The organism is Gluconobacter sp. Dm-62 (genome assembly GCF_018256155.1).
Taxonomy (GTDB): domain Bacteria; phylum Pseudomonadota; class Alphaproteobacteria; order Acetobacterales; family Acetobacteraceae; genus Gluconobacter.
On sequence record NZ_JAERLY010000010.1, the window covers coordinates 1 to 55,985 of the forward strand.

Sequence of the window (55,985 nt, forward strand, 5' to 3'; positions counted from 1 at the left end):
AGTGTTTCTTTTTTCAGCCTTTCCAATGGTTTGCCGCTCAATCCAGGTCAGAATCGTGCCCAGTTTTTCACGCAGCAAATAATTAGATATATGAGCGCAAAACTTCACTCTTCTATTTTCCAGAAGGGTTAAGGACGAGGGATGTGGGTTCGGCGTACTGCCAGCCTCCTCCTAAGGCACGGTAAAGAGAAACAAGAGTTTTTTCCGTCCGGATCTGACTGATGGACAGTGCGGATTGGCTGGACAGTAAGGAAGCCTGTGTTGCCACAACGTTCAGATAATCCGTCGCGCCCTGCTTATAGCGCTCCCGGGCAGCATTGAAGGCGGCCTGGTTCTGGAGAAAGGCCTGTTCTGTCAGGGCATGTGTTGATTGGCTTTTGGCATAGGCCGTCATGGCATCATCCACTTCGCGCCAAGCATTGAGCACAGTGCTTCGCCAGTTCAAAATGGCTTCACGTTGTGCGGCTTTGCGGAACTGAAGGGTAGAAATCAGCCTTCCCCCTTCGAAAACAGGAACATTAAGCGTTGGACCAACGCTGAACTGCTTTGCTGGCAAAGAAAAGAAATCAGCAGCAGAAAAGGATTCCGTTCCCATGTTCCCGGCGAGTGTAATGTCCGGGTAAAAGGCTGCGGTAGCGACCCCCACTTCGGCAGTTGCGGCATGCAGACGGGCCTCAGCCTGAAGCACGTCAGGACGTCGGCGGATCAGCTCTGCGGGCAGGCCGACGGGGACGCTGTCGGGAAGGGGAGGCTGGATGGAAGGGAGTCGCAGCTCGGCCTCCAGGCCGCGTGGTGGTTCCGCCAGTAGCAGGCCAATGCTGTTGATGAGTGCCGCTTCAGAATTCTCAAGATCCGGAAGGTCGGCGCTCATGCTTGCGAGCTGCGCCGAAGCCTGTGAGACGTCCAGATTTGTGGCGACGCCGTTGGTAAAGCGGTCCTGCACGAGTTTCAGATTTGTTTGGGCGAGATGGATGTTCGAGCGCAGAATGGCCTGCTGCTTCTGGATACCACGCAGCTCCATATAGCTGGTGGCGAGGTCGCTGATGGCGGCGAGCGCTGTGGCGCGGCGGGCAGCGAGCGTCGCTGCCTCATTGGCCCGTTGAGCTTCGACACTCCGCCGGATGGTGCCGAACAGGTCCAGATCCCAGCTGGTGCTGAGGACGTTTTCGTAAAGGTTAAAGTTCATGCTCGCACCGGGACGCGGTTCGGCGAGTGAGAAAATGCCTTGCGTACTAAGCTGACGATAGGCGTAGGAGCCAGACCAGTTGGCTTGTGGCAATCCAGCAGATGCCGCGACCTTCATCTGCGAACGGGCTTCGCTGATACGTTCTGCGGCAATCTGCAGGTTGAGATTCTGTTTTCCGAGGCGGCTGACGAGGCTGGTCAGTTCGGGATCGCTAAAGCTGTTCCACCACTGTGTGTCGATGGCACCGGCGTAAGTCTGGCTGGCGCTCTGAGGTTCGGGTCCCCAGCTGGCAGGGGTGTCCATGGTAGGGCGGCGAAAATTCGGTCCTATGGTGCAGGCCGAAAGGACCAGACTTCCTGTCAAAAGCACGGAGAAAGAGGGCAACTTCATGGTGCGACATTCGAGGAAGACGATGGCAGAGGAGCAGTAACTGTCATAGGGCTCTGGAGCTGTTCGGCCGTGACGTTATCGAGGTTGGTATCAACGGTAGTTTCCACGGAAAAGCCGAGGCGCAGCAGGCGAGCGAGTGGCTGGTTGGGAGCGAGGATGATCTTGACCGGGAGGCGTTGGACAATCTTGGTGAAGTTGCCGGTCGCGTTTTCTGGTGCGATGGGGGCGAATACGGCGCCTGAAGCGGGGGGAATGCTGTCCACGATCCCGTTCAGGGTCATGTCATAGGCGTCCACATGGATTTTGACGGACTGGCCGGGGCGCATGTGGCGTAAGGCCAGTTCCCGGTAATTCGCGCGGATCCAGATCTGATCGAGCGGGACGAGCGCCATCAGCGCTGCACCGGGGGCAACGTAGTTTCCGGTCTGGACACTGCGTTCGCCGATCATGCCATCTTCCAGCGCACGGACCTTGGTATAGGACAGGTTCAGTTCGGCCTGATGGACATGGGCACGGTCCAGTTCCACCGTCGCCTGCGCGGATTTGTGCCGGGCCTGAAGGATGGGGATTTGGGCCCGGGCGGCTGCGATGCGTGCTTCGAGTGACTGGAGCATGGCCTCCATCTCTCGCAGGCTTGCCGTGGACTGCTGATGTTCCTGCGTGGAGCCTGCACCCGTACGGGCCAGGTTTGTATAGCGCTGGTCGTTCTGCCGGGCGAAAACGAGCTGGGCACGGATGCGGGCCGCTTCCCCGACATTCTCATCAATGATGGCAGGCTGGCGTGACACGCTGGCGGCGGCATCCTGCACGAGAGCCTCATCCCGGGCGAACGTTGCACGGCTCTGGTCCAGTGTGGTCTGATAATCGTGAGGGTCCAGCTCGACGAGGACCTGTCCGGCCCGCACGGGCTGATTGTCCGTCACGTCCACGGCAACGACCTGTCCGGCGATACGGGGCGCGACGACAGTGTAATGGGCTGTGACATAGGCGTCATCAGTCCAGACATGGCGGTTGGGCACGAAAATAATGGCCAGAACGACGACGATGAAAATCAGGACAACGAGGCCACCTCCGATGAACAGCCAGCGGGTGATGGTACGGTGTTTGCGGTCCTGCTTTTCCTCCTTTTGGCGATCCTGGGGAGGCTTGTCGTTCTGATCCGCCATCCTGCGGCAATTCCTTTCTTTTCCTGCCAGATGGCGGGAAGGCTTCTGAGCTTATTTCGACTGAAACACGATACGGGGGGGATAGGTTCGAACAGGAAGCACACAGACCCAGATCATCAGGAACACCACGAGACTGCCGAGCACGACCCAGTCATCGCTGAATGTCAGCGTGGCGGTCTGTCGGCTCATCTGGGCGTGCAGTTCAGTCATGCTGCCGGGATAGGCAGGCTGTCCGGAGGGTGTGAGGGGAGAGGGACGTTGCAGCATGGGGTTTGTGCCTTGCACCAGGCTGTAGCGGACCTGACCAAGACGGTCGGCAATCCGGTCTGAATGAAGCGAGCCGCGTTCGCGGTGCATGAGCTGAAGCAGCCAGATGCCGACGGCTTCCGCAACCGCCCGGGGTGTGTTGACCATAGCGGAGGCGAACGGGCCCTCCGAAGGATCAAGCGTGTTGGTGGACATCATCAGCAGAGGCATGACGATCATTGCGTCTCCGATGCCCTGCAATGCCTGCCACAGATAGAACTGGTCACGGTTCCAGTTGGAGGTGAGGAAGAAGTCACCGACGCAGGCGGTCAGGATGCAGCTCATGCCGATGAAGCTGACAATGCGGGAGTCCACCCAGGTTTTGTTGAGCACCACCGCCATCAGAGGAAGCATCACAAGCTGTATGGCCGCGATTTCAAGGGTGACCGGGTAGATCTGTTCGGGACGGTAGCCCGCAGCGGATTGCAGAAATGAGGCCGGCAGCGCGGAAGAAGACAGTGAAATGACAACGAAGGTCAGCAGGGTACTCGAGCCATACGCAAAATTGCGTCGTCCCAGAAGCTGGAACTTGAACAGGGGAAGTGGATGGAACCATTCGTTCAGAACAAAAAGCGGGATGCAAACAAGACTGGTCAGCCCCAGAACACAGATGAAGGGGCTGTTAAACCAGTCCATCCAGTCACCCATCTGGAGCATAATCGAGAAGGCGCCCATTCCGAAAACGATCAGGAGGAAGCCCTTCCAGTCGAATTTCCAGAACCGCTCATGTTTCGGCGGATCGACCGGCATCCCGTACCACAGCAGCAGGAAGGACAGGGTGCAGAGCGGGATCGACTGCCAGAAGACGAACCGCCAATCCACGAGATCAGTCCATAATCCGGCGAATGTCATACTGAGATTGGGAAAGAACGTGGCGGTCAGGGCATACGCGGCCAGACCGTAAAGCCGTATGGGCGGGGCCAGCACACGCAGGGCGATCGTCATCAGAAGGGGAACGGTAAATCCCCCAGCCAGCCCCTGAAAGACGCGCAGGATATAAAGCAGGGACAGGGTTGAAGTGAACGGGATGAGACTGGACGCCAGAACCGCGAGGATCGTCACGAAGAACGAGAACCGACGCAGGGTCAGGGTAATGGCCAGCCAGGGGGAAACCGACATTCCGATGATTTCCGCCGTCACATACAGGCAGGAAAACCAGCGTTGGGAGTCCATACTCAGGCCAAGGGCACCCGCAATATCGGGGAGTGCCTGAGCGGAGACCTGCTCGTTCATTTCTGTAGCGAAAGAGAGAGCGATGATGCCTGCCAGCCCGAACAGCGACCTTTGCTGGCTCGTCATGGAGAAGTCCGGACGGGGAGAGGGCGCATCATCCTGTGAATTATGCGGGTGCTGCAGGACGGCCTTCAACCTTATTCGGGCCTTTTCAGAATAAGGAAAAATTTAGGGTTTTTCAGACAATCCAAGAGGGGAAGATGGGCGTTGAAGCCTGCTGCACCATTTTTGCGATGTCCATATTATCAGGTCGATGTCGCGCTTTGACGTCTCGTGTCGGCAGAAGATGCGTTCGTCTTCTGCGAATTGTGCACGACAGCAGATCACCCATCAGAGACGTGAGGCAACACTTGGCTGCCCTGGCAGTTGAACATGGCAGACGTGTTTTCTCCGGAAAATACCAGACCCCTTTTGGAGTGGTGTTTCATGCCTGATTATATTCTTCCGCAATCCCAGGATCATCAACCCGGCCTGGAAGGCCTGATGCAGCCCAAGGCCATTCACATCCGGCCTGACTATCGTGGCAGCGGTAAGCTTGAGGGCAAAAAGGCTCTCATTAGCGGGGGTGACAGTGGGATCGGGCGTGCTGCGGCCATCCATTTTGCCCGTGAAGGCGCGGATGTCGCGATCCTTTATCTGGAAGAGCACGAAGATGCACAGGAGACTGTGCGTCTCATTGAGCAGGAGGGCCGCAAGGGACTGGCCATTGCCGGTGATGTCTCTTCCAGTCAGGTCTGCAATGATGCCGTCGCCCGAGTAGTGGACGCGTTTGGAGGTCTGGATATTCTCGTTAACAACGCGGGTGTCCAGATTGTTGAGGAAGATGTTGAAGCCATATCCGACGAAGAATGGCAGCGTCATATGGACACCAACATCAACGGCTATTTCTATCTGGTCCGTGCCGCCCTTCCGCATTTTGGAAAGGGAAGTGCGGTCATCAATACGTCGTCCATCAATGCCTTTGCTGGAAACAAGGCACTTCTGGCGTATTCGACAACCAAAGCTGCAGAGATGGGGTTCACACGCGCTCTGGCGTTACAACTGGTTTCCAAGGGTATTCGCGTGAATGCCGTGGCTCCGGGCCCGGTCTGGACGCCGCTTCAGCCCGCAAGCTGGGGTGTTATTGATCCGCAGGCAGTGGCTGATCTCGGAAAAGATACGCCCATGGGACGGTGTGGTGATCCCGCGGAGCTCGGACCGGCTTATGTCTATCTGGCGAGCGAAGATGGATCTTTCGTGACCGGACAGACATTGCATGTGAATGGTGGGATGATCGTCAACGGCTGATTGCCTATGCTGTCTTCTTTGGTCCGGATGGACCAAGGAAGATTCAGGGATCAGCTGCCCGGCATAATGGGCAGATTGCGGTGACGCTGGCCTGTCGCATGGAAGATGGCGTTGGCGATGGCCGCGGCTGTTCCGCACATCCCGATTTCGCCTACGCCCTTGATCCCGAGCGGACTGACTTCCGGGTCCTTTTCCTCGACAAAGAGGATGTCCATGTCCGGAATGTCGGCATGAGACGGGATGTGATACTCGGCGAAATTGTGGTTCATGAAGCGGCCGACGCGTTCGTCCATCAGGGATTCTTCGTGCAATGCCATGCCTGTTGCCATCACCATGGCGCCGCGGACCTGACTGGCTGCGGTCTTGGGATTCATGATGCGCCCGGCGGCGACGGCATTGACCAGCCGTGTCACGCGAACGATGCCGAGTTCTTCATCCACGCGGACCTCGCAGAAGACCGCGCTATGGGTGAAGCGGGCTTTTCTCATCTGGCTGATGGTGCCGCGCAGGCCTGGCTTTGCGGTTTCCTCGACTTCAAGCCTGTCCTGACCTGTCAGGGACAGGGCTTCGGAGAGGGACAGTCTGAGATTTTCGTCTGCGTTCTTATCCTGAAGGAATCCGTCCTGCAGGACCGTGGTATTGTTCAACAGGCCTTCCGTCAGCCAGGCGGAGATGTTTCCGCTTTTGCCTACCGCCTTAAACAGCTTCTCGCGCAGGCTTTGGCAGGCGAGCCAGACAGCGGCCCCTGCGGAGGCGGCTGTCCATGAGCCGCCCTCTGTCGGGCATTCGGGAAGGGTTGAATCGCCCAGTTCAATATCGATCATCTCGATGGGGATGCCGAAGGCTTCCGAGGCGGTCTGGGCCAGGATTGTGTAGGTTCCGGTTCCGATGTCCGAGGCGGCGGTTGCGATATGCAGTCGTCCGTCTGCCGTCAGTGTGGCGCGGGCGGATGTGGGGGAAAACATCGCGTCCCAGATGCCTGTCGCCATGCCCCAGCCGACTAGTTCCTTGCCGTCACGCATGCTTTTCGGGGCCATCGGGCGGTTGTACCAGCCGAAACGCTCTGCACCCTCATGCATGGCCTCTTTCAGCGCTTTGCTGGTCAGCGGCATGTCATGCATGGCGTCAATGTCGGAATAGTTGTGCAGGCGAAAGTCCAGCGGGTCCATGTTGCAGGCATAGGCCATTTCATCGATGGCCATTTCAAACAGGTTGACGCCTGTGGCGGCTCCGGGAGCACGCATGTCGCTGGAAGTGTAGGTGTCACGCGGGGCGACTTTGTAATCAGCCGTGGCGTTGGGGCATTTGTAATTGATCAGGCCCCAGATCACGAGGTTTTCCATGTTGTGCTCAAAGCGCGACGTGTCCGTCACACCGTTGACGATCATGGACTGCAACGTGCCGTCCGGCTGGGCGCCGAGGGCGATGTCCATGATGGCTTCCGGGCGGAAGACATGGGTGAACATCTGCTGGCGGGTCAGGGTGATCCGGACCGAGCGCTTCAGCATTTTTGCGCCAAGGGCTGCGAGGAACACATTGTGCTGGGCGCGCAGCCCAGACCCGAACGCCCCACCCACATAGGGATTGCGCACGCGAACCTGATCTTTTGAAAGGGACAGGGCGCTTGTCAGGTAGGCCTGTACGGCCTGCGGCCCCTGTGTCTTGTCCCAGACCGTGAAGCTGCCGTCCTCTTCGGCGATGACGGTGGTTGCGTGCATCTCCATGGGATTGTGATGCTCGGGGGCGAGGTGATAGCGCCCTTCAATTTTGATCGGGCTGAGGGCATAGGCCTCGGCAGCATTCCCGCGTGATTTGGGTGGCACAAAATTGCTGCGGGTTTTGCCCGGCATGTATTTCTGGTGCAGGGACGCTTCGAAGTCCGCGTTATGCGGCCAGCGTTCGTAGTCCACTTCCAGAAGCATGGCGGCTTCACGGGCGACTTCGAATGTCTCTGCCAAAATAACGGCGACGGGTTGGCCGTTGAAGCTGATTTCCGCGTCATGGAGTGGTCTGTAGGGAGAGCCGGGGACGCCCAGACCATCCATGTAGGATTTTTCAAAAAGCGCGCTGTGGGGGCGGTTGAGATGCGTCATGATTTCCACCACGCCCGGTATCGCACGGGCGGCCTCGTCCCGGATTGTCTCGATCTGGCCGCGGGCGATGGGGCTGTTGACGATGAAGCCGTACAGCATGCTGGCAGGGTGCGCTTCGGCGGCGTAGCGGGCCTGTCCCGTCACCTTGGCGAGGCCGTCGATCCGGGAGACGGGCTGTCCGATTTTCACTGAATGGAGGGTCATACCCGGGTTCTTTCAGAAAATGGTCTTTTGCGTCTGGGACTGGGGCGTGCCCGCGGCGGCCTGTGACAGGGCGCGGATGATCACGCGGGGGGCCAGCTTCAGCTTTGCGGCGTTATCCCGGTCGGTGACGGCACCTTGCAGCAGGCATTCGGCAACGTCGCGGAATAGGGAGGGGGACGGCGCTTTCCCCTCAAGCAGGGCTTCGGCTTCCGGAACGCACCAGGGTTTCGTACCGACGCCACCCATTGCGATGCAGGCCTTGCGGATTGTGTTGTTTTCGATTTGCAGCCCTGCTGCGATGGACACGATCGCGAAGGCGAAAGACAGGCGGTCGCGGATTTTGAGATACGTCTGATGAGGGCCAAAGGAGAGCGGCGGAAGGTCGATGGACGTGACGATTTCGCCACCCCGCAGCACGTTGTCCTGCCAGGGTGTATCTTCCGGGAGGCGATGATAGTCACGCAGGGGAACAGAGCGCTCACCTTCGGGGCCTGTCAGGTTGACCGTCGCGTTTAGGGCGGCGAGGGCCACGCACATATCGGACGGGAACGTGGCGATACAGGCGTCGCTGGTGCCCAGGATGGCCATGATCCGGTTGCGGCCGCCTTTGGCGGAACATCCCGTACCGGGAGAGCGCTTGTTACAGGCCATGTCGGGGTCATAGAAATAGTGGCAGCGGGTGCGCTGGTTCAGGTTCCCACCATTTGTGGCCCTGTTGCGGATCTGGGGGCTGGCACCGGCAAGGATGGCGGAGGCCAGAAGGGGGTAGCGCTCGCCGACGAGCGGGTGGGCGGCGGTATCGGCATTGGTGGCGAGGGCGCCGAGGCGCAGGCTACCGTCCGGACGTTCCTCGATCTGGCTCATGGACAGGGCATTGAGATCGACAACATGTTCGGGGCGTTCGACGTCCGATTTCATGAGGTCGACGAGGTTCGTGCCGCCCGCGAGATAGCGCGTATGGTCCGGGATGTTACAGGCGGCATCGAGTGTGTCGGGGCGGGAATAGGAGAACTGTCTCATGCAGCCTCTCCGGCCCGGTCCTGCTGATTTTGAGCAACGACCTGCTCGATGGCATCGATAATGCCGTTATAGGCGCCACACCGGCAGAGATTGCCGCTCATGAATTCGCGGATTTCCTCGCGGGTGTGAACATGCCCTTCTTCCAGAAGCGCGACCGCCGACATGATCTGTCCCGGGGTGCAGTATCCGCACTGAAAGGCGTCCCGGTCGATAAACGCCTGTTGCATTGGATGTATGTGGCCGTCCTGCCCGATACCTTCGATCGTCGTCACCTCGGCATCAGGGATTGAGACAGCCAGAATAAGGCAGCTTTTGACCCGTTTGCCGTCAACGAGAACGGTGCAGGCGCCACACTGACCGTGATCGCATCCTTTTTTGGTTCCGGTGAGGTCCAGACGTTCCCGCAGCAGGTCCAGCAGGGTGACGCTGGGCGGGATATCGATCGTGTATGGCTCTTCGTTGATTCGAAGGCGACAGGGGCTGGTGGCGGATACATCTGGCATAGAAAAATCGCTCCGGTCAGCATCATTTTGTCAGGAATGTTGAGTTGTAAGAGCGGCAGCGAGTGCAAGTTTCACGCCGGGTCCGATAATTCCGGATACAGAGCTGGCATCAGTCGAACAAAGGCGCAGGCCATGGCGGAAAAGAATTTTCTTTGGGTATTTTCGTAACGCGACCGTGATCTGACCGTTCAATATTCAAGGGGCAGAGCTTCAGTCTCTGCCCGGCTTCTGAAAAGATCTTGATGGGACCCATAGTGATAGAAAACAGAGCGCAGTCCCGGCATCGGAAGGATGATTTTTCCCTCGACGGATTGAGCTTTCTTCTCGCGGATGTTCAGGACAATCTGGGAAACTTCCTGACGGCATTTCTGACAATACAGAGCTGGCCTTCGAGCCGGATCGGAGCCGCTATTGCCGCGGGTGGCCTTGGAGCCGTTCTGGCGCGGTTCATCGGGGGTTGGGCACTGGATATCATTGCGTGCCGCCGGCTGATGCTTGCTGTCTGTTGTGCGGTGACGGTTGTCTCCGTCGCGATGATGGCCTGGGTGCCGCTGTTCTATCCCATTGTTGTTGCGCATTTCCTTGCCGGTGGGGCCGGCGCTCTTTTCACACCTATTCTGGCGGCCATCAGTCACCATACGGCAGGAGCCCGGGGCTATATCGAGCGCATGGGCCGCAATGAATCTTTCAACCATCTGGGCAATGCGTCTTCCGGTTTTCTGATGAGTCTTCTGGGCCGGATGATGGGGCCTGTAGCCCCCTTATGGGGCGTTGGAGGTCTTGCAGCGGTCAGTCTTGTGCTTGTTGGGGGATTTTCGGCGCAGGCTGACGAACCTTCCGGACAGTCACGGGAGGCCGCTTCGATGCGGGAGACCCTGCGGGCGATCTGTACTCTGTTGTCTGAGCCGCGACTGGCTGTTTTCCTTGCAACCTATCTGCTGTTCAATGTGGCGAATGGGGCAGTGGTCCCGCTCATGATCGAGCGGTATGCCTTTGCCCATCTCGGTGATCCCGCCGTTGTGACTGCCATCTGTATCGTCGTGGCCCAGATCACCATGGCGCCCGTTGCTTTTTTTGTTGGGAACAAGGCGATGCAATGGCCCCGGAAACCTCTGTTCATTCTTGCACTGGCCCTGCAGCCCGTCCGCGACAGTCTGGTCATTTTGAGCACGGGCTGGCCGATACTAACCCTTATTCAGGTTCTGGACGGTCTTTCGTCCGGCATTATCCTCGTCCTTTTTTACGCCATTCTTTCGGATATCGCGTCTGGGAGTGGACGACGTAATCTGCTGATCGGACTGGGACTGGCGCTAGGGACGATCGGGGCGCTTGTGTCCAATCTGGCTGGCGGTGCTCTGGCATCAGGGTACGGGTTTAATGCGACCTTCATCATTCTGGGCCTTACAGGTGCCGCCGTAACCTGCCTCTTTGCATTCGGCATGCCGGAAACCCGTCCGGCGGCTTCCAATTAGGGTTTCCGCAAGGATGGCGGTGACGGAAACTTGTAGTCGGGAGGGGATCTCCGGGTGTCTGCCAAGCGTTTGTGTTTGCGGGTCGTGTGGAGAGATGCCTGGGCATGCGAAAGCCGGATCAGAGTGAACCTGACAAGTATCTCCATGCCTTTCAGGACAGGCTGAAGCATCTGTTCAAGGTCTGGAAGGCCCGACCTTTCACGTCTTCAGAAAAACACTTCCCTGCAGAGCTTCTGAACGCACTGCGAGAGATGGGTGCGTTGGATTTCCTGTTTCCTGTTGGGCAGGGAGGGTGTGGACTGTCCTGTTCGGCTGAAGGATGCAAAACGCTCCTGATGCTTCTGCGAAGGACGGGATATCTGAACCTGTCTCTGGGGCGATGCCTTGAAGGCCACGTCAATGTTCTCCGTCTTGTGGAGCTGTATGGCACGGCATCGCAGCATCAGGCTCTGGCGCGTGCTCTGCAACATGGGGTTCTGGCGGGCATATGGGTTACGGACGGTACCCCTCCGGTGACGATGCGAAGGCATGGAGAAGGGTATGTGCTTTCCGGGATCAAGGGATTTGCGAGCGGTGTCAGTGAAGTAGGTCTGGCGTTGATAACGGCCACGAACGAGGAAGGCGTGTCTGTCATGGTTCTGGCTCCGACTAAGGACGCAGACCGCAGACGTCCCGGCCCGGGTACGCTCACAGGGATGCAGGCGAGCGGCACAGGCGCTTATGATTTCACAGATGTTTTCGTTACTGACGGGGATCTTGTAGGCGAGGGAGGAGACTACCTGCGCCAGCCCGAGTTTTCTGCGGGAGCATGGCGTGGGTCAGCCGTAGCGCTTGGCGGAATGGACAGGCTGGTCGATCTGCTGAGAGAGGAGCTTCTCGGACGGGGGCGCGCTGAAAATCCGCATCAGCTTCACCGGATCGGAAAAGCAGTGATCCTTCAGAAGACCGCCGCCATGTGGGTTGAGCAGGCAGCTTCGGCCGTCTGTCATTCCTCGGACATGAGCCCTGAGGACGTCACGGCGACCGTCAATCTTGCAAGGATTGCTGTGGAGGAGGCGGCCCTTGAATTGATTGTGCTGGTCCAGCGCGGTCTGGGGCTCTCGGCGTTCGTGCAGGGGCGAGCAGTTGAACAGGTTATGCGGGACCTTGCGACCTATCTGAGGCAGCCTGCTCCGGATGAGGTGCTGACGGAGGCCGCCGCATGGTTCATCAGGCATGACCGGCCGGAGGATCGCATATGAAGGTTCGGGACATGCTTCGGCATTTTTCAGAGTTTCCGGTGAAATCCTTTGAGGCGATCATGCCTGGAACGGCATTCATCCTCTCCCCGCATCCGGACGATGAAAGTCTGGGGTGTGGGGGATTTATCGCCTGTGCTGTGGAGAATGAGCAGCCCCCAGTGGTTGCGATCGTTTCCGACGGTTCAGCGTCCCATCCGGGGTCGGCGATATGGCCGCCCAAGAGGCTTGCACGGCTTCGTCAGGAAGAAAGCCGTGACGCTGCGGCGGTGCTCGGTCTTCCTTATGACCGGCTGCTGTTTCTGGGCTTGCAGGATGCAGCGGTTCCCACACAAGGCGACAGTTTTGATGCTGTCGTCCAGCACCTCTGTGAGGTTGTCGAACGCTATGGTTGCCAGACGGTTCTGGTTCCATGGCGATACGATCCTCACTGTGACCATGAGGCTGTCTGGATCATGGGGCAGAAACTGAAGGCTTTGTTGCCCCGGTTGACGCTGCTGGCGTACCCCGTATGGGGTCTCACGCTTCCGCCTGAAATGGAGATCGATGAGATGGCCCCGACAGGGGCGCGGCTTGATATACGCAAGTTTCTAAGCAGAAAACGGGCTGCCATTCAGGCACATCGGAGCCAGAGGGGATTGATTGTAGATGATGATCCCAGCGGCTTCGTGCTTCCCGAGCATCTTCTGGAAAAGATGCTTTCACCCTATGAAATCTTCATCGCATCATGATTGGTGGGACATGGAAGCCGGATGTCTTTGAGCGTCTGTTTCAGGATAATCCGGACCCGTGGGACTTTGAAAAAAGTCCGTATGAGCAGAAGAAGCTGGCGCGGGTTCTGGCTTGTCTTCCTGTTGCCCCGGTCTCGTTCCTGGTGGAACTCGGCTGCGCGATAGGTGTCAGTACGTTGGCGCTTTCAGAGCACTGCGAATGTCTGCTCGCAGTCGATGCATCGGAAAATGCGCTTGTGATCGCAAGGAGGCGATGCCAGGGACGGAAACATATCAGTTTTCTCAAGGCTTTCCTGCCAACTTACTATCCTGTTGCTGAGGCTTCAGGATGTGATCTTGTCGTTATTTCCGAGCTTCTTTACTTCCTGACGCCCGCAGACATCACGCTGCTTGCGGATATGGTCATGAAGAGCCTGAAACCGGACGGGCACATCCTGCTCGTAAACTGGACAGGACAGACCGACACGCCGTGCACGGGGGACGACGCGGCCGAGTGCTTTATCAGGGCCTGTCGCGAAAGGCGCTGGATCCCTGATCTGTCAGAGCGGGGTGAGGGATATCGTATTGATCGACTATCGTCCTCTGAAAATTTTCAGGAGAACTCTGTTTCATCCTGCGAAGAAGGCTGAGCACGCGCAGGGCCCGATCATGATGCCGGTGTAGTTCGTTACGGCTGATGGGAATGGATGGAAATTCCGGATAGGGGGGCTTTGTGCGCGAAGACCGGCTTCCCTGACAGTATGCCAGTTCTCTGCGAATGCGCAGCATGCGTCTGGAGACGGGTTCGAAGGCATCATCGATATATTCGTCCGGGGCGATCAGCCGCCGGGCCAGTGTCTCTGCCATTCCTCCCCGGGCACGCCCCTGAAGGCGCGCAGACACATATACCGTAACTTCCGGGGCGTGGCGGACTGGAATTCCCTTCCGTCGTAACGCGCGATAAAATTCCCGATCTTCGCCGGATGGAATGTTCGGAATTCCACCCACCTTGCGCCAGGCCTGATGTGTAACGGCGATGCTTGCCCCTGAGTGTTCCAGATGCCGCGGCCAGGGGTCATGGGGTTCGGGGCTGAGCAGCAGCCGGATTTGATCGAGAACGGCGCCATAAGCCTGTTCCGTCTTTTCGTCTTCATGAAGACGAAAAGGAATTTTCGCATGGTCTTCAGGGGAAAGAAGTACCCGGCCAAACACTGCTTCGACAGGATACCGGATAAAGGATGCGAGAATACTGTCGATCCAGTCACGGGAGACTTCGCTATCGGCGTCTGTCGTCAGGAGGATCGCGTCCGGCGAGGCAGTTTTGGCAGCGTGCGCCATGGCATCCCGCCGAGCTACTCCTGCACTCGCTTTCGTCTCGTCATAAGTGACCGATACAGTTTTCAGTTCGAATGGCAGCCGATCAGTCAGAGCGGTAGCCTGGTTAACGGTATCGTCCGTCGTGTTGTTGATCCAGAGCACAACCTTGTCCGGCAGGCACGTCTGAGCCGCGAGAGCGAGCAGACAGGGAATAATATGCTCAGCCTCATTACACACGGGGATTGCGACAATCCTCTGCTTTTTCCGGAACAGGATTGATCTTGGCAATAATACGGACGCTGATCTGTTCGCGGGAAGCAGGCATTCTTCCGGTTGAGCCCGGTGCTTGGCCTCATAAAGAAGAGTGGCTGGGGTTGCCCAGTCCGCGTGTGCATTCCGCATATTTTAGACGCCTGCCATCATATCCAGTGGAGATGTGGTCTCGATCCGGTTTGTTGGGTTTTCCGGCACATTGGGAAGAACCGGCGTTTCATCCCGCTGCGGAGCGTCATCTTCAGGAGGCTCGTCCGTGATTGGACTTTTGTCAGGATAAGGATCGAAGCGTTCCCGCTCATCTGGAGCGCCGGGGGCTTTTGTAGGATTTATGGGAAGGGGATGATTGGAAAAAGGCATGTTCGCCTCCATTGATGAGACAGATCAATGGTTGAGATGAACGAGAGTTCTGATCACTTAAACAGGATGTGCTTCGTCCGTTCCCATGTTCTCCGCAAATTATACTCTGCAGGGTTCATATGGGTGAATTGCTCAGTCTGCTTTGCCTGAGATTTCTGCACCGAGAGTCCTGGGCATTGCCCAGAAGCCTGATGTGCCGATCAGGACAGTGATCGCCGTCAGCAGAAAAACAATATGAAGCTCGCTCAGGCTGATGGAAACATGTCCATACAGATTGGTCAGAACAGCCAGGGCAAAGGCGGTGATGGCAACACCGACAGTGGAGCCGGTCTGTCCCAGGATGGACAGGACAGCGGCGCCTCTGCTGCGCTCGCTATGGCTGACATCGGCAAAGGCCATTGTAGAGAGACTGGTGAGCTGAAGCGAACGGCATATTCCCGCAATGGCGAGGGAGAGGGCCAGAAGGACAGGAGATGTCCGTGCGCTCAGGAGAGTAAAGGGAAGCAGGGAGAGTGCTACAAGAAAGCCATTGAAGAACAATATGTTCCGGAAGCCGCCCCAGCGGATGATGGCGGATGTCCAGGGCTTGATGCCCAGATTGGCGCAGAAATAGGCCAGCAACCATGTTCCGGCTCGCACAGGGGAGAAGCCAAGGCCAAGTTGCAGGAACAGCGGCAACAGAAAAGGTGCTGATGAAAAGACGGCACGGAAGATCATGCCGGGATAAAGGGATGCGTATCGAAGGCTGGGGCGCCTGAGAGGTTCGAGGGACAGAATGGGCGTGGGATGCGTCTGAAGATGGCGGATGGCCAGTACGCTGGTGATGGCCCCCACGACCATGAGGCTGAGCGCGATGATCTGTTCCATTCCGGTCTCGGATATTCGCTGAAGGCCGGACAGCAGGCAGGTCAGACCTACGGCACACAGGGCAAAGCCCTTGAGGTCCAGTTTGCTGGCGCCTTCAGGTGGTTCGGAAGGAATCACGCGCAGTATGGTCAGGACTGCAAAAATGCCAATTGGCAGGTTGAGCCAGAAGTTCCAGCGCCATCCGACTGTCTGGGTCAGATATCCGCCAAGGACCGGACCGATGATGGGGGCGGACAGGGCTGGCCAGACGGTGACGGACTGGGCTTTCATCAGGTCACCTTTGGGCGTGTGGCGCAGGATGATGGACATGCCCACCGGCATCATGACGGCGCCCGCCAGCCCCTGCCCAATCCGGGCACACACAAATATTGGCAGTGTGTGAGCCATGCCGCACACAAAGGACGAGAGTGTAAAAAGCGCCACAGCCAGACACATGACGCGCTTTTCGCCGTATTTCATGGCAAGCCAGGCCGAAATTGGCGAGATGGCTGCGGAAGCCAGAAGATAGGCTGTAACGCCCGCAGACAAATCGAGCGTCTTTACCCTGAAGGATCGTGCCATGGCGGGAAGGGACGTGTTGATAATGGCGCCATCAAGGTTCTGCATGAATGTGGCGATGGCCATGATCAGCGCAATGAGTGGAGAGTAGTGCTGGACTTCGCCGGAAGATAACGGCTGAGAGGATGCCGTTGTTTTCTGAGGGGTCTCTGGCAAAACTATCTCCGGTTGCGGTGCTTGGTTAACGATTGAGAACACAAAACTCGGATCACGAATGAAGCGATTTTATGAAATATCCCGTTAAAGGGACAGAGGCGACCGCCGCTGCATGAGCCGGCGGTCCTGATACTTTGGTTTGTCAGCGTATTCTGTCAGGCACCTGCTCCAACATCCTTGACGGAGGCATCTGACACTCCTTTGACCCAGTATCCGGATGCCTTGATCCACTGGGCCGGAATATGTCTTTCCTGCAGGAAATACTGCTTGATCGCTTTTGCAACGCCCGCTTCTGCGGCGACCCAGATGAAAGTGTTTTCAGGCATTTCAAGGTTCTCCAGTCGTGCGAGAATGCCGCATGCATCATCGGCATGTTCCAGAGAACGGTGAATCCAGTGGGCGATGTGGTGAGACAGCGTTTCAAAGTTCTGCTCATCTTCCGGCCCCGGAACAGCCACAACTGTTGTCACAGGAGTGTCGGGTGAAAGCTCCTCCACGCGCCGACCGATGGCGGGGAGGGCCGTCTCGTCCCCGATCAGAAGCCAGTGGCCGATTGCGCCAGTGATGACCTGTGAGCCCTTCGGGCCGCCGATGTTCAGTCTGTCACCGGGTCTTACGGTCTGCGCCCAGCTGGCCGCCGGGCCACCGGGATGATCCACGAAATCCAGAAGAAGCTCGCCAGCCTGCGTGTCATAGCGGCGCGGTGTATAATCACGCCGCGCTATCGATCCGTCAGCATCAGGGACGAAAATCTTGATGTGGTCATCGGGCGATGCGCTGGTGAAGTCAGCGAGGTCCGTACCAGTCAGAGTGATGCGGATCATGTGCGGGGTCAGGCGGCTGACTGTCCTGACGTCGAGGCTGCGCCGCCGAAGCTCATGGCGGACCCGCTGGATTACAGGGAAATCTGTCTGTGCGGGATCACTGTTCATCTGTCTGTCCTTCGTAAGTCGCGGGCAGACGGCTGCATAAAGACACAGACGCACAGCCCGCCAGCAGGAATGCTGTCAGGTTCTGTGCGTTGTTTCACGTTAACGCATACGAAAGCGGGATTTCAGGAAATACCCGCTTACACATTCATAACAGCCAGCCATGGGCCGCCCTGTCAAGAAAAACAGTGAGTTGTGCTCACTGGGCGATGTGCTGTGGCCGGAGATTTCTATTGCTGACAACGGGTCTGCCATTCTTCCCGCATTCATGTGTGGTATGACGCCTCTCTCTGAGCCGATTGAACAGGATTTTCTTGATGCAGGGCAGCGGTGTGGGCGTTCTGGACAAATGCATGGAACTGACAAACAGTCTTTCCATGTCATCGGGGGGGCTGACCGCACTCGAGCTGGCCCGTCGGACGGGAATGGACCGTGGCACCGTGCATCGTTTGCTGAAAGCCATGGTTTACTGGAAGCAGGTTGAGACTGCGGATGGCACATATCGTCTGGGCGCGGGGGCGCTTTTGTCAGCCAGTTCATATCTGACACGTCTGCCCCTGCGGCGCGTGGCATTGCCATATGCCATTGATCTGCAGAATGTGATTTCGGATCGTCCAGCCATTGTTTCTGTTGCGCTGCCGGTCGGGGATCAGATTGTCCTGATTGACCGGATGTGGACGGCCACGACGCCCTTTAATGTCATTGCCGATCTTGAGGACCGCTTTGACATGGACAGCTGCACCAGCGGACGTGCTGTCCTCGCGACATTCACGCCCGGCGCGGCCGCCGGGCTCCTGGGTGAAGAACGATATCTGGCGGTAGCACCCCGTCTGGAGAAAATCAGGGAAACCGGCGGCTACTCATTCGGGCATAGCGAGCAGCGCAAAGGGTTGTCGTCAATGGGATATCCTGTCCGGCATGGAGACGGGTCTGCCATTGGCGCACTGGTCGTCGCTGGGCTTGAGATGGAGACGGATATGCGGGCGTCTTCTTCTTTGGCGCATCACATGCAGCGCGCCTGTGCAGGGATTGCCGAGCGTCTGTTCAACTCTTCTGCGGTTTGACGTCAGTTTTCAGGATTTCCAGGAGTTTGCCCTGCTGTACCTTGCCGTAATGGGAGCGGGGAAGGTGGGAGACAAACTGGATCTGTTTTGGAACCTTGTGCCGCGAGAGGACAGTTTTGCAGTACTCAACCAGTTGCTCGGCTGAAACTGATTGTCCGGAATGCAGGACCACAACGGCACAGATGCGTTCGCCCCATTCCGGATCGGGTAAGCCAAAGACGTGGGCGTCCTGAACAGCCGTATGGTCCAGCAATGTTTCGGCAACTTCTGACGGCTGTACCGACATGCCCCCTGTGCGGATGATCTCCTTGCGGCGTCCGACAATACGCAGCAGTTCCTGAGGATCCAGCTCTCCCAGATCGCCCGTTCTGAGCCAGCCGTTCTGAAGAGTGGCCGCCGTGAGATCAGGCCGTTTCCAGTAACCGGCCATCAGATGAGGCCCGCTGATCTCGACTTCTCCAGCGCCGGAGAGTGTGTCCGGATCTGTCAACCGGCCCTTTACGGTTTCGAGGGCAAAGCCCACGGCTCCGGCAGATCTTTCTGTTTGACGGAGAGCGGCGAGAACCGGAGCTGGAAGGTAGAAGCTCCAGGGAGCCTCGGTCATGCCATAAAGGATGCTGAGACGCGGCCCCAGAAGAGACGTGGCTTTATCCAGAATCTCTGATGAGAGAGCAGCAGCACCGACATCAAGGGATCGGAAATGCGGCAGGGCTTTGGGAGCGGAGGGTGTTTCACTTTCATGGTGGATGAGGCGACTGATCTGGGTTGGGACGAGGGAGCTGAAGGTTGCTGCTGTCCGTTCCAGCGTTGAGAGAAAAGTCGCAGGATTGAAGCGGCCGCCAAGGACGATGGTCCCACCGCTGCACAGATGAGCCAGAACTGAAACCGATGCGATTGGCCACAGTGGACGAACATTGAGGAGCACGTCCTGCGGAGATGTCGGGCGAGCAAGGCTGATATTGGTGACAACTGCGGAAAGGCTGCCCTGTGTATGCATGACCGCCTTTGGTTGACCGGTGGTACCCCCCGTATAGTTCAGTGAGGCCAGATCATCGCCTGTAGGCAAAGGCAGCGGTGGTGCGGTTTCATCCCAGCTATTGGGGAGGGGAAGGCACGGGGCATTCGTCAGATCCTGCGCCTGTATTGCGGCAGTGCTTCCGTAAAGCAGAAGCGCAATCCCGGCATCGGCTATCTGGCTCTTTAGCTCCAGAGGGGAGAGGGACGGATCGAGCGGGACGCGGACATAGCCGTTTGCCATCGCACCGTAGTCGGCGATGAGATAGGGGATGCTGGCATCGGCGAGGATACCGATCCGGGCGCCCTGAGGAATGGAGCGGTTCACGAGAAACGCTCCGAACCCCGCCAGGGCCTTTCCGACTTCGGCGAAGGTCAGGCGCTGGCCTGATGTCAGGTCCTGCATGGCCGTAGCGTCCGGCCACTGTGTAGAAGCACGGGAAAAGAAAGCGCCCAGCGTCATGATGTTACCACCCGCTCAGAATGATGCGTCCGTCTACCTGTCTGGCTTCCAGCAGTTCATGGGCACGGGCAGCTTCGGGGAATGGCAGAATGCGATCGATCTGTGGTTTGACGATGCCGGTGGAAATCATGGCAAGGGACTGCCTGACTTCGTCGAGTGTGGCGCTGCCGGAACCCTGGACCCTGAGGCGGCGGCCGATCAGGAGACCCGGTGAGACAGCCACGTCTGCGGGAGAGACGTTCCCAAGAACGACGACCCGTCCACCCATCCCCATGGACCGCAGAGTTTGTGGTAGCGTAAAGCCCAGATTTTCCATGGCAACGTCCACGCCCTGTTTGGCCGTGGCGGCCCAGACGTCCCGGCTGTATGTGCCGTCGGAGACGAGCACAGTTCCTGCACCAAGCTTTTTCAGAAAATCGACTTTGCGCTCACTGCCGGTGATGGCGATCACATGGGCGCCCAGTGCTCTCGCAATCTGGATCTGGTGGACACCCAGCCCACCACTGGCGCCGTTGATGAGAACTGTATCTCCGGCCTGGACTCCCGCCTGCGAAACCAGGGCTCTCATGGCCGTACCAATCGGGCAAGAGGCCAGAGCCGCTTCGGGATAGGGTACGTTATCGGGAATCCGGATGGCAGAGATCGCAGGCAGGCGGATATATTCCGCATATGCGCCTTCGGTATCGATGGCTGGCAGGGAGAGGGAGCGGCAGAGATCCTGCCGTCCGCGAAGGCAGTCCCGACACGTGCCGCAGAACCGACGCTGGTATCCCACCACCCTGTCACCCACCGTCAGGGCGGTAACGGACGCGCCGGTCTGGACGATTTCTCCGGAAACTTCATGACCCAGAATAACGCCTGAGGGGGCGCCGGGAAGTTTTCCGGCGCGATGCAGAAGGTCGTGGTGGCAGATCCCAGCCGATTCGACACGGACCAGAACGTCATCCGGGCCGGGTTCAGGGGTAGGAACCTCTCTGAGTACCAACTGGTCCGGGCCGCCGAAGTCCTTGAGAAAAATGGCTTTCATGGTGTCGCTTCCTGCAAACATGTTCGAATTATGAACCATAAGATCGAACTGTGAACTTTTTTATATTCCACCTCGATTTCCGTTGCTATGGTAATTCAACGATCCGGTCAGATGAGTCATCAGGAAAACACAATGATAAAGAGTGATATATCTGAAGGTGTTCTGACGCTCACTCTTGATCGTCCCGAGCGCCTGAACGCTTTGGACAGTGCCGGCAAGGCTGCCCTGGGGCAGGCGTGGCATGATGCTTTGCGTAATCCCGAGGTTCGGGCCGTTGTTCTGCAGGGCGCGGGAGAGCGGGCCTTTTGTGCTGGTTCGGATCTGAAGGAGATAGGCGCCACCGGGCAGGTCGCGAGTACGGAAATTCTTGCATCCTGCCTGCCGGGCGTTGCCGAGGATTTTACCAAGCCGGTTGTGGCGGCGCTTCATGGACATGTGATCGGGCTGGGGATCAGCATCGCCATGTATTGTGATTTCAGGATTGCCTCTCCGACAGCACGTTTCCGTTTTCCCGAAGTTGAGCACAACATGCTTTCCGGATTCAGCGCCATTGAACTGCCCTCGCTCATCGGTGAGGCAGCGGCTCTGGACATCATGCTGACGGGGCGCGCCTTTGACGCTGTTGAAGCGCAGAAGCTGGGACTTGTTTCCAGTATCGAAGCAGATCCCCACACAGCCGCCCAGGCATTTACTTCCCGGCTGGCGGGGCTCCCCGTCTCCGCCATGGGCTGGAGCAAGCGCCTGCTGCTGGCGGAACGTCGGACGCGTATCGAGAGACATATGGCGCTGGTGGACCAGGCGCGCAGGGAGGTGGGGGAGCATGAGCGCTGACAGCCTGTCCGCCCCGGCACAGGAACAGAAGGAGGTCTTCCGGCATATAGCCTGGCGTCTGATGCCGTTTCTTTTTGCGTGTCTGGTCTTTAACTGGCTGGATCGTGTGTCGATCAGTTTTGCGCATCTGCAGTTTCGCAAGGATCTGGGAATTACCGACACCGTTTTTGGTTTATCGGTCGGGCTTTTCTCTGCGGGCTACCTGCTGTGCGAAATCCCAAGCAATCTGGTGCTGGAACGCTTCGGAGCGCGGCGGACGCTCGCCCGTATCATGATCATCTGGGGGTTTGTCACAATCGGCATGGCGTTCGTGCAGGGGCCTTACAGTCTCTACGTCACGCGTACGCTGCTGGGCATGGCGGAGGCCGGCTTTTTTCCTGGCGTAATCCTTTATCTGACATACTGGTTTCCCGACGCCTATCGTGCACGGATTACGTCACGTTTCATTATGGCTATTGCGGTTTGTGGCATTGTGGGTGGCCCGGTTTCGACCTGGATCATGACGCATCTTGCCGGGGTCGGCGGCTGGCATGGCTGGCAGTGGCTTTTTGTTCTGGATGGCCTGCCGCCTGTGATGGCAGGGCTTGTGGCCTATCGCTGGCTGTCCGACCGCCCGGCGGATGCCGCGTGGCTGAGTCTGGAACAGCGCGAGATCGTCCGGCAGGCTCTCGGGCAGCAGACCGGGCAAGGCGAGGTCTCGGAAAAACGGCCGCTTCGAGATGCGTTCCGGAACCGGACGCTCTGGTTTCTGTCCCTGAGCTACTGTCTGACAATCATGTGCACCGGGAATGTCGTCAATTTCTGGGTGCCGTCCATTCTTCGGGCTTCAGGAGTGCATGATCTCCAGAGGCTGGGAAATCTAAGTGCGCTTCCACACATCATCGGGATCGTCGCGATGCTGATGGCATGCCAGAGCTCCGACCGGAATCACGAGAGGCGCTGGCATTTCGCAGCAGGAGGCGGGCTGGCCGTGGTGGGAATGCTTCTTCTTCCCTGGTCGTTGCATCATGTCGTTCTGACCATGTTGCTGCTGACGCTGATGGTCTGCGGATACCTGATTGCCACTGCGATTTTCTGGAGCATCCCGGCCAGCCTTCTGCCTCGTCAGGACAGGGCTTTGGGCCTCGCTTTCATCAACTGCTGCGGTCAGATCAGCAGCATGCTCACGCCCGTGATGATCGGTTTTCTCAGGAGCCGCCTGGGTGGGTTTGAAGCAGCACTGACTGTGGTGAGTGTTCTGGTGGCGCTGGGCGTCCTGATCCTGCTGCGCTGTACGACGCCTGCTTCCGTGACCCGTTCTTCTTCCATACTGGAACCAAGCTCATGACTGATTACGCCGATCTTGCCAGACAACTTGCTCCTGCAATTGCGGTTTCAGCATGCGAGCGGGATGCCCAGCGTATTCTGCCTTTCGATGTGTTCGACAGCATCCGGAAATCGGGGCTGGGCGCGGCGCGTGTCCAGAAGGAACTGGGGGGCGGTGACGTCAGCCAGAGTGTGGTTGCTGACATCTTTATGACGCTTGGCAAAGCCGACCCGAATGTGGCCCAGGGACTGTTTCCCCACTTCATGAACATCGAGCAGCTGCGACTGATGGCTACGCCTGAAATGCAGGGCCTTTACCTTGCAAAAATCGGCGAAGGCCAGCTCAGTTCCGGTGCTGTGGCCGAGCGGGGTGGTGGATTTCGCGGAGAGATCCATACCCATGTCGCAGAGACCGGGGGGCAGAAAAAGCTGTTGGGAAGCAAGTTCTACAGCACGGGATGCCTGTTTGCGGATTTCATCAAAGTGCAGGCCGTCGATGCGAAGAAGCGTGGTCTGTATGTGATGTTGCCCAAGGGTACGGACGGCCTGGTGCTGAAGGACGACTGGGATGGTATGGGGCAGCGCGTGACGGCCAGCGGCACGACCGAGTTTCATGATATTGCCCTGTCGGACGAACAGATTATTCCGATCCATCAATGGTCTGGCAAGAGAAGCTATGTGGGCGCCTCTGCTCAGTTAATTCACTGTGCCATTGATGTCGGCATCGGGCTCGCTGTGCTGGAAGACGCCATATACTGGGCGAAAAACCATACCCGCCCCTTGCGAGAAAGCGGCGTCACCAGCGCCAGCGAGGATCCCTATATTCTGTATGCGATCGGCGAAATGTCTACCCGTGTTCGCGGGGCAGAAGCGCTGGTTCGCAGGGCTGCGGAGGCTGTTGAACTGGCCTGCCGGGCTCAGCTTGAAGACGCAAGACAGGGGTGTTTTGCTACAGAAGAGACCGAGCGGCGGCTGGTCGAATCCTCCATTCGTACGGCTGAAGCCAAGATCGCCTCTACCGACGCGGCGCTTTACGTCTCCCAGCGGATGTATGACGTAGGCGGTGCAGCGACCACCCAGAAACGGTTCAACTATGACCGGCACTGGCGGAACGCCCGGACGCACACCACCCATGACAGCGTCGCTTACAAGTACAAGGCGATTGGGAACTATCTGCTGAACGATACACCTCCTCCCGTTACGTTTACGTACTAAAAAACAAGACTTCCTGTGCTCCAGAGCATAATTTTCTTCCTATAAAACTATAATATATAGTTTTATATAAAAAGGTCACTTTGCTATGGTTGTTAAAGAGCTTTCGGCAAAGAAATACATTTCATTGCTGGTTTTTGTATCGATCCTTCCGTCGTCGGCTCTTGCCGCCGGTGGAGACCTAACGAAAAAGGAGAGCGGCGAAACGCTGAAAGCCAGTGTTTCCCACCGCCATGCCGCACCGTCCCGAGCGCACGTTCAGTCGAAGGGGGCACACGCGACTAAAACGCAGGCCCCCCGGCCCGTACTGGAAAACATTTCGGTGGTGGGACGGCAGGATGATCCTGTGCTGTCTCCGTCCACACGACGTCACAGTACCGTCAATGTTCAGGTTGTAAGTTCTGAAGAAATCGTAAGGACGGGCCAGAGTAATGCCATGGGGGCGCTTGAACAGCTTATACCTTCGGTCAGCTCTCCGTCATTCAGTGGGGTTGGGTCCAACCGCTTCATTCGAACCATGCAGTTGCGCAACCTGTCTGCCGATCACACCCTGATCCTTGTGAATGGAAAACGCCGGCATCTGACAGCCAATTTCAATGCCAACGCCGGTCCGAACTCCGGAACCGAGCCCGCGGATCTTTCGCTTATTCCACTCAGTGCGATTGATCATATTGAGGTTATTACCGAAGGTGCGTCCGCACTTTATGGACAGGACGCCATCGCGGGTGCCGTGAATATTGTTCTCAAGCACAATACCAGTGGAGGCTCGATCAACTTCGTTGATAGCGGGTATTATGCTGGCGACGGTGTAGGGGTGAATGGATACGGGGACTACGCGTTCAAACTTGGGAAAAGCGGTGGATATCTGGATCTTGCCGCCCAGATTTCGAACCAGTTGCCCACCAACCGTTCCGGCCCCTACACCGGGAGCATGTATTTCCCGCTGGCCGATGGCAGCGTTGATCCGCGGCAGACGAAGGCCGGTCGTGATTATAACCGGCTTGAGGGGCTGGGACACACGACCATGGAAACGGTTTCTGCAAATGGCGCAGTTCCGCTAACGGATCGTATCCGGGCTTACATGACTGCGACCTATGCGCATCGGACTGTTGAAAACCAGGTCACCTTCAGAAACCAGTCTAATAACAACACGGTCCGGGCGCTGTATCCGGATGGCTTTATTCCTTTGATGGGAATGAGTGAGGATGACTTTCAGGTCAATGGTGGCGTGCAGGGAACAACTGCCGGCTGGAACTGGGATGGATATGTTACGTTTGGCCGTGACGACGAAAGCTATACTACACTCAATTCCGACAATCCGACCTTTGGCCTGAATAGCAAAACGAATTTTTATGATGGATCGGATATTGCAACGCAACTTGTTACGGGCTTCAAGGCATCCCGCAACTTTCATCCATCCTTTCTGTCAGGCCCACTTCTGGTGGAATTCGGGGGGGAATACAGGCACGATACGTTTCAGCTGACGGCTGGTGAGTATCAGTCATGGGCGGATGGTGGAGTTACAGTGCTTGATGGCCCCAGTGCGGGTGCGCTCGCGACGCCAGGGGCATCCGGGCATATTGGTGCATCGCCCGATACAGCAAGCAATACGGCCCGTGACGTTTTTGATGGCCACGTCAATCTTTCGTTCCATATTCTTCCGAAGTGGGAATGGACACTTGGTGGCCATGCGGTGAATTATTCCAATCTGGTCACCACTGAGACGGGATCAGTTGGCACGCGATATGACTTTAACAAGCACTGGGCAATCAGGGCCAATTTCAATACGGGCTACCGGCCCCCGACGCTGGGACAGGAAAACTATTTCTACACATCGACTTTCCCGACCTACACTTTTGCCCAGCTGCCAACGACGAGTACTGCTTCAAAAGCGCTGGGTGGTGGAAATCTGAAAGGGGAGTATTCCCGGAGCTACAGTATCGGGATTGATGCCCATCCAATTGATAATCTTACCGTCACGGCCAACCTTTATCGGATTGCGATTAATGACCGCATGGCAAACTCAACGCAGTTTGGCGGGACATCTGTGGAAAGCCTGCTGAGTAGTCTGGGGCTGAATGGTATACGCTACGTTCAGTATTATACGAACCCGGTTAATACAGTCACGAATGGCGGAGACGTCAATGTATCGTATGACGCTGATTTCCATAATTACGGAAAGTGGTTGTTTGCAGTAGGTGTGAATTTTGCGGATACCGAAATCAGTCACTTTAACAATGCACCGGCACAGCTTGTTGCACTGAATCAGTCATATTTCGACGCATACGCTCAGAACACGCTCCTTCACTCGGCACCCAAGAACCGTGAAACGCTTGGCATTACCTGGGCACTCAAGAAATGGACCGTTGCCTTTCAGGAACAGCGTTATGGATCACTGACTTATATCGCCAATCCCAGCCTTGCTTCGAAAGACTGGACTGTTGTGAAGCCGGGCTACATCACAAACCTGACTGTCGATTATGACATTAATCCACGATGGTCCGTGAGTGTTGGAGCGCAAAATCTGTTTAATAAATATCCCGGACAGGTTTCCAAGGTCGCTCAGGCTTCTTCAAGCGGGGCTTTCAAATACCCTTATTATTCGGCTTATGGATTTATGGGCGGATATTACTTCGCGAAAGTCAGCTTTCATCTTTAGAAGACTTTAAGAAAGGAGGGGCAGCCGTAAGCTGCTCTCTTATAGGGTGTGTCGGCGAACTGGCGCGGAGATGCAGGTACGGTGCGAGGTCGTCTTACAGATCAGGATACTGGGACAACCTGAGCCGGAATATCCTGCGGCAGAAGACCAAATTGGTGTTCAAGCATGGCACGGTACCGTTTCTGTCGGGAAATCTGAGTTTCAGGAAGTGCCAGTCGACTGGCAATCAGACGATGCATGTAAGAAATTTCTTCGATATGGTTACGTCGATTGAGAGTATGCGTTGCTGAATCGGCATGGCGGCGATGAACGTTCAGGGGTTTTGCGATGTAGAGGACTTCCGTATTCTTCTGGAGCAGGAGTTCTACATAGATGCGCCAGTCACCAGCAACACGCAGGCTACTTAGATCTTTCTGGCATGTATTGATGGCGGTCAGCAAAGGCTCTTTTCTGAAGAGGGCGCTGCTGACATTGAGCACAAGGTTACGTTCTGACAGGCATCCCCGAAGAAAGCTTTCCCCGGTGAAATGACTGTCATTTTCCAGAAGCAAACCGGCGCTTTCAGAATAATATGTTCGGTAGGAGGGCGATATGGGAGAACCATTTTCGTCAACAGCCCGACTGTCGGTAAACGCCATGACGATAGCCGGATTTTTTCGAACCCCAGCCAGAATACGCTCCAGAAAATCCGGCTCGCAGAAATCATCCGCCTCGGCAATCCAGATCCAGTCACCCTGTGCGATATCGAGAGCTTTGTGCCACTGTCGAAATACGGAACCGGACGGTGTGGCGTTCTCGATGCAGACGATGTCCCGGTTCCAGTCTTTTGCTGTCTGACGGGCTATATCCATACTGTTATCGGTTGATGCGTCATCAAGGACGATGATTTCAAAGATCGGTACGGTCTGAGCAAAAATCGACGAGAGCCGACTGCTCATGTAACGGGCGTAGTTATGGGAAGGAATGACGACGGAAATTCTCGGTAGACCCGGGGCGGCAAGGCGAAGAATTTCCTCAGCATATTTTCTGAAATTGAAGGTGCTCGCTGCTTTGCGTGCGGCTTTCTGACGATCTCTGTTCGGGCGCTGCACAGACCATGCGGCAAGTTCTTTCGCAGTTCGGGCCATCGCCGCAACGTCCGCAAAAGGGACTACCCGGCCCAGAAAATGTTTGTCGTTGCTGGTCTGCCTGAGCAGGTCGGGAATTCCTCCTGTTTCGTCAAAAGTCACGCAAGGCAGGCCTGATGCAAGAGCTTCAAGAATAACGGAAGGATAGGGATCTTCGCGGGATGGCAGGACAAAAACGTCTGCGGATGCCAACCAGGCCGGCACATCTTCAACTCTGCCAGGCATATGGAATGTCCCGCTGGCGAGCGCATTTGCCAGCTCGATATGCAGACTGTTTTTCAGAGAAGCATCAATGTCGCCCAGCCAGACGCAATGCACTTTTCCAGACATCTTGCGCCACAGCTGGAGAAACAGATCAAATCCTTTCCGCAGGTCCGCATAGCCGGCCCCCATCACAACCAGATCTGTGGGGGCGACGTTCAGCTGCTTTCGGACCGTCTGTCGTGTTCGGGTAGAGAAAGGGGCGGTGGCGTAAAGGCCCTGTGGCAGAACCGTCAGATTGTCCGAACTCTCGAGATCAAGTTTCTCGGCTATTGTCCGGGCTGGAACAATGACGCTGCGGGCAAGGATGGAGGCTTCTTTCATCGGGCCCCAAAGGTTTCGGCTTCGAAGAAGGGCCGGCAATTCGTGAATAAGAAGCAGGAAGCCTATGTCCGCTTCAGCAAGCTGTACTGCAATGGATGATGTCGCAGCGCTATTGACGATAGCGGACTGAAAACCCTGTCTGCGCAGAAAATTCAGGCGGGAGGTCGTGTCTTTTGATCCTGCAACCAGTATTTCGGTCGGCGCGACGGTACGATAATCGTCGAGGAGAGCGCCCCCCTCAAGGAGGATAAACTGTATTTCGGTGCCAAAGCATCGTTTCAGGGTACGTCCAATTTCCAGAAGCAGCCGTTGTGCTCCCGCTGGAAATGCATCGTGGCCAATCAGAAGAAGTCCCGATCGTGAACGGTTTTTCCCAAAACCCGTGCAGGCGCGGGCTGTAGCATTCAGATACGCACTTCCGAAATGCTGGTCCGGTTCTAGATAGGCACCTTCAGCCCATTCGTTCCAGGCATTGATACAGACAACTGGATCACCAAAAAAAGTCTGTGACTGGGCCTGTTCAATAAGGCCACCGAGCCAGCGCTCATACAGATCGGGCGTTGATCCGTGCAGGACCAGCCCCTTGCCCTGTCTGCGGGCATCGTTGTCCCATGACGGGGCTGCTGTTCTTATGAGCGGAAATGAAGTCGCAGGTTGAGCGAGAGCTGTATCGACGACTTCACTATAGTCATAGACCTGACCACTGAATTCATTATCGAACAGCTTGATTTCGTCATTCATGAGGTTGCAGCCTGAAACAACCTTATGGGGTGGAAATTCAATGGCGCCGTCCAGACCGAAGAGATCCGGGTTTTCGTCTCCGAACGCCTGTCCCATAACAAAAAGCGGATCCAGTCCATGCCGGCTCCGAAACATGGAACGCCATCGGACAAAGGCCGTAGGAGCATCAGGGATCGTTCCCGGGCGATAGACCATGAGGACCGGGCGCCCGTCGAAATGAATATAGCGCGGATCGCGCAGATAGCGGGCAAAACAGTCTACAAGGGCTTCGTCATCCTCGGGACGATAGTCCTGTGCAATCAGAAGATCATCATCCGACCCGTCCCAGCGTCGGCTCCAGTTTTCATTCGCCCACATAAGACAGAACGGAAGGTCGATCTGCGGGTTGGTCAGAAGGATTTCCAGCGGCTGGTCCAGCAGGCGTTTCCTGTTGAACCAAAAGCGATAAGCGTTGATTTTATTGGGTTATTTTCCGCTGTGTTGCGTTGGTTTTTCTAGTTGATTGGAAGCCGCGTAGAAAAAATGAGGGCGTTTTCTTACCTGTGCAACTGAGGTAAAAGACCTCGCAGGTTGCGCCTGTAGCTCAATTGGTTAGAGCCGTCCGCTCATAACGGATTGGTTGGGGGGTTCAAGTCCCTCCGGGCGCACCATCACGTCATTTGTCGATCAGTTTTTTAACACCAAAACCGTTAGTGTTAGAAAAACGGCGTTTCTCTAACATCAAACCGGCAACCTGTAAGCGATCCTTACAAGTTGAACTGTCAAGGAATCCTTGACGACTGAACTCTCCGGAAATTCCGGATGGTTGAACCATTGGGAAATTTCCAAAAGTTCAACCATTGAGCAACCCTCAATAGTTCGTACAAAACCGCCAGAATCTCTGCTGATCTGGCGAGTCGGCAGAAATGCAGATGGCAGTCGAATTTGTGCCCGTACGGAATGGCATGTGATTGCGGATGCACAATCATGTGGAGGTGACGAAAGTCACCGTGAATATTCACCTATTAATATTTAAATGTTCCTGCTTTGTGCAAAAAAGACTCGACTCAACATTTTGAGTACGCGAAATACATTTCAGCACCAGTGCATTAATGGATGGTGAACCGGGTTGCACCCCGGCTCACCGTTTAGCACTGACTCGCAAGCATAACGAGTTTGGTACACAGAGGAGCGTTTCGTTTGGAAACACCTTGCAGAACAGAACATTGCTTTGAAGTGTCCGAGTGTCAATGCATCATTGACCGAAAGGGCCATATAAGTGGCTTCGACACAACCGAGGGGGAACGTTCCTCCTCATGAGATCGCTGTCATCATGCAGCGTATCAAGGCCGGAGAGCACCTCCACCTTATTGCTCGTGACTACTTCCAAAATCAGGGCAGGCTATCTGAGCTGAAAAATGGGAAACGCGAGACCTTCAAGGATCGCAGACCATAACATTGCAGAATGGCGGGGCTCCGGCTCCGCCATTTTTACTTCCCCGCCAAACTCGCCCGCACCTGATCCCACAGGGCGACATAATACCCGATCCAGCGAACGATTTGGGTCAGTCACGAAGCCCGATGTGCTCCAACGAACGGCCGCACCTTACCACCCGCACATATCCCACCATAACCCGAGATTAGCAGCCCAACATGCGCGGCCAATGCTACCCGATCCGCCTCAATCCGAGCTGCAACCTCCTGCCGCGCGGTATCGTTCTGCCCGAGCAGTGCTCCTGCATAGCCGACCTGCCGCCCGGCCTCGGCATCAGCCAGGGCGGAGAGCGGCACGAACTGGACCGGGACATGCAGGGTCTGGCCTTTCGTCCGGCTGGCATCGGCCTGCAAACCAAAAACAGGGGTAAAACTTGAGGCCGATACGGAAAACGAGCCCGACTGACTGAACGTCCCTGACAGATCCATCGTTACCGGTCCGGCAATCATGGCCACGACCGGGTCAGACGTGCGCTGCGCGCACTGGAGCGCGCGAACGTTGGCGTCGAACCGGGCGGTCTGATCGGCCGTCCAATGCTGCACGCCCGAGACACTGACGACACCGGCCTGTGTCAGGTCCGATTGCACGCCTGCAATCGCCTGACTGATCGTGACGGGCGCGACGGATCCGGCCGAACAGGCCGACAGAGCCAGCAGGCCGCAAAGAGTCAGAGCCTTCATGCGGCCCTCACTTCAGCCAGAAGGGCGTCGAAAGTTTCTCCGGTCGGTGCCGTGCCAGGAACGCCCAGCCAGTTCTCCCGCGACAGCAGGCCGTAGGCTTCGTCCGCGATCCGCGTGAAGGTGTCCCAAGGCATGAAGGTACGCGCGCCCCAGGTGTTGAAGAACACGCCTTCCGGATTGTAGCCGACAAGCGCGATCGCATGACCGCCCGCAGGCGTATGGTCGGTGATGGCATCCCAGTCCCAGGTCTCGCCAAGCCCCAGATCAAGGAAGCCGCGTGGCACCTGCACGCCGGCCAGCACGCCGCCCAGATAAGCGATGGCGCGGCGGATGCCGACCACGTCCGTGGGCACGATCGAGCCATAGGCCGTGAGGTAATCGCGCGTCTGCCCAGGGCGCAGAAGGCCGTCGCGGCGCCAGGCGTTCAGTTCGTCCAGCAGGACAGTGCCGTCATCATTGGCCCCGGTCGCAGGGTCGAAGCCCGTGAGCGCGGCATAATTCGCCAGCACGGTTTCGGTCGAGAGCATGACCAGACCCTGTGCGGCCTTCGTCCAGGTGGCCACCAGGGCGGCGTGAGCGGCGAACGCACAGCAGCCGAAGCGGTCATTGCCCCACATCTGATAGGGCACAGTCTGCGACCAGTCGCGTTCAGCCGGCACGGCTGGCAGACAGACCGCCAGTGCCCGGCCGAGGCGATAGGTGCGCGGATCGTGTTTCGGGGCGCGCTTGCCCAGGCAGCGTCCGCCGACAAAAGGTGCACTCATGTGCGAGATCTCCGGAAACAAAAAAAGAGGGGAGCAGCCGAAGCCGCTCCCCCTGTCGTCAGGCGCAAAACCAGAACATGCCGGCCAGCAGCCAGATGGCCGCACCCACAATCGCGGCACGGCAGAGACCCGTCATCAGACGCCCTGATAGATCCGGGCGCGGATCAGCTCGGGCGACTGAACAGGCGCGGCATAGGGTGCGGCCGTGACACCAGCCAGCGCTTCGACCAGCGGAATCATCGCCTGCACGGTCTGCATGTAGGTGGCAGCCGACGGCGAATAGACCTTCACGATCGGGGTCGCGATCGCCAGCAGGGTTTCCAGATCCGTGCCGAGTGACTTGGCCCAGTCCTTGCCGGTCGCCACCGTGATGGAGCCATTCGAATTGGCCGCGACCTGCGCCGTCACACTGCGGATCTGCGCGACCAGGTTATCGAACTTCGCCTTGTCCGCAGCAGACAGGTGGCTTTCCAGATCGGGAATGCCCTCGATCGCCTGGACGGCGTAGGCGATGGCCGTGGCATCATTGTTGAGCGCGGCTGTGTTGAAGGTGGCCGTGCTCGCCGTCGTGGTGCAGGCGGCCGTGGAGCCGAGAAGAAGGGCACCGAGGCTGAGGGCGAGAAAGCGATTGCGCATGAAGTCTCCAGACATAAAAAAACCGCCTCAAAGGGCGGTGGAAGAAAGAGCGGTCTGACAGGCGGGAGCCTGTCTCCTTCGGGTCAGGCGGTGGGTTTGGGGGGCTCGCCAGACTTCGGATGGGTGGAAGCCGGATCGAGGCCCAGCTTTGCTGCCTCAATCGTGCGGCTGGCATCGGCCGGGATCATCAGCGCCTTGGCATCGGGCTGATAAGCATTCGTGTTCCAGCCCTTCGACTGCGCCAGTGCAGCAACAGCATTGTAGAGCAGCGCCAGCCTGCTGCCGGCAGAAGGAGGCTTCCAGAAACGCATCGCCAGAGCGGCGGCCGCGATCAGGAATGTGAGGATCGAGACGAGATCGCCCGCGTACTGCGCAGGCAGATACGGCAGGACCGTCTGGAACAGGGATGTCCAGTCCATAGTGTTCTCCAGAATGTAGGGTTCAATGCGACCGATCACGCCGCGATGGCGGCCTGAAACAGGGCCATATGATTGTCGTCCACCGCTCCCGCACCGCTCGCGGTGTTGTAATGGGCCTTCCAGTACGAGCAGAGCCCCTCGGTATCATCGGCGGCGGGCAGAGGCTCACTCACGCGCTGATACCGGACCCGGGCCATGCCGGCTGCATACTTCAGGTTCCAGACCAGGAGGCTGGCCGATGGGTTCAGATACCCGATCATCTGCCGCAGCGCTGTGGCCTGCCGGGACCGTCCGGGGGCACAGAGCCAGTTATCCCAGCAGTCGTCATGGGTGGCCGGCTCCATCTGCCACAGGCCGAGGGCCGGGCCGCCGCCGACCTGCTGGAGCCAGACCCCGCCGCTTTCGACCATGAGGGTTCCGAGCAGAAGGTTCTCTGCGGCCGCAGACCACAGACCAAGCGCCTGAAGAGCCGGGCGGACGATCAGAAGCCGGACCTGCGAAAGGTTCAGGCCGGCCATCACAGGTGCCAAATCAGGCGGGCGAGAGAATAAAGCCCCACGGCAACGCCGCCTCCCACGCCAGATCCTCCGGCGATCACCATGGCGCGGCGGCTGTTGAGCGAGTCCATCTTGGCACTGAGCGCGGCAAACCCGCTTTTCACCGTGTCCTCAAGAGTGGCGACACGATCCGAAAGGGACTGTGTCGTGTCCTCCTGATGCTCTTGCTTCGTCTCGAGCCGGACGACGCGCTCAAGTAGATCGGTCGTACCGGCAGTTTCATCGGGCATGCGGCCCTCCAGATAATGGGAATGGGAACAGTGTCAGGCTTATGCGCGTTGGCATGGCCCGGGCGTCTCGAAGAGCGCTCTTACGTCGCAGGCAAACCTTGAAGGAGCCGCAACATGTCAGTCACACGCAAAGTCATGCATGACGCAGACGAACTGGAACTGGAGCAGGGATCAGCCGCCGTTGGTGAGGCAACCGAACTGGCAGCGCAGGCCCGCGATCAGTCCATGGATGCCATGGAACGGCACTGGGTCATGGTAGGCGATGTCCTGCGCAAGCGGCTGAAACCTACGCAGGACGAAAACTGGCAGACTTACTGACGGTTCCAGGCGCTTCTCTTGCGAAGGAGCGCTTTCTCATGACACGCCGCAGGACCGTCACGGCGCTGGCGGATGGTATTCGGCGTAAATTGTGTGGTTATAGTTCGACACGGTTGTGAGTTTGACGGATGCATAGGCTGGCAGGACAATTGGGGTGCCAGCAGCTTTCCCAATAAATGCCCACTGCCCATTGATGGGATAAACGTTCAGAGTGTGCGAACTGCCATTGGCAATCGTGTGTGATGTTCCTTCGTTGCCCATTTCAGTACCGACTTTAGCGCCCTGTGCGTCTGCTCCAACTGAGACAACGATAAACGGTCCATCAACAACCGTTGCATCGTCGATTGTCGAGCCAGCAGCAGATGGCGTAGTGTGGGGCGTAACCTGCGACCCATCGTCCATGACGCCGAACGCTGTCGATGTCCCGGACTTGTAGGTCATCCCTAAGCCGTTCTGGTACGAAAGCGTGTGCTGGTTACGCCCAGCCAGCGTGTTGTTGCTCGTGAAGTCCACGACCGTCTGCCCTGCTGCTGCACGAATAACAGCGGCGGTCGGGCCGAGGGGATTGTTTCCGGCATCTACCCATGCGCCGTTGATAGACAACCCGGTGCCACCCATTGCAACATCCACGGCATCACCTGAACCTCCCGTCAGCCAGAGAACCGAACCGATTGTCTGGTTGAAACGCTCACCAAACTGCCAGACAGCCGTGCCATCAGTCATGCGCGGGGCAATAAAAACACCTTCGGCACTGAACGCTGCCTCTCCGCCATCCCCATCATCCAGCGCAATCTGGTAGGTTCCGGCACCGCCAGCCGTTCCCGTCAACTGTTTGACGATCTGAAAGGGGTGAACTGGCATTGCTGCCGTGACATAATCGCCGATAGAGATCGTTCCCGAGACAACAGACGAGATCGTCAGGGTTGTTGTGCCGTCATACGAAGCAACAGCTTCAGTAGGTGCGGGAAAATTTGGCTGTGTGCCGCCTGTGGTGCCAGCTTTCTGCGCATACCACAGCCATAACGTGCCGTTCACGCCTACCATGATGCGAGTGGATTCCGGTCGATCATACTGGCCTGTAGACCACGCAGTGACGCCCTGATTGGCCTGCCAGTAGTTGGCTGCCCCTAGGCTGCTCATGCTCAGATAGAACATGGAGCGGTGGCCTGATTGCGGTTTGCCGTAGCTGGGGTCAAATGTAGGAATGTCATCGCCATTGGCCCAGAGGTCAAATTCGTTCCAGGCTCCAAAAGCCCCTGGAGATTTTCCGGAGAAATCCTGAATGTCATCGACAATTCCCCAGACCGAGTTCTGTCCCATTTTCTTTACGAACAGGTTCAGCCCAACGTCATAATTCGACGAGGGTCCGGTACCATAGCTATCAAGTTCCGCATTGATGGCAGAAGTATTGCCAGATGAAGTCGGACCACTGATCGCCAAAGCCCCCAAGGCCGGCATCTGAGCATAATTGGAACAGTAAGGCCCGCAGAAGCCCGGGTTCATGTTCCAGAAGAACGCACTGGCGGGCGTATTGAAGTGCTTTGAGGCTTTCGAAACGGCCCCGGCATAAAAGCCGCTGTTCAAGGTAATGTTGACATCACCGTCGCCGCCAGGAGATGGATAGTATCCGCCGATATGACCATCGAAGAGCCACGTCACATATTTATTCGGGTCAGGATTTGCAAGTTTCCCGTCCCATTGAGATCCTTTGGGAACTTCGACTAAACTGTTGTTGGGCAGAGCGTCATAAATCGACTGGATGGTCGCAGCATCAGATGCGGACCCATCCAGTTTAGCCCCAAGATCAGCCAGATTGTAGCGATCACCCCATTTCTGAGACAGCGTCCTCGGGACAGAGCCACCATACGCCGCCTGTGCCGACGCCGCGCTCGCGTTGGCCGTCACGGGCTGCTGCGCCAGATTGACCGGACCTGTCTGAACCTGCGCCAGAACGGAAGCCGCGACACCGCCCGCAAGCGAACTGGCAGGGGCCGTCACACCCGGTGCAGCCGTATAGCCCCATCCAGGCAACTGGACACTCGCGCCTGCCAGTCCCCATCCCAGAGTAAACTGTGGCGGTGTGCAGCCGCTCGTGCTGGATGTCAGGGTTACCGGATTGGCCGGAACATCTGCCGCAGATGCAGCCGTCCCGCCGACCGAGACGGTGACGACGGAGCCGGACAGGCCGTTGCCGTCCGAGACGATGACCTTCGTGCCTGTGCTCGCGAGTGTGAAGACACTGGAGGCCGGACAGGCATTGCCCGCAGCCACCACGGTCGCAGAGGTCACGGTATAGCCCGTCGGCACCAGCTGGGCCGTCTGCCCCAGGGCATTGCCGGCAACGGTGAGCGTGAGAGGAAGATCAACCGGGGCATAAGCGCCCGGGCTGGTCACGGTCGCTGCAGAGACAAAGCCTGAATAGAGCGCCACGGGAGACATATTGCCCGTAGGGCGTCCCGAGCCATCGAACAGCGGCTGCCCCGACGGTGTCTTGGACTTTGCGTCAAGCACGCCGTTACCGCCCGGGACAAACCCTCTCATCAGGGCGGGATCTGCATGCGCCACACCAAAAGCGCCGCAGCAGATCAGGGAGAGAAGGATCTTCTTCATGGGCTCAAAACACTTTCGGTTGCGACGCCGTTGTTATTCCAGAATGTGCCAGGGCCTGTTCCGGGGTCTGATGTCGGCAGGGAGGCAACCCATGCCGCGTAGGATTTCTGCATGGCGGCCTGCGTCAGGATCGCGCCGCTTTCTGTGCCGGTGACAGGACTATAGGAAATCGCATCGGCATTGAGGAACAGGCCGCCATTCTCAGGCGCCGTTGCTGGCAGAGTGGGCGCAATAGCCAGCAGTCCCATCGCCGTGATGGAGAGCGCGAAATCAGAAGCCTTGATGTTGCAGGGCTGGAAGCCTGTCACCGTGCCCTGATCGTCTGTCACGGGCCGAAGAAAGACGAGCAGATCCGTCGCCTGCACGCTGGTCTGCGTGAGTGCGGGGTCAGATGCGAGTTGGGACATGAGTTCACCCGAAAATCAGGGGGTTTCCATAGGCATCAGGCACAATGGCCGGGCCGAGGAGAAATGCGTTTGGCGCGTAAGGCGGCAGCTCAGGAGGTATCAGGGAGGGTATGGGCTGCACGGCAATGCCGACGGAGACCGTCAGAACCTGGCCACTGCTCGTGCGGACCGTGGCCACGACTGTCTGAGGGCCGGGGGCAAACCATACGATCCACGCCGTCGCAAGCGTCCCGAAGACCGAAGACCAGGCGATCTGACCACCGCCGGTGATGAACTCGACCTCGACAATCCTGTCACCGCAACAGAGAAGCGCGCCGAAATCGATGCTGTAATCAGAGGAGCCGTTCAGCGTAGTGTCAGGCCAGCATATGACCGCGCTGGCTTCAATTCCCCGGATGCGGAAAGCGAGAGGAATATCGGCGCGCACGACGCGCTGGCAAGGCACCCACGTCATGATCCCCCCCGGATCTGGGCGATCAGGGAATTAAACTCGTCCTGAGTGATAAAGGTCTGGTTGGTGGCTAACTTCAGAGCCGGCACAGCCCCCGCTGGAGCGCCGGATGCATCAGAAACCGACTGAACGGACACGAGATTGCCGTTGGCATCCACCGTCTTGATGTACTGCATCAGTACCCCGCAGGCGTGAAAGTGTATGTGATTGTCTGCCCCACAGACGCGAACGTGCTGCTGGAGGAGGGGAGGTTGTAGGATGCAACAATCGTGATGTTGTCGCCCTTCTTGACGCGCATCAGGCCAGAGCCCGACATTGGGAACAGCGTCGTATCAGACCAGACTGTTGAGCCGGTGCTAGGCTGGTAGCTGCTGCCTTCGATCTGGATCAAACCCTGACACTGCGACGGCTGAATGTTCGACACATTGAAGCTGGCTGACGCATAGACGAGGCCGTCATAGGGAGCCGTGAACGTCAGATCGACAATATGCGTTGTTGTCTGGCTGCTGTTTGGCGTCGGCGTGTAATAGACCTGTGAGGCCTGCCCAAACACAGATTGAGACGGCATGACATCAGCCTTGAGCGCAAATGTGCCCGCGTCTGTTCCGTCAACACCAAGGCCGAGGCCGCTCCCGTCTGTACGCCAGCCGATATAGATCAGGTTATTACCGAAGTCCGAGAAGCCCCACCCTTGCTTGACGAACTGGTTCCAGCCGAACTTTTGCCACGCCGCTCCTGAGGCGCCCGGTACGGTTGTGTTCGCATCGGCCGTGGAGACCCAGAAGAGGCCAGCCGTGCTTGCGTCTGCGACGATGGCGTTCTGGGGGTAGCCGCCAATCGAATTGGCGAAGCTCTGCGAAAAAAGCGGGATTACCCCGGCCTCATAATTCTGTGCCGATACGGAAAGGGTCTTGAGCGCTCCGTTCCAGTCCGCTCCCCACGGATACACGCCCCCCGCAGCCGGAGGGGTGAAATTGACAGCCGGGAACCCCGAAGCAATCGATGCCCGCCCGGTCGCAAGGGCAGTGCCGGACAGCAGCGGATACTGAACCGTTGTCGTCGTGCCGCCCGACGCCCACAGCACCGGAAACTGAGGCGAAAAGTCAGAAATTTTCATGAGATAGACGCCTTCGCATAAGCCAGTGTCACGGTGCTGGGGCGCGGCAAGACGCCGGACTGCTCGATGATGGCCGCTTCGACAGGAGTCAGCGTCCAATCATGGTTGATTGTCAGGATTGTTTCCGACGTTTCGGAGACCCAGATCTTTCCGCTCGTCGAAAACAGCCGCATCAGAATGTCATTGATTGCTGCGATTGACCCGCCACAGAGGTTAGCAGCAGCCTTCGCAAAAATGAGGGTCCGGAAGGCGTCATCAGTCAGGGCAAAGTTACTGGTCGATCCTTGCCCGCCATAGAAAATACCGTATCCGAAGCCCCCTATGACGCTTGTCCCGTCATCAGCTTCATGAAAGCCGATATATCCGGTTTCAGCCACGTTCAGCACACGACCCACGCCTACAATCCGGCCCCAAACATCCAACCCCCAGCCGACGGCTGTGTTAGGATTGAAAACCTGATCGTAGAACAGATCGATCTGAACCGCCGGATCAATGGCCTGGTTGAACCCCGCAATGATAGTCAGGAGGCTTGGGCTGTTGGCGTACTGGGCGAGGATCGTCTCGTTGACGTTCTCCATATGCCGCCTACACCAGATTTAGAGTAATATCGTCAGCGGAGATCACGGGGCGTTGCGCTATGCTCATCTGGGCCGTGAAACCTACAGGGCTTGCTGATGTGCCAATCGTGATTTCCACAATCCGGGCCCATGCTCCCAGGGAAGCGATACCGGCATAGAACCGGCTGGCGAACAGTTCCGCACCGATCCGAGCGCGGCCGCCGCCGTCTGAGCCGTTGAAGGCCGCGATGACCGCCGTCTGAATATCTGACAGGGCCGTAGACGGCACTGCTGTCGAGTTAGCGATCGTGACAGCGATATAGACCGGCGTATCGGCGGCGACCGTGTAATTGAATGTGTAGGAGGGGCCGTTGCCGCCATAGGCTGCGTTCGGGTCCTGCACCGTGACGGAGGACGAGCCGCTCGTCATCGAGCACGGGTTTTTCTTTTGCAGAATGGCGAGGCCGATATCTGCTGCGCTTCCACCTGAGACGGAAATGAACAGAGCGCGGGCAGGGACTGTAACGCCGCCGATTGTCGCGTCACTATCAGAGGGGTTGTCCACGACATAGGCGTCATTGACGTTCGCCAGGTTCAGCAGGGCGCCAAGGATAGAAGCGTTTGTCCCGTTACTGTTGGCCTCTACTGTCGCCTCACGTCGCGCCTCAAAGTCCGCCTGACCTTCACCGGTATTCCGGGTCATGAAATAGATGTAGCCGAGCGCATCCTGCATCCGACCCATGGCATTGCGGGGATCAAAGCCGTTGAACAGCGCCAAGATCTGGTCGTTGCAGTCGCCAATGATGGCCGTTTCGCTCGTTGCAAGCTGGCCCTGCGGCGTTCTCAGGTCAGGATTTACATCACCGCCAAGAGCCGCATTGATATCGGCCTGAACGCCTGCGAGGATGTCCGGCTCTGATGGGGCAACAAAGCCCGCAGCCGTCATGGAGCAGGCGGGGACAGACGTGGTGGCGTCAGAACTGGACACTCTGCGTCTCTCCTGTTGTGAGGGTTATGGCAATCACGCCACCGACTGACCGATCAGCGCGCGGACCGATCAGGGCACATTGCGCTGCCGCCACACCTGGCACGGTCATTGCGGCCTGTTCGGCCTGGGCGCGAAGAAGGGGAATGGACGATGCGCCGTTGAAAATGCCGCTATCGTAAGGAAGGCCGAGGCTGGTGTCGTACCAGCACTCTCCAAGCCATGTCCGGACGGCACATGCCACATCCTGAATGACGGAATACGGCTCTGTGCAGACGGCAAGATTTTTATTCGCGTCGAGGACAAGGCCCCACGTCGAGCGGTCGAGAAGCAGCGATTTCATGGGGTATCCCGCGCGGCGCGCTCGTCTGGGGATTTATCTGGACAGTAGTTCGTTCTGGCGCCAAGTACAAGGCTATTCCGGGGCGGAAGTCTTACCCGATCCGGACTGAACGCCGCCGTGGACGTGGCTTTCAAGCGACACGGAGCCAGCCTGCACATCGCCAGTTGCTTTGATCGTGCCTGCCACATTCAGATTACAGTTCACATCCATTTCGGATGCCTGAACTGTGACCTTGCCAGTCGTGACGATACGGACGCCATCCGCGGTGATCTGGATATAGTGCGCCGGAGCCGCGTTCAGGAACCCGCCCACATAAACGCAATCGGCCATGGAGTGCTGGCGGAAGCTGCCGGGGAGGGCAGGAGCGCGGGTCGCAACCGCGTTCGACTGATCGCGGCCGGAAATGATGATGTAGCCAATGTCACCGAGCACCGGGTCCACGATGACAGCACAGGCCCCGCCCTGAATGCGCAGGTACGGCACGCCATAGATCGTGCCATGCGGAACTGCAGCCCCATCGCTCGTCTGCTGATGAACCATGGGCGTGACGTCCACAGTGCCGACAATGCCGTTGCCAGCGTGTACGCCGGCCACCTGAACGAGGACGTTTGTGCCCATGTCGGACAGGTTGCGCCTGACGGCCGCGTCGATCGCGCTCCCGTCAGTATTTCCTTGCGTGATTCCGACGAACGAAGATGTGGAGCCGGACATCAGACTACCTTTGCTTGGGGAACATCGGCGCGGATCGCCGTCATCTGTGTGAACCAAGGCCCGTTTGGCATCTCGGAGGCGAGGTCATGCGTCACCATCGTGGGCTTCCACAGGCCCGAAGATGGCATCTGCGGGATGCTCTGGCCCATCTGGTTGTTGACCCACCCTTCCGGCAGGTACTCGCTCACAAGCTGGAACGGGATCATGTACTGAAGCGCGGGGTTGAAAAACGCCGTCACGCCGATGCCGTTCTGATTGTAGGCAGCGTATCCGACAAGACCGGTCGCCTTGCTGAGTTTGACTGTCGTCTTGCTCTGCGTGCCGTCATCTGATCGCCCCCAGACATGCAGCATCTTCGTGACTGTATCGACGCGATAGACCGCATGGATGCTGTGCGCCAGCTTGTCGATCTGCTTCATGAGATCGCCAGCCTCATAGAACGAATTGATCGTCTGTTTCACACCGTGGTTTGCAAAGGTCAGGCCAGCCTTGGCCGCCAGTTCGCTGAAGATCGTCGCGGCCGGGGTCGGCTGGCTATAACTGGTCGGGATGGCCGTTGTGACTTTGAGGCCGAGGGTATCATAGGCCAGAACTTGGAAGGCCACAGACGGCGCGCCTGAAAAGTCTACAAAGGCTTCCGCAATGTCACCAATAAACACAGTCGAAAGTGTACCGCCCGCGTCGCCCGCCTGCACCTGAACCGTCGCGCCGGAAAAGCGCGTGTTCGTTTGGTTACTGGTGTTCGTCATTGCCATGACCACCGAAAGCCGGTTCATCATGGCGAGCGTCATTCCCTCAACGCGGAGGGAGAGCTGAGACCCTGTGAACATCCCCGCGTTCGTCACGGTCGCCCGCACACGAAGGCCCGAAAGCGTCACCTTGTCCGCAGTGCTGCCCGGACCAATGGCCCCGGTTGGAACAGTAAAGGACACGTCGATCTGCTTCTTGGTGAAACTCGGCTTGCGGCGCGATGCAGTGACCGTGGTTGTTCCGCTCATGCGACGATCCTTTCAGGCAATAAAAAAGCCGCCTGGTGAGGGGCGGCGGAACAATGTGCTTGATCATGCGAATCTACTTACGCGTGCAGCGCGCGAAGTCGCAGGACTCTCATCCAAAGATGAGCATTAAATGCTTGACTCGAATCCAAGCAATTGGCGCCTCCTAAGAATTAAATAGGAGGATAATATGGAAATAGAACCATCAGAGTACTGCTTTTGCGTCATTGATGCGAGAGAAAGCCTGAAGAGGCTTGAAAATAATTTTTATACAGCACTAAGTCTTTTTACTCATTTCAGGTCAAAAATGGGTCTTGTAATTCCTAGTGACCCTAAGTCAAACTACCAATTTTCTGAAGTTGCGGCGCGGGATGCAATATCTACCATCTATTACTTTAGAAACAGCCTCACCCAATTGGCGAATAATGTTCCGAAATGCCCTGAGACGAAAGATACAGTCAATCTTGGTTTAATTTATAAAGCGCAAGAGCTGTATAATAACTATTTCCCAGAAGCGCCCTCGGCACGTCACGGTATAGCACATGCAAGTCAAGCTATGGCTAGGCCCGAGAACGCTAGAACAACATCACTACCAGACGCTGAAGATAACGCCGTCGGAGCGCCCCCAAAGGTGATTAGAAGATCAGGATTTCAGGGACATTTAATAACAGTCACCCACCAAGGAAAGGAGTGGAGTGCTGATATCAGTGAGGGCACTCTCAAAAAGCTGCAGGAGATCAGGAAACTTACTGTCGATGCCTTTGGCTTTGACGTTCACATCTGTTGAGACCAAGTTTTTCTTTAATGTATCTGGCGGCCTTCTCTAAGTCATAAAGCGAATCTATGACGCAACCGCATTTAGGGCCCCAGATTCCATCTTTGTCTTGGGAGTACAGGCTATCAAAAAGCACCTGCGCTACCTCTTCGTCAGACCAATGCCTCTTCTCGTCGGTCGCGCCATCAACCATCGTACTCTCCATTACTATCTCAGTGTACTGTGCTGGCATGAGCCAAGCAATTGCTGCTGAGGAACCGCCCCGAAGGGCGGCTCCGTAGTCAGGCAGCTTCGACCTGCCGCGTTTTCTTCTTGCTGAGTGCATCGGCCATCTGGCGCAGTCCGATCGCATAATTTCCGGCCAGCCGAGTGGAGAGCGTCTCTCCATTTAGCAGCCCACTGTCATAGACCTTGAATGCCCCGACAACAGGCCCGAGGCAGATTTCTTCAAAGCTTTCGAGAGTAAGGCTCTGAGGCTCGGCACCAGCGCTTTGACTGATGACCAGCATTTTGCCCTTCGACTGCACTCGGAAAATGGCCATGTGTTCACCGATGGTCCGAAGCGCATACTGGCCATCCCCAATATATTTGGGCATGTCGGACCGGTAGACTGCTCGGTCATGAGGCAGAAAGTCCGGGGCCATGTTCCGGTCCATGATACTCACCCAAGCCAGATAGGACGGCATCACCCCCTCTCGTGACACCAGCGCACTCATGACACCGGCTCCGGCTTCTTGGCGAAAGGGGGCGCCTCGGTGGCAGTTGCGAGGTGGAGGCGGAGAACGTCGAGGATGGAGGGAAGCCACTGATAGGTCGGTACTGCCCCGTCAGAATGCTCCTTGCCCACATCGCAAAGACGCGCGAACGGCATACCTGTTTCTGTTGGCGTCCAGACCTTCTTGTTGCGCTTGTTTCGCTTAAACGTCTGGAGGCCTGCCGCTTCCATTAAGTTGTTGCCCGCCATCCCAGGCTGTTTGCCCGGCAAGTTGAGGGCCTGCGCAATATCCGTCGCAGTCATGGTCCGCTGCTGCGTCGGGGCCTCAAGGTAGGTCAGGCCCATATCCGGCAGCGGGTTTTCGCCACACTTCTTTTCACAAGCCCGACCAGCAGCAATGGCCGATTGGTTGTCGTCCAGACCAATTAGGCGAGCGATTGCGAAACGGGATTTGAAAATAGCTGTGACGGAGGGTTTCCGGGTGCGCTTGGCTTTCGGGGCAGGCTCAGCCGAAGTCTCAAGCTCCATCCAGCGACGGACCACTTTCAGGCGGAGAACTGGATCGTATCCAAGAACAAGATTGTAAGTCAGGTCTTGAGTAAGAGCATATTCCTGTTGATCGCGCCCGTGGCGATCTTGGTAGATGCGCGCAAACTTGCGCTCATCTTCTTCGACCTTTCCCAACATCACACGGATGTCGCGCATTACGTCGCGATGACGCTTTCCTGTCAGTTCCGCAATCTCGCGGGAGGACATGGTGGGAGCGCTGCCGGAGAGAGCGCTGGAAATCGTGATGGCTTGCGTGCTATCGTGGCTCATGGCCATTTCCTTTTTCAGAGGGTGGTGGTTGAGGCGTCGGGGGTGGTCTGCAAACTGGCCCCTGATGCCTTCTCTGTTTCCAAGCCTATCCTGACAAGACGTCGAAACGCTGCTGCTCTGGATGGCATCCCTGCGTCTATTCCCCAATTATCAATTAAGTTGATTTCATCATTGGGCATCTCAACAATGAGGCGTTTGAAAGAACCCGGGGGTCTTTTGCGTGGATATTTCGGAACTTGTCGAGGCATGAGCACTCCGGAAAGCGTATATGCACTGATTGTGCATTGCGTTTATGCGCCAAGGCATTACGCACCGTCAAGCATGATTTGCATGTAAAATGCTGTGCGTCTAATTACCGTCGAAATTGCAGATTCGAGGATATATCGTGGCCATCCAGCGAACTCAGAAGAAGGCGGGAAAGTCGGAAAGCCTGACAATCCGCCTTGATCCTAAAATGCGCTTTGCGCTGGAGTTTGTCGCGCGGCTGAATGGGCAGACGATTACGAAAGTCATCGAGAGGGCGGTGACGGAAGCTGCCGATCGCACCAAAGTAGACGACGGAAGGAATAGCTACGATGCGGCGAATTGGCGCGCTTACTGGGATGTGAGCGAGGGTGTTAGAGCAATTAAACTAGCAATGGATGAAAATACTCATCCAACATTCGAAGAAGAAGAGATGCTGGAGTTCGTGCGAACTCATTGGAGAATCTTCGCGCAAGACCAAAGCTTAAAATATCTGCGTCGGGAAAATATCGAAATTATTTGGCCAATAATGCCCAAAATTCTCGACATATGGAGAGAAACGAAAGCTTCTCCTGATCGCTCGAAGGCCGCGAGCATAATGCAAGACGCCCTCATAAAAGCAGGAGTGAGTGGTAAAATTTGGGCAATTCCTGAAAAAAGCCCTCCTGAGCTAGATGACGATCTACCGCCATTCTGAACCCTCCATCGACCCGACTCCGCTCTGCCGGGGAGGGCATTCCCCTCCACCCCAAACTCCGGCATGTTACGGAGTGTGAATGGAGGTGACATGCAAAAATATTTGATGCTCCCTATGTTGTTGCTCGTGTGCTCCTGCACAGACGAGCAATCAGCCGCAGTAAGTAGTACGCTTGGTTATTCGCTTCATCCAGAATTGCAAAACTGGGAGCCTTCAGGTTTCAGTTATCATGACGCGTCCCAGTTTTCTTCCGCAGGCATCTCCATAGAAGACGCGCAAAAATGGAAAAAATCTGGCTTCAATTCAGATGCCTCTAAACTATGGGCATCGAAAGGCTACACATCGACGCAAGCGCGGGAGGCCCTTGAAGATGGTGTAAAGGCGCCCGGAGATGTAACCGGATGGTCCAACGCATTGGCGGCCATTTTGCATGAAGATTCGGTACCTTCTGCGCTTGCTATTTCATACGCCAACGCAAGCGCAGTCAGCGGATTTACACGCTCGGACGTTCAATCAGTGCTGGCGGGGACCGACCTGGATGTGAACGACGAGCGCTCAGTAATCATGGCTGCCGAGAAATTCCACAAAGGAATCTCTTTAACGCAAATCAGAACAGATATTCAGGCTGGGCGCGCTGCGGTTGCGCAAGCTCAAGCACGCGAGGCTGCAAACGCACAGGCTGCAGAACTCTATCGTTTGAATAAGGCTTACGGGACCGACGTTATTAACGCATGTCACGGATCGCCGGAAAACGATCTTATGACGCTACAAAATATCACAAACCCTTATTCGGTAGCAGGGAAGTGTTTCACTATCCATATTGGTTGGCTATCAACCCCTCAGTGGCTAAATGCTAACCAAGCGCTCTTTATCTCTAATGTTCCATCCTTGCCTACTGTTTTGATTTCTGGAGATGAGCCACTTAAAGTCGGCGCGGCCGCCGTTGTCATGGGGCAAACTCCTCAACAATATACAAGCGCAATAGGGGCATTAGAAACGCCTATTACCGTCCGGGTTTTGAAATACTTCAACGACTAGCTATTTCTCAAATCCCATCTCCCCAAGTTTGACCGGGCTCCGGGGCGGATGGTGTGGTCAGGTTCCGGTCGCCACAAAAGTCAGCACATACCGCCCACCCAGCCCGTCATACGTCGGGTCATCGCTGCCCTGCGTATCCGCGAACACGAAATCACCCCCAAGACCCAGATAGTCCGCATGAACCACAGGATTCAGGTTCTGGCAGATGGCTCCGGCTACGACCTGCACGTCATTCAGCCAGACGTTCATGTAGAGGCCGGTGGAGCGCTGATAGACGTCCAGCCGGACAAGCTGCTGGTTCAGGACGACGTTGAGGGTCTGGCTCGCTGTGGCGGCGAGGGGAATTTGCGCGATGGTGCTCATGCCATCACCCCTGCTACAGCATCATTCACGGCCGTTGACGGCGTAGTGGTCTGGACCGTTCCGTTCTGGACGGCCTGCTCACCCTGGGGCTGGGCCGTGTTGGTGTAGGCTGCCGTCCCGGTATTGCGGATCTGCCGGATCATGATTTCCGCCATAAGCATGGTCACGCCGCTTCGGCTTTCTCGCCGCCAGCGGTACCCGAGGATGTTGGCGTTCACCGCCGTGAACTCTGGCGTCACTACGGAATAGAGGTTCGTGTCCGCGCAAACGCTTTCGAGCGTGGACAGGAAAGATGTCCTGACATGCTGCCCGGTCTTGCCTGACAGATTGGGGATCAGCTTGGTAATGGCAGACAGAAGGCCGTCCGAGCCGGTCTCTGACCCGTCACACACCATGATGACCCGCGCGTTATACGGCACCTTCACCTTGTTGTAGGATGCGAAAGCGCCGCCTTCCAATGGGGCATCCGAGACCATGTAGCTGTTCTCGTACTCAATCCCCATCACGCGCCCGGATGTCAGAAGCTGCGTGTTCGTGGAATCGAATATCCCCCACTGCTTCGCGGCCTGCGAGGTGATGTAATTCTCCGCCACACCTGCAAGCGCGGTAGAGGCCGAGGCATCCACGCCCGCGCTGATGGACTGGCCCAGAAGGGCAGGGACACCAACGGCGGCCGGGATATCCCAGACCGACGGCATCGTGACGTTCGGGAATGCCATCAGGTCTGTCCTTGTGCGTTAACGAGCGGGAGGGTGCGGCGAAGTTCCTGGTGGAAGTCGCGCGCAAGCTGCTGCGGGTTGTCCGTGTTCGCGTGGATATGGACGTCACCTACATGGACTTCCGTGGTGTGCGTGGTCGTTGCAGAAGGTGCGACCGACTGCGCCGCCTGCTGCGCCAGGAAATACCGATAGCCGTCTTCCATGCCGTTTTTGTTGGCTGGTCGCTCATCGTATGCTCGCACAACATGGGTAGCGTCTGCGGCACTGATGCTCGGGTCTTCTAACAGCCGCCCCGCTTTTCGAGCCCCTGCATCATGTCCATGCTTGAGTTCCCATGCATAAGCCCGCACCTGATCTTCAAAAGAGGCATTCTGCACGTCAATGCCGGTTCCTTTCAGAATGTCCTCAACGCGGTCAGAATGCCATTGACCCAGGCCGTAAGCGCTTCCTCCATCCCCGCGCGCGTTAGGATCAAATCGGCTTTCCTGTGCAATATTCCCGACGATGCCGAGGGCCGCGTTTCGGCTATAATCCATGCCTCGCAAAATACTCATCGCCTTGGCGGCATTTCCTCGCTGGTGATCGCCAAAAAACCACCTCGTTTTATCGTTGTCTCCAAAGCGCAGCTGAGCCCATTGCTCAACAGGCCCTCCTGCATTTGTGGCTTTCCCAGCCAACAGCCCTGCAAACATAGCGGCTGCCGTTCCTGCTATCGGAAGCGCCAAAGGCGCAGCCGTCCTGATAAGGGATTTTGAACCGCTCGCATCCCGACCTTCCTCAAGATAAGAGCCACTCTCAGCGACTTTTTGGGCTTCTTTTTTTGCCGCCCCAGCACCTTCTACCCCACCTTTGCATTCACACCCGCAGGCCGCGCTCCGAAGCGCTTCGATATTGGCGCCACCCATGAGCAGGGCTTTGACACCACGGATTGCCATGATGCCGGTGACGGCAGTTCCAATACCTCCGATTGCCGTGGCGAGAGCCGCCACTCCAATCGTTGCGCCCGCGACGTATTCTCCCCAACCGGATTTTTCGAGGGCTATGATTCCCTTGGCGGCAGCATCCAGCGCTGGGGTCAGGTCGCCGAGGATCGCGCGCCCAAGGCCTTCCGTCGCAGTGGTGAGTGCAATCCAATCTTCCAGCAGTTTTTCGCTATCTTTGATCTGCTTGTCTGTGGGTCCGGCACCCTTGAATTTGTCCTGCAGTTCATCAAAAGCGGCTGTCGTCTTGTCGATCAGGTTGATCTCGCCCTGCCCAATGCCGAGCTGGGACAAAAGGCTGTTCTTGACGCCCTGATCCATGCCCTGTGTGGAGCGGTTCAGGCGCTTGAGAATATCTTCCCGAATATGGCCGTGTGAATCGGCATAATCCGTTACGCCAAGCTGGGCCATGGTGCGCTGGAGGTTGCCAGCCTGAGCCGGGTCCACCATCATTTGCTGCATCGCCTGAAAGGATGCGCCAACCTCTTGCGCTGATCCGCCCACGGCCATGACGGCGCGCTGCATCTGGTAGAGCTTGCGCGGGTCCATATCGAGCCGCTGCGCCATGTAGCCAAGCTCGGCATTGGACCGGGTGATTTCGGACGTGAAAGCCTTGAGTGTCCGGCCGCCGGTGAAAACGGCCAGCAGGGCGAGGGCTTCCGTGCGGGCGCGGGAGAACCCATCCGCCGCCGCCTTGCCACTGTCTGCCAACGCCCCTTGCGTCTTGCTGGCGCTGCGCTCGACCTGATCGAGGCTCTTGGAAGCCTGCTGCGCGCCTTTGGCGACCCCGCGCCCATCTAGGCCAAGCTGAATGACCAGACTGTCTATGACGTTCGCCATGCTGGCCCTAACCCTTGTTGTACGCTGTGACCATGGCCGCTTCCCACATCAGGAGCATGTCTTCGCTGTCGTAGACGGTCATCAGTTCGTGGAGTGTCGCCAGCCGCTCCCCTATGACCGTCGCCATGATCCGCGAAAGGTTTACGGGGACGGCGCGCTTGCGGGGCTGACTGCCCGGATCAGGGATGCCGCGAGCGGGGAACTCTGGAAGATCGCGGCCTTGAAAAAACCCACATGGAGATTGAACGCCTCCGAACGCAGGTCTGTCAGGGTTTGGGGATCGTCTATATCCCCATCGAGCAGGGCGCGTGGGGTCTTGGATTTGCCTCGCCTGATCTGGACGCACTGAAGCAGGGCGTCGAACGCCTTGTCACAGGCCTCGTCATCAATGTTGGCGAAGATGGTCATGGACATGGAGGCAATGCCAAGAATGCCTTCCTCCATCGCACGCCGGACAGCCTGGTCCAGCATGGCTTCAGACATCTTGTTCGTGCTCTGGACCACTGCCTTGGACAGATGCCTCGCCCATTTGTCAGCCGCGAAGGCCGACATGCGGGTGATGACGAACTCCTTGCCCGCATCCTCACCAGACGCGGGGCTCCATTCGATCGACTTCATGTCAGATACCTGCCGGGAAGACTTTTTCCCACTGGAAGGTGAAGGTCCGGGCCTCAAGAACGGTCCCGCCGTTCGGAGCAACGGAACCGGTCATCATGCATCCGTTCGTGAAGGTGTATTTCCGGCCGGTGGACTTGAGCGTCAGTTCGCCACCGAGGGACAGAAGGGTCCGGGTAAGCTGCTGCTCCGTGATGATCGCTTCCATGTAGGCAATCGACCCCGAAGCCGCAGAGAAGTTCAGCGTCTGGTTAACGGCGCGCGGAATCCAGCCCCGGTTCAACTTGCCGTCAATGGACATCTGGGCTTCAGCCATTTCCACGGCCTCCTGCTCCCATGCCCGGTCCGATCCCCAGTTCTCAAGGGTGATCGGGGCATTGAACAGGTCCGAAATGGTCAGCGTGAAGATGGCATCAGCCGAGGTGATGATATTGTTGGCCATTACTGAACCTCAACGGAAGCGAGATTGATGGACTGCACGGACTGGCCGTCGGTGTACCAGAACTTGCAGGGGGGAGAGGTTCGGGCCGCGCGGTCTGTGGCGGGCGCCGTCGAAGCGTTGGGCTGGAAGTACCATCCGCGCGTCTGAAGCGTGTCGGAGATCGTCAGGCCTGCCGCATTGTTGACTTCCTGCGCTTCGGCAGTCGTGAGCGTGACGCCTGCACGGATCGCCCCGAAGGCAAGTGCCTGGTTAATCGTGTCCTGAGCCGCTGCCGAGATCAGCGCATCGCCCTGCGTGTTGTAGGGAATGTTCCCGGCAGAAAGCAGGAGCGTCAGCATGTCCGACTGGAAGGAAGCGTTCATCCAGATCTGGTTGATATAGCTGTCGGCCCACTTGAACTGACCTGACACCATGCCGCCCCGGAGGAAGGTAAAGCGGCCCAGACCGTTTGCGTGCATCCCGTAGAAGGAATAGCCGTTGGCTGCGAGAACGCTTGCCGTCGTACCATCTGTGACCGTAGCCGTGACACCGGAGAACTGGCAGCCGAACAGGTTCTTCCGGCCGCCTGTAGCGTCGAACTCCAGCGAAGCCATCCAGCCAAGCGCGCCAGCGGCGGCGAGCGGATCTTTATAGAACACGCTGGTGCCGTCGAGGCTCTGAGCAGTCAGCCAGACACCAAAGGCCGTTTCGCTGTTTTGCGTTGTGGCCTGCGCGTCAGTGTCCCAAGCCGCATACCAGAACCGGTCAGCCTGCTCGCTTACCCATGTGGCAATCGCCTGCTTGTCAGTTAGCGACGGTTCGAAAGCCGTCGTGAAGCCCGCGAAATCCTGAGATGTCCCGATCAGAGCGTTCAGGTAATCCGGGAAGGCGGTTCCCGTCGTAAAGCCTGCGAAGTAGATCTTGCTCGGGGTCTCTGTCGCACCGGTGTAGCCGCTGAAATAGACAGCGGCCATCTGCGCTTCCGTGGAGGTTGCGCCGAACGCCGTCGAAACGGCCGCCGCCGTCGTGTACTCGACCACCGTTCCTGCCGGAACGACTGCGTTCTCGGTGATGATCAAGCCATTGATGAACGCCACGCCACCAGCCGCAGTCAGCGCGCTCGGGGTGACACTCACAACTTGAGAAATAGGGATGCCAGCCACGGGCTGTTACTCCTGCGTAGGGGGAAGGTCGGCCGGGATGGTCGTGACCTTGATCTGATCAGCAGATTGCTGCGGGATGGTGCGCTGGTAGTTGACCTGCATCTTCAGATCGACAGACCAGGCGTCTTCGTACTGGTTCTCCGAGTTGGAGAAGCCAAGCTGGCGGGGGTCAGCCGCCGTCAGCGGGGACAGGATCGGACCGTTCGCCCGAAACCAGTCGGTTGTGTAGAAATCACGCCACAGCCCGCAGACCTGTTTGAGCGCGTCACCCGCACCTGCGCCGAATGCGCTGACCTGCACTGTGACTTCGCGCATTTCCGTAATGACGCGGGATGCGTCCGTGTAGGACCAGCCGTTTGTCGCCAGAAGGCGCGTCGTGATGAGCTGCATCACGCAGTACGGGCCGACCGGGGATGGCGTTCTGTTCTGCTGGCCCTGCCGGAGGCGGAAAGGCGAGGGGAGAACCGTCTTGAGGTACTCACCCAGTGCCAGATAGAGCTCGCTGTCCGTGGGGGTGAAAGTTATTCCTGAGCTGGCGACGTCTGGCGCGTCACCACAAGTTTGGACCATCGTCCGTATCCCCATTCTTCAAGAACCTGCGTGACCAGCCAGTCCGAACCGTAGAAGTTCAGCACGTCTCCGCCTGTCTGAAGCGCCCGGTTCAGCCCCTTGATGCCGCCCGCGATGTAGACGGCCCTCATGTCGGACTGCTGGGTGATGTTCTGGATGCGCTGCAGGTCCGACGTGCTCAGGGCCTGCACCTTGATCGTGCAGAGCAGATCCGTGGTCTTCGGTGTGACGCTGAAATCCGGATTGACCGTCTCACCATCCGAGACCCTTAGGATGGCCTGAATGGGCGGATTGACCGCGTTCGTCGCGGCATTGGCGATGGCGAAGACGTTAATCATTCACCACCTCGTAGCCGACACTGTTCAGCATGTGGCCAGTGTCGATCAGGGGCTTGTCGAAGCCCTTGGCCTTGATCGTGGACGGAGCAAGCGGCGGAGACTGAAGCGTTCTGATCTCTTCTTGGATCTGGGCCACGATACGCTCAGCAGCCATGTCCAGCGCCTTTTCGAGATCTCCGCCTGATTGCTTGAGGCATGCCGCCAGAAGTCTCGGCCATTGATCCTGATTTTTGGCGATCGTTTCACGCATGAAAGGGCGCGAGGGCATGCGAGATGTGCCGAACTCGTTCCAGTAGGCCACGGCAGCAACAGGCGTTCCATCAGGGTATGAAGCCCCCTCCAGAAAGCCCGCGTTGAGATGCATCTGCGCACCCCGTCTCAGCACCCGATCCAGCAGCCGAGCCATCCAGTTCTTCTGCACACCCTGAACCTTGCCGTTCAGTGTTGCCTGAAGCCGGGCCATGCCCTTGATTGCGGTCTTTGCCATCAGGGCCAGATCCTTGCTCTGGGCGACCGGCCGGGAACGAAGCGCATCTGTCGGAGATACGCCGTCATCTGCCAGAAGGTCGCGCCGTACTGGGTTTGCATGAACCACGCTGACGACTGACTGGACGGACCCATGTCGAGAGACATTGAAGTCGATCCTTCAGCCGCGCTCGCCACGCGCCCGACCGCCCCCGCGCCATTCCCCCCGGCATCAGCCGGAAGGTTGAGCTGCGCAATATGGGCGGTCAGCAGATTGAGCAGGCGCGCCCTTCTGCCGAGGTTCTGGACCGGGCTGCGGGGCGTGTTGTTCAGGATGTCGCAAGCTTGAGCAAAGTAATCCTCCGCCTGCACCTGGTTTGTGCTGGGCGCAAGTGCCGGATAGAGGGCCGACCACGTCGAATAATCGAACGTGACGACGCCCGGTTGCGACGTGACCGACCCGCTCATCAGGCCGCGACCCGGGCTCGCGCCGCTTCTTCAGCAGCAGCGAGGCCCTTGCGCTTGATTTCCTCGGGGTCGAGGGGTTCAAAGCCGGTCTTCTCGGTCTTGAACTCGTCCGCCCGGGCATTCGCGCGGGCATCCGTCTGCTCTGCGAAGACGCACTTGTTCTTCACCAGATCGCTGTCTGCGTTCTGCTTGACCCATGCTTCCCAGAACGCCTTGTCGACCGTGGTACGGCCGACGCGACCGAGAAGCACGTTGTCCTTCGGGTGGTAATCTGGCGCACGGTTTGCGCCCTTGATCTCGACTTCCTTGACGTAACCGACCGGGCTCAGGTCAGGGCGCTTTTCCTCGCTCAGCTTGGCGCGGCGCTCTGCGTCTCCCTCGAGGGAGAGGCGCAGACGCAGGCCGTGAGGCATACGGCAAAGTACGGTGACGGTATCAGCCATGTCTTAGATCCCCACCATCTGTGCGACAGCCATCGGACGTTTCCAGATCGTACCCCAGCCACCACGCGACATCTTCTGGCGCGCATTGGTGGAATACTGCTCAAGGCGGTGCATGGTCAGGCGCTCAGTAAACGCCGTGGTGACGGTCTCGACCCCATCGACTTCCGGCACGAACATCTGCATGACGTTGGCGCTGGTATAGCCGCCCGACATGGTGACGCCAGCCTCCGGAAGGAAGACGATCTCCATGTTCGGCCACGCCTTCTTCAGCATGTCCTCCAGAGTGATCCCGTACTGATTGGTATAGGCCATCACCTGCGAAAGTTCAGACGGGAGGACCAACTTCAGGCGCGTCTGATTGGTGATGTTGCCCATCATCGCCTTGTTCAGCGCGGCGAACAGGGTCACGATGTCCGGATAAATCAGGTTCGGATCGCTGGTGCTGCTCCACGAGGTTGCAGTCCCGGCCTTCACGGACGCCGTGATGGCAGCCGGGAGGGCCGGATCGTTCAGGGCGCCGTAGTTCTCAAGGCCAGTGAGGCCGAACAGGTTCAGCAGGTTCTGCTGCTTTTCAAGAACCGACGAACCGGCCGTGCGCTGCTCGGCAACCCAATCGATGCTACCCATGCCCATCATCTCGGATTCCAGATCGCCATATTTGGCCCAGGTCTGGAACGTGAATGACTGGCGGTTGACCCAGTTGGCGTTTGCCGAACTATCACCAGCCTGCTCAAAGTCACCATAGGCCACGGCATAGCCGGACGCCTCGATGACCGGGAACATGACCGTCTTGATCCGCCAATCGCCCTTCTTCTGGGAACCGTAGGCCTCTTCAGACTTGGTCGGCGTGACAAGCTGACGGATCAACTGCGGATCGACCATCGTGTTGATGACGGCCGGGATACCGCTGTTCGGGGCCGTGACCGTGCCGAAGGCCGGGGCCGCATCATAGGCGTTCCCGCGCTCGCCAACGTAATGCGTTACGCCGGGGAGATTGATACCCCAGTCCTGCGCAAGGCGGGTCGCGTCTTTCTGAAACGAAGCCATTTACTCGTTGCTCCCGGCAATCGGCGCAACTGCACCGGAAATGATGATGGTGGAACCGGCCGCGCCGCCCTGGGTCACGATAAAGCCGGTTGCGACCGTGCCTTCAGGAACTGTGCCTACTGCACCAGTCTGGAGTGTGCCATCCGTCGTGGAGGCGTAGACGGCCTGTCCGGGGGTGGCAGCCGTTGACGCGACCGCAAAGTAATCGCCGCCCGTCATGAGCTGCACATTGAAACCGCTCGGCAGCAGCATCGTGCTCTCACCCAGATAGGCCGTAATCAGGCCCGTCTGGTCACGCAGGACGAAGCCGGTCGGGGCTTCGGATGCGATTGGCTTGTTCAGGACGGTCACGCCGTCGGCCTGCACCCAGCCGAACGCAGCAACGGCGACGCCAGCAGTGCCAGCGATGAAGCCCATCGGTCCGGGAATGGCAGAACGACGCGGGTTTGCCGAAGCGATGCCGCCCGGAAAGCCCTTGGCCCAGGTGTAATTGATCTTGGTAGGGAAACCCATCGGGGCCGCTCCTTACGCTTTGCGGCGAGCAGAAACGCCCGCCAGAGGGGAATCACTGTCGATGGCGCTGTCAGCCGCGAGACGGGCCGGACGCTCGGGACGCTTGGCGTTGATCGCCATGCTGACGAGGGCGGGGAGGGCGCTGTCATGAACGCCGGCAGCATCATGGCCGGTCTGCTTCAGGGCGTAGCGGTAAATGTCGC

Annotated in this window: 59 protein-coding genes, 1 tRNA gene and 1 pseudogene (1 of these 61 running past the window's edge); 15 read left to right on the plus strand and 46 right to left on the minus strand. The window is 57.7% G+C overall.

What is annotated here, in order from left to right:
- Positions 1–112: 112 nt before the first annotated feature.
- From JK202_RS10710 to JK202_RS10720, 3 genes are read right to left on the minus strand one after another with little or no spacing between them, the layout of a single operon-like run.
- On the minus strand, positions 113–1,576 hold the full coding sequence (locus JK202_RS10710) for an efflux transporter outer membrane subunit (protein WP_211560954.1): 1,464 nt from the start codon (positions 1,574–1,576) through the stop codon (positions 113–115).
- Positions 1,573–2,742 carry an HlyD family secretion protein gene (locus JK202_RS10715; protein ID WP_211560955.1) on the minus strand — a complete coding sequence of 390 codons (1,170 nt, stop codon included), beginning with the start codon at positions 2,740–2,742 and terminating at the stop codon, positions 1,573–1,575. The genes JK202_RS10710 and JK202_RS10715 overlap by 4 nt, the downstream gene beginning before the upstream one ends.
- A 51-nt stretch (positions 2,743–2,793) precedes the next feature.
- The gene (locus JK202_RS10720) at positions 2,794–4,416 is read right to left on the minus strand and encodes an MFS transporter (protein WP_249199962.1); all 1,623 of its coding nucleotides are present in this window, start codon (positions 4,414–4,416) and stop codon (positions 2,794–2,796) included.
- A gap of 291 nt (positions 4,417–4,707) precedes the next feature.
- Between JK202_RS10720 and JK202_RS10725 the strand changes: the two genes are divergently transcribed.
- Entirely contained in the window at positions 4,708–5,568 is an 861-nt protein-coding gene (locus JK202_RS10725) for a glucose 1-dehydrogenase (protein ID WP_408872152.1), read from the plus strand.
- 50 nt (positions 5,569–5,618) lie between these two features.
- Here JK202_RS10725 and JK202_RS10730 read toward each other — a convergent pair whose 3' ends face one another.
- The 3 genes from JK202_RS10730 to JK202_RS10740 are packed head-to-tail and all read right to left on the minus strand — an operon-like array spanning position 5,619 to position 9,388.
- Complete coding sequence (locus tag JK202_RS10730) at positions 5,619–7,865, minus strand: xanthine dehydrogenase family protein molybdopterin-binding subunit (RefSeq protein WP_211560956.1); 2,247 nt, start codon at positions 7,863–7,865, stop codon at positions 5,619–5,621.
- A 12-nt stretch (positions 7,866–7,877) separates the two neighbouring features.
- The gene (locus JK202_RS10735; protein WP_211560957.1) at positions 7,878–8,885 is read right to left on the minus strand and encodes a xanthine dehydrogenase family protein subunit M; all 1,008 of its coding nucleotides are present in this window, start codon (positions 8,883–8,885) and stop codon (positions 7,878–7,880) included.
- Positions 8,882–9,388 (minus strand): (2Fe-2S)-binding protein, encoded by a 507-nt coding sequence (locus JK202_RS10740; RefSeq protein ID WP_211560959.1) that lies wholly within the window; start codon positions 9,386–9,388, stop codon positions 8,882–8,884. Before JK202_RS10740 ends, JK202_RS10735 begins: the two co-directional genes overlap by 4 nt.
- Positions 9,389–9,642: 254 nt before the next feature.
- On the opposite strand from JK202_RS10740, the gene JK202_RS10745 reads away from it, so the two are divergent.
- From JK202_RS10745 to JK202_RS16250, 4 genes and pseudogenes are all read left to right on the plus strand, one after another.
- On the plus strand, positions 9,643–10,860 hold the full coding sequence (locus tag JK202_RS10745; RefSeq protein WP_349291856.1) for an MFS transporter: 1,218 nt from the start codon (positions 9,643–9,645) through the stop codon (positions 10,858–10,860).
- Between the two features lie 104 nt (positions 10,861–10,964).
- Entirely contained in the window at positions 10,965–12,101 is a 1,137-nt protein-coding gene (locus JK202_RS10750; RefSeq protein ID WP_211560961.1) for an acyl-CoA dehydrogenase family protein, read from the plus strand.
- Positions 12,098–12,829, plus strand: a complete 732-nt coding sequence (locus JK202_RS10755) for a PIG-L deacetylase family protein (protein ID WP_211560963.1) — start codon at positions 12,098–12,100, stop codon at positions 12,827–12,829. The genes JK202_RS10750 and JK202_RS10755 overlap by 4 nt, the downstream gene beginning before the upstream one ends.
- Positions 12,826–13,254, plus strand: a pseudogene (locus JK202_RS16250) (class I SAM-dependent DNA methyltransferase); the annotation flags it as partial. The gene JK202_RS10755 and the pseudogene JK202_RS16250, both read left to right, overlap by 4 nt.
- A gap of 76 nt (positions 13,255–13,330) precedes the next feature.
- On the opposite strand, the gene JK202_RS10765 reads toward JK202_RS16250, so the two are convergent.
- The 4 genes from JK202_RS10765 to JK202_RS10780 all read right to left on the minus strand — a co-directional run bounded on the left by JK202_RS10765 (position 13,331) and on the right by JK202_RS10780 (position 17,271).
- The gene (locus JK202_RS10765; RefSeq protein ID WP_349291859.1) at positions 13,331–14,446 is read right to left on the minus strand and encodes a glycosyltransferase; all 1,116 of its coding nucleotides are present in this window, start codon (positions 14,444–14,446) and stop codon (positions 13,331–13,333) included.
- A gap of 84 nt (positions 14,447–14,530) precedes the next feature.
- Positions 14,531–14,758, minus strand: a complete 228-nt coding sequence (locus JK202_RS10770) for a hypothetical protein (RefSeq protein ID WP_249199963.1) — start codon at positions 14,756–14,758, stop codon at positions 14,531–14,533.
- A gap of 132 nt (positions 14,759–14,890) precedes the next feature.
- Positions 14,891–16,339 carry an MFS transporter gene (locus JK202_RS10775; protein ID WP_249199965.1) on the minus strand — a complete coding sequence of 483 codons (1,449 nt, stop codon included), beginning with the start codon at positions 16,337–16,339 and terminating at the stop codon, positions 14,891–14,893.
- 155 nt (positions 16,340–16,494) lie between these two features.
- Complete coding sequence (locus JK202_RS10780) at positions 16,495–17,271, minus strand: siderophore-interacting protein (RefSeq protein ID WP_211560968.1); 777 nt, start codon at positions 17,269–17,271, stop codon at positions 16,495–16,497.
- A 314-nt stretch (positions 17,272–17,585) separates the two neighbouring features.
- Between JK202_RS10780 and JK202_RS10785 the strand changes: the two genes are divergently transcribed.
- The gene (locus JK202_RS10785) at positions 17,586–18,332 is read left to right on the plus strand and encodes an IclR family transcriptional regulator (protein ID WP_211560969.1); all 747 of its coding nucleotides are present in this window, start codon (positions 17,586–17,588) and stop codon (positions 18,330–18,332) included.
- Here the strand turns inward: JK202_RS10785 and JK202_RS10790 are convergent.
- Together JK202_RS10790 and JK202_RS10795 are read right to left on the minus strand one after the other, a co-directional pair.
- A complete protein-coding gene (locus JK202_RS10790; RefSeq protein WP_211560970.1) occupies positions 18,313–19,809 on the minus strand; it encodes a class I adenylate-forming enzyme family protein in 1,497 nt (498 codons plus the stop codon). The genes JK202_RS10785 and JK202_RS10790 overlap by 20 nt on opposite strands.
- Before the next feature lie 4 nt (positions 19,810–19,813).
- The gene (locus JK202_RS10795) at positions 19,814–20,836 is read right to left on the minus strand and encodes an alcohol dehydrogenase catalytic domain-containing protein (RefSeq protein ID WP_211560971.1); all 1,023 of its coding nucleotides are present in this window, start codon (positions 20,834–20,836) and stop codon (positions 19,814–19,816) included.
- Positions 20,837–20,968: 132 nt separating this feature from the next.
- Here JK202_RS10795 and JK202_RS10800 point away from each other — a divergent pair, with 132 nt between their 5' ends.
- From JK202_RS10800 to JK202_RS10815, 4 genes are all read left to right on the plus strand, one after another.
- Entirely contained in the window at positions 20,969–21,667 is a 699-nt protein-coding gene (locus tag JK202_RS10800; RefSeq protein WP_211560972.1) for an enoyl-CoA hydratase/isomerase family protein, read from the plus strand.
- A complete protein-coding gene (locus JK202_RS10805; protein WP_211560973.1) occupies positions 21,657–22,994 on the plus strand; it encodes an MFS transporter in 1,338 nt (445 codons plus the stop codon). The genes JK202_RS10800 and JK202_RS10805 overlap by 11 nt, the downstream gene beginning before the upstream one ends.
- Positions 22,991–24,187, plus strand: coding sequence for an acyl-CoA dehydrogenase family protein (locus JK202_RS10810; RefSeq protein ID WP_211560975.1), 1,197 nt, complete (start codon positions 22,991–22,993; stop codon positions 24,185–24,187). The genes JK202_RS10805 and JK202_RS10810 overlap by 4 nt, the downstream gene beginning before the upstream one ends.
- A 124-nt stretch (positions 24,188–24,311) precedes the next feature.
- Positions 24,312–26,843, plus strand: coding sequence for a TonB-dependent siderophore receptor (locus JK202_RS10815; RefSeq protein WP_249199966.1), 2,532 nt, complete (start codon positions 24,312–24,314; stop codon positions 26,841–26,843).
- 101 nt (positions 26,844–26,944) lie between these two features.
- Here JK202_RS10815 and JK202_RS16510 read toward each other — a convergent pair whose 3' ends face one another.
- The gene (locus tag JK202_RS16510) at positions 26,945–29,752 is read right to left on the minus strand and encodes a glycoside hydrolase family 99-like domain-containing protein (protein ID WP_349291860.1); all 2,808 of its coding nucleotides are present in this window, start codon (positions 29,750–29,752) and stop codon (positions 26,945–26,947) included.
- Between the two features lie 116 nt (positions 29,753–29,868).
- Here JK202_RS16510 and JK202_RS10825 point away from each other — a divergent pair.
- Positions 29,869–29,946 (plus strand) — tRNA-Ile (locus JK202_RS10825).
- A 5-nt stretch (positions 29,947–29,951) separates the two neighbouring features.
- Here the strand turns inward: JK202_RS10825 and JK202_RS10830 are convergent.
- The 7 genes from JK202_RS10830 to JK202_RS10860 all read right to left on the minus strand — a co-directional run bounded on the left by JK202_RS10830 (position 29,952) and on the right by JK202_RS10860 (position 34,056).
- Entirely contained in the window at positions 29,952–30,110 is a 159-nt protein-coding gene (locus JK202_RS10830; protein ID WP_211560977.1) for a hypothetical protein, read from the minus strand.
- A gap of 734 nt (positions 30,111–30,844) precedes the next feature.
- On the minus strand, positions 30,845–31,450 hold the full coding sequence (locus JK202_RS10835) for a hypothetical protein (RefSeq protein WP_211560978.1): 606 nt from the start codon (positions 31,448–31,450) through the stop codon (positions 30,845–30,847).
- The gene (locus JK202_RS10840; protein WP_211560979.1) at positions 31,447–32,214 is read right to left on the minus strand and encodes a hypothetical protein; all 768 of its coding nucleotides are present in this window, start codon (positions 32,212–32,214) and stop codon (positions 31,447–31,449) included. The genes JK202_RS10835 and JK202_RS10840 overlap by 4 nt, the downstream gene beginning before the upstream one ends.
- Positions 32,215–32,349: 135 nt before the next feature.
- A complete protein-coding gene (locus tag JK202_RS10845; RefSeq protein ID WP_211560980.1) occupies positions 32,350–32,850 on the minus strand; it encodes a hypothetical protein in 501 nt (166 codons plus the stop codon).
- 83 nt (positions 32,851–32,933) lie between these two features.
- Positions 32,934–33,269 (minus strand): hypothetical protein, encoded by a 336-nt coding sequence (locus tag JK202_RS10850; RefSeq protein ID WP_211560982.1) that lies wholly within the window; start codon positions 33,267–33,269, stop codon positions 32,934–32,936.
- Between the two features lie 35 nt (positions 33,270–33,304).
- Positions 33,305–33,787, minus strand: a complete 483-nt coding sequence (locus tag JK202_RS10855) for a hypothetical protein (RefSeq protein ID WP_211560984.1) — start codon at positions 33,785–33,787, stop codon at positions 33,305–33,307.
- A complete protein-coding gene (locus JK202_RS10860; protein WP_062455775.1) occupies positions 33,787–34,056 on the minus strand; it encodes a hypothetical protein in 270 nt (89 codons plus the stop codon). Before JK202_RS10860 ends, JK202_RS10855 begins: the two co-directional genes overlap by 1 nt.
- Positions 34,057–34,170: 114 nt before the next feature.
- On the opposite strand from JK202_RS10860, the gene JK202_RS10865 reads away from it, so the two are divergent.
- Complete coding sequence (locus JK202_RS10865) at positions 34,171–34,374, plus strand: hypothetical protein (protein WP_211560986.1); 204 nt, start codon at positions 34,171–34,173, stop codon at positions 34,372–34,374.
- 57 nt (positions 34,375–34,431) lie between these two features.
- Here JK202_RS10865 and JK202_RS10870 read toward each other — a convergent pair whose 3' ends face one another.
- The 10 genes from JK202_RS10870 to JK202_RS10915 all read right to left on the minus strand — a co-directional run bounded on the left by JK202_RS10870 (position 34,432) and on the right by JK202_RS10915 (position 42,553).
- On the minus strand, positions 34,432–36,984 hold the full coding sequence (locus tag JK202_RS10870; protein WP_211560988.1) for a hypothetical protein: 2,553 nt from the start codon (positions 36,982–36,984) through the stop codon (positions 34,432–34,434).
- Positions 36,981–37,391, minus strand: coding sequence for a hypothetical protein (locus JK202_RS10875; RefSeq protein WP_211560990.1), 411 nt, complete (start codon positions 37,389–37,391; stop codon positions 36,981–36,983). The genes JK202_RS10870 and JK202_RS10875 overlap by 4 nt, the downstream gene beginning before the upstream one ends.
- A 4-nt stretch (positions 37,392–37,395) precedes the next feature.
- Positions 37,396–37,845, minus strand: a complete 450-nt coding sequence (locus tag JK202_RS10880) for a hypothetical protein (RefSeq protein WP_211560992.1) — start codon at positions 37,843–37,845, stop codon at positions 37,396–37,398.
- The gene (locus JK202_RS10885) at positions 37,842–38,018 is read right to left on the minus strand and encodes a hypothetical protein (protein ID WP_211560994.1); all 177 of its coding nucleotides are present in this window, start codon (positions 38,016–38,018) and stop codon (positions 37,842–37,844) included. Before JK202_RS10885 ends, JK202_RS10880 begins: the two co-directional genes overlap by 4 nt.
- Entirely contained in the window at positions 38,018–38,959 is a 942-nt protein-coding gene (locus tag JK202_RS10890; protein ID WP_211560996.1) for a hypothetical protein, read from the minus strand. The genes JK202_RS10885 and JK202_RS10890 overlap by 1 nt, the downstream gene beginning before the upstream one ends.
- Positions 38,956–39,537, minus strand: a complete 582-nt coding sequence (locus JK202_RS10895; RefSeq protein ID WP_211560998.1) for a DUF2612 domain-containing protein — start codon at positions 39,535–39,537, stop codon at positions 38,956–38,958. The genes JK202_RS10890 and JK202_RS10895 overlap by 4 nt, the downstream gene beginning before the upstream one ends.
- A gap of 7 nt (positions 39,538–39,544) precedes the next feature.
- Positions 39,545–40,504 carry a hypothetical protein gene (locus JK202_RS10900; RefSeq protein WP_349291857.1) on the minus strand — a complete coding sequence of 320 codons (960 nt, stop codon included), beginning with the start codon at positions 40,502–40,504 and terminating at the stop codon, positions 39,545–39,547.
- A complete protein-coding gene (locus JK202_RS10905) occupies positions 40,491–40,844 on the minus strand; it encodes a hypothetical protein (protein WP_211561000.1) in 354 nt (117 codons plus the stop codon). Before JK202_RS10905 ends, JK202_RS10900 begins: the two co-directional genes overlap by 14 nt.
- A gap of 72 nt (positions 40,845–40,916) precedes the next feature.
- On the minus strand, positions 40,917–41,555 hold the full coding sequence (locus JK202_RS10910; RefSeq protein ID WP_249199967.1) for a Gp138 family membrane-puncturing spike protein: 639 nt from the start codon (positions 41,553–41,555) through the stop codon (positions 40,917–40,919).
- On the minus strand, positions 41,555–42,553 hold the full coding sequence (locus JK202_RS10915) for a baseplate hub protein (RefSeq protein ID WP_211561002.1): 999 nt from the start codon (positions 42,551–42,553) through the stop codon (positions 41,555–41,557). The genes JK202_RS10910 and JK202_RS10915 overlap by 1 nt, the downstream gene beginning before the upstream one ends.
- Before the next feature lie 187 nt (positions 42,554–42,740).
- Here JK202_RS10915 and JK202_RS10920 point away from each other — a divergent pair, with 187 nt between their 5' ends.
- A complete protein-coding gene (locus tag JK202_RS10920; protein ID WP_211561004.1) occupies positions 42,741–43,337 on the plus strand; it encodes a hypothetical protein in 597 nt (198 codons plus the stop codon).
- Between the two features lie 269 nt (positions 43,338–43,606).
- On the opposite strand, the gene JK202_RS10925 is transcribed toward JK202_RS10920, so the two are convergent.
- Positions 43,607–44,041, minus strand: coding sequence for a hypothetical protein (locus tag JK202_RS10925; RefSeq protein ID WP_211561006.1), 435 nt, complete (start codon positions 44,039–44,041; stop codon positions 43,607–43,609).
- On the minus strand, positions 44,038–44,859 hold the full coding sequence (locus JK202_RS16255; RefSeq protein WP_249199968.1) for a Rha family transcriptional regulator: 822 nt from the start codon (positions 44,857–44,859) through the stop codon (positions 44,038–44,040). Before JK202_RS16255 ends, JK202_RS10925 begins: the two co-directional genes overlap by 4 nt.
- Positions 44,860–45,244: 385 nt before the next feature.
- On the opposite strand from JK202_RS16255, the gene JK202_RS10935 reads away from it, so the two are divergent.
- Together JK202_RS10935 and JK202_RS10940 are read left to right on the plus strand one after the other, a co-directional pair.
- Positions 45,245–45,799, plus strand: a complete 555-nt coding sequence (locus JK202_RS10935; RefSeq protein WP_211561008.1) for a hypothetical protein — start codon at positions 45,245–45,247, stop codon at positions 45,797–45,799.
- Positions 45,800–45,889: 90 nt separating this feature from the next.
- A complete protein-coding gene (locus JK202_RS10940) occupies positions 45,890–46,837 on the plus strand; it encodes a hypothetical protein (protein WP_211561009.1) in 948 nt (315 codons plus the stop codon).
- Between the two features lie 57 nt (positions 46,838–46,894).
- Here JK202_RS10940 and JK202_RS10945 read toward each other — a convergent pair whose 3' ends face one another.
- The 14 genes from JK202_RS10945 to JK202_RS11010 form a co-directional block, all read right to left on the minus strand.
- On the minus strand, positions 46,895–47,200 hold the full coding sequence (locus tag JK202_RS10945; RefSeq protein ID WP_211561010.1) for a hypothetical protein: 306 nt from the start codon (positions 47,198–47,200) through the stop codon (positions 46,895–46,897).
- Positions 47,197–47,919, minus strand: a complete 723-nt coding sequence (locus JK202_RS10950; RefSeq protein ID WP_211561011.1) for a hypothetical protein — start codon at positions 47,917–47,919, stop codon at positions 47,197–47,199. The genes JK202_RS10945 and JK202_RS10950 overlap by 4 nt, the downstream gene beginning before the upstream one ends.
- On the minus strand, positions 47,919–49,739 hold the full coding sequence (locus tag JK202_RS10955; RefSeq protein ID WP_211561012.1) for a phage tail tip lysozyme: 1,821 nt from the start codon (positions 49,737–49,739) through the stop codon (positions 47,919–47,921). The genes JK202_RS10950 and JK202_RS10955 overlap by 1 nt, the downstream gene beginning before the upstream one ends.
- Before the next feature lie 141 nt (positions 49,740–49,880).
- Positions 49,881–50,357, minus strand: coding sequence for a phage tail assembly chaperone (locus tag JK202_RS10960; RefSeq protein ID WP_211561013.1), 477 nt, complete (start codon positions 50,355–50,357; stop codon positions 49,881–49,883).
- Between the two features lies 1 nt (position 50,358).
- A complete protein-coding gene (locus JK202_RS10965) occupies positions 50,359–50,796 on the minus strand; it encodes a phage tail fiber protein (protein WP_211561015.1) in 438 nt (145 codons plus the stop codon).
- Positions 50,796–51,938, minus strand: coding sequence for a DUF3383 family protein (locus JK202_RS10970; RefSeq protein WP_211561017.1), 1,143 nt, complete (start codon positions 51,936–51,938; stop codon positions 50,796–50,798). The genes JK202_RS10965 and JK202_RS10970 overlap by 1 nt, the downstream gene beginning before the upstream one ends.
- Positions 51,939–51,944: 6 nt before the next feature.
- Positions 51,945–52,508 carry an LIC_12616 family protein gene (locus tag JK202_RS10975; protein ID WP_211561019.1) on the minus strand — a complete coding sequence of 188 codons (564 nt, stop codon included), beginning with the start codon at positions 52,506–52,508 and terminating at the stop codon, positions 51,945–51,947.
- Positions 52,460–52,846: a hypothetical protein gene (locus JK202_RS10980; protein ID WP_211561021.1), complete on the minus strand. Its 387-nt coding sequence runs from the start codon at positions 52,844–52,846 to the stop codon at positions 52,460–52,462. The genes JK202_RS10975 and JK202_RS10980 overlap by 49 nt, the downstream gene beginning before the upstream one ends.
- Positions 52,839–53,333, minus strand: coding sequence for a hypothetical protein (locus tag JK202_RS10985; RefSeq protein ID WP_211561023.1), 495 nt, complete (start codon positions 53,331–53,333; stop codon positions 52,839–52,841). Before JK202_RS10985 ends, JK202_RS10980 begins: the two co-directional genes overlap by 8 nt.
- Entirely contained in the window at positions 53,333–53,779 is a 447-nt protein-coding gene (locus tag JK202_RS10990) for a DUF4054 domain-containing protein (RefSeq protein WP_211561024.1), read from the minus strand. The genes JK202_RS10985 and JK202_RS10990 overlap by 1 nt, the downstream gene beginning before the upstream one ends.
- Positions 53,779–54,222, minus strand: coding sequence for a hypothetical protein (locus tag JK202_RS10995; RefSeq protein ID WP_211561025.1), 444 nt, complete (start codon positions 54,220–54,222; stop codon positions 53,779–53,781). Before JK202_RS10995 ends, JK202_RS10990 begins: the two co-directional genes overlap by 1 nt.
- Before the next feature lie 3 nt (positions 54,223–54,225).
- Positions 54,226–55,269 carry a hypothetical protein gene (locus JK202_RS11000; protein WP_211561026.1) on the minus strand — a complete coding sequence of 348 codons (1,044 nt, stop codon included), beginning with the start codon at positions 55,267–55,269 and terminating at the stop codon, positions 54,226–54,228.
- A complete protein-coding gene (locus JK202_RS11005; protein ID WP_211561027.1) occupies positions 55,270–55,782 on the minus strand; it encodes a hypothetical protein in 513 nt (170 codons plus the stop codon).
- 12 nt (positions 55,783–55,794) lie between these two features.
- On the minus strand, positions 55,795–55,985 hold the 3' portion of the coding sequence (locus JK202_RS11010; protein ID WP_211561028.1) for a DUF2213 domain-containing protein. It continues 1,021 nt past the right edge of the window; 191 of the gene's 1,212 nt are visible here — the last part of the coding sequence; the start codon falls outside the window, past its right edge — the gene reads right to left on this strand; it ends in the stop codon at positions 55,795–55,797.

Bases quoted from the DNA above. Each gene is read 5' to 3' on its own strand.
- JK202_RS10925 (WP_211561006.1), bottom strand. From the start codon at position 44,041: ATGAGTGCGCTGGTGTCACGAGAGGGGGTGATGCCGTCCTATCTGGCT.
- JK202_RS10785 (WP_211560969.1), top strand. From the start codon at position 17,586: ATGCAGGGCAGCGGTGTGGGCGTTCTGGACAAATGCATGGAACTGACA.
- JK202_RS16255 (WP_249199968.1), bottom strand. From the start codon at position 44,859: ATGAGCCACGATAGCACGCAAGCCATCACGATTTCCAGCGCTCTCTCC.
- JK202_RS10945 (WP_211561010.1), bottom strand. From the start codon at position 47,200: ATGAGCACCATCGCGCAAATTCCCCTCGCCGCCACAGCGAGCCAGACC.
- JK202_RS10800 (WP_211560972.1), top strand. From the start codon at position 20,969: ATGATAAAGAGTGATATATCTGAAGGTGTTCTGACGCTCACTCTTGAT.
- JK202_RS10840 (WP_211560979.1), bottom strand. From the start codon at position 32,214: ATGAGTGCACCTTTTGTCGGCGGACGCTGCCTGGGCAAGCGCGCCCCG.
- JK202_RS10960 (WP_211561013.1), bottom strand. From the start codon at position 50,357: ATGAAGTCGATCGAATGGAGCCCCGCGTCTGGTGAGGATGCGGGCAAG.
- JK202_RS10845 (WP_211560980.1), bottom strand. From the start codon at position 32,850: ATGCGCAATCGCTTTCTCGCCCTCAGCCTCGGTGCCCTTCTTCTCGGC.
- JK202_RS10790 (WP_211560970.1), bottom strand. From the start codon at position 19,809: ATGACGCTGGGCGCTTTCTTTTCCCGTGCTTCTACACAGTGGCCGGAC.
- JK202_RS10885 (WP_211560994.1), bottom strand. From the start codon at position 38,018: ATGCAGTACATCAAGACGGTGGATGCCAACGGCAATCTCGTGTCCGTT.
- JK202_RS10755 (WP_211560963.1), top strand. From the start codon at position 12,098: ATGAAGGTTCGGGACATGCTTCGGCATTTTTCAGAGTTTCCGGTGAAA.
- JK202_RS10725 (WP_408872152.1), top strand. From the start codon at position 4,708: ATGCCTGATTATATTCTTCCGCAATCCCAGGATCATCAACCCGGCCTG.
- JK202_RS10965 (WP_211561015.1), bottom strand. From the start codon at position 50,796: ATGGCCAACAATATCATCACCTCGGCTGATGCCATCTTCACGCTGACC.
- JK202_RS10905 (WP_211561000.1), bottom strand. From the start codon at position 40,844: ATGAAATCGCTGCTTCTCGACCGCTCGACGTGGGGCCTTGTCCTCGAC.
- JK202_RS10975 (WP_211561019.1), bottom strand. From the start codon at position 52,508: ATGGTCCAAACTTGTGGTGACGCGCCAGACGTCGCCAGCTCAGGAATA.
- JK202_RS10830 (WP_211560977.1), bottom strand. From the start codon at position 30,110: ATGGTTCAACCATCCGGAATTTCCGGAGAGTTCAGTCGTCAAGGATTC.
- JK202_RS10850 (WP_211560982.1), bottom strand. From the start codon at position 33,269: ATGGACTGGACATCCCTGTTCCAGACGGTCCTGCCGTATCTGCCTGCG.
- JK202_RS10875 (WP_211560990.1), bottom strand. From the start codon at position 37,391: ATGTCCCAACTCGCATCTGACCCCGCACTCACGCAGACCAGCGTGCAG.
- JK202_RS10895 (WP_211560998.1), bottom strand. From the start codon at position 39,537: ATGGAGAACGTCAACGAGACGATCCTCGCCCAGTACGCCAACAGCCCA.
- JK202_RS10835 (WP_211560978.1), bottom strand. From the start codon at position 31,450: ATGAAGGCTCTGACTCTTTGCGGCCTGCTGGCTCTGTCGGCCTGTTCG.
- JK202_RS10715 (WP_211560955.1), bottom strand. From the start codon at position 2,742: ATGGCGGATCAGAACGACAAGCCTCCCCAGGATCGCCAAAAGGAGGAA.
- JK202_RS10995 (WP_211561025.1), bottom strand. From the start codon at position 54,222: ATGGCTGATACCGTCACCGTACTTTGCCGTATGCCTCACGGCCTGCGT.
- JK202_RS10710 (WP_211560954.1), bottom strand. From the start codon at position 1,576: ATGAAGTTGCCCTCTTTCTCCGTGCTTTTGACAGGAAGTCTGGTCCTT.
- JK202_RS10915 (WP_211561002.1), bottom strand. From the start codon at position 42,553: ATGAGCGGAACAACCACGGTCACTGCATCGCGCCGCAAGCCGAGTTTC.
- JK202_RS10870 (WP_211560988.1), bottom strand. From the start codon at position 36,984: ATGAAGAAGATCCTTCTCTCCCTGATCTGCTGCGGCGCTTTTGGTGTG.
- JK202_RS10780 (WP_211560968.1), bottom strand. From the start codon at position 17,271: ATGAACAGTGATCCCGCACAGACAGATTTCCCTGTAATCCAGCGGGTC.
- JK202_RS10955 (WP_211561012.1), bottom strand. From the start codon at position 49,739: ATGGCGAACGTCATAGACAGTCTGGTCATTCAGCTTGGCCTAGATGGG.
- JK202_RS10740 (WP_211560959.1), bottom strand. From the start codon at position 9,388: ATGCCAGATGTATCCGCCACCAGCCCCTGTCGCCTTCGAATCAACGAA.
- JK202_RS10805 (WP_211560973.1), top strand. From the start codon at position 21,657: ATGAGCGCTGACAGCCTGTCCGCCCCGGCACAGGAACAGAAGGAGGTC.
- JK202_RS10940 (WP_211561009.1), top strand. From the start codon at position 45,890: ATGCAAAAATATTTGATGCTCCCTATGTTGTTGCTCGTGTGCTCCTGC.
- JK202_RS10880 (WP_211560992.1), bottom strand. From the start codon at position 37,845: ATGACGTGGGTGCCTTGCCAGCGCGTCGTGCGCGCCGATATTCCTCTC.
- JK202_RS10855 (WP_211560984.1), bottom strand. From the start codon at position 33,787: ATGGCCGGCCTGAACCTTTCGCAGGTCCGGCTTCTGATCGTCCGCCCG.
- JK202_RS10770 (WP_249199963.1), bottom strand. From the start codon at position 14,758: ATGCCTTTTTCCAATCATCCCCTTCCCATAAATCCTACAAAAGCCCCC.
- JK202_RS10920 (WP_211561004.1), top strand. From the start codon at position 42,741: ATGGAAATAGAACCATCAGAGTACTGCTTTTGCGTCATTGATGCGAGA.
- JK202_RS10735 (WP_211560957.1), bottom strand. From the start codon at position 8,885: ATGAGACAGTTCTCCTATTCCCGCCCCGACACACTCGATGCCGCCTGT.
- JK202_RS10730 (WP_211560956.1), bottom strand. From the start codon at position 7,865: ATGACCCTCCATTCAGTGAAAATCGGACAGCCCGTCTCCCGGATCGAC.
- JK202_RS10950 (WP_211561011.1), bottom strand. From the start codon at position 47,919: ATGGCATTCCCGAACGTCACGATGCCGTCGGTCTGGGATATCCCGGCC.
- JK202_RS10910 (WP_249199967.1), bottom strand. From the start codon at position 41,555: ATGTCCGGCTCCACATCTTCGTTCGTCGGAATCACGCAAGGAAATACT.
- JK202_RS10860 (WP_062455775.1), bottom strand. From the start codon at position 34,056: ATGCCCGATGAAACTGCCGGTACGACCGATCTACTTGAGCGCGTCGTC.
- JK202_RS10810 (WP_211560975.1), top strand. From the start codon at position 22,991: ATGACTGATTACGCCGATCTTGCCAGACAACTTGCTCCTGCAATTGCG.
- JK202_RS10865 (WP_211560986.1), top strand. From the start codon at position 34,171: ATGTCAGTCACACGCAAAGTCATGCATGACGCAGACGAACTGGAACTG.
- JK202_RS11000 (WP_211561026.1), bottom strand. From the start codon at position 55,269: ATGGCTTCGTTTCAGAAAGACGCGACCCGCCTTGCGCAGGACTGGGGT.
- JK202_RS10980 (WP_211561021.1), bottom strand. From the start codon at position 52,846: ATGATTAACGTCTTCGCCATCGCCAATGCCGCGACGAACGCGGTCAAT.
- JK202_RS11005 (WP_211561027.1), bottom strand. From the start codon at position 55,782: ATGGGTTTCCCTACCAAGATCAATTACACCTGGGCCAAGGGCTTTCCG.
- JK202_RS10890 (WP_211560996.1), bottom strand. From the start codon at position 38,959: ATGAAAATTTCTGACTTTTCGCCTCAGTTTCCGGTGCTGTGGGCGTCG.
- JK202_RS10990 (WP_211561024.1), bottom strand. From the start codon at position 53,779: ATGAGCGGGTCGGTCACGTCGCAACCGGGCGTCGTCACGTTCGATTAT.
- JK202_RS10750 (WP_211560961.1), top strand. From the start codon at position 10,965: ATGCGAAAGCCGGATCAGAGTGAACCTGACAAGTATCTCCATGCCTTT.
- JK202_RS10795 (WP_211560971.1), bottom strand. From the start codon at position 20,836: ATGAAAGCCATTTTTCTCAAGGACTTCGGCGGCCCGGACCAGTTGGTA.
- JK202_RS10985 (WP_211561023.1), bottom strand. From the start codon at position 53,333: ATGGCAAAGACCGCAATCAAGGGCATGGCCCGGCTTCAGGCAACACTG.